Origin of the sequence: Sphaerisporangium perillae, assembly GCF_023276435.1 — a bacterium.
Classification (GTDB): domain Bacteria; phylum Actinomycetota; class Actinomycetes; order Streptosporangiales; family Streptosporangiaceae; genus Sphaerisporangium; species Sphaerisporangium perillae.
The window spans coordinates 1-54,278 of the sequence record NZ_JALLPO010000027.1 but is presented as its reverse complement, the minus strand read 5'-3'; the positions used below and the strand labels follow the sequence as shown (position 1 = coordinate 54,278).

At 72.5% G+C, this 54,278-nt stretch carries 58 protein-coding genes and 1 pseudogene (1 of these 59 running past the window's edge); 29 read left to right on the top strand and 30 right to left on the bottom strand.

Annotated elements, in window-relative coordinates; genetic code table 11:
- Positions 1–467 carry the 5' portion of a DeoR/GlpR family DNA-binding transcription regulator gene (locus MYF83_RS25725; RefSeq protein ID WP_248963275.1) on the bottom strand. Its footprint begins 286 nt before the window's first position, so 467 of the gene's 753 nt are visible here — the first part of the coding sequence; its start codon is at positions 465–467; its stop codon lies off the left edge, out of view.
- Positions 468–522: 55 nt separating this feature from the next.
- Between MYF83_RS25725 and MYF83_RS25720 the strand changes: the two genes are divergently transcribed.
- Positions 523–1,536, top strand: a complete 1,014-nt coding sequence (locus MYF83_RS25720) for a helix-turn-helix transcriptional regulator (protein ID WP_248963356.1) — start codon at positions 523–525, stop codon at positions 1,534–1,536.
- Here MYF83_RS25720 and MYF83_RS25715 read toward each other — a convergent pair.
- A complete protein-coding gene (locus MYF83_RS25715) occupies positions 1,514–2,008 on the bottom strand; it encodes a universal stress protein (RefSeq protein WP_248963274.1) in 495 nt (164 codons plus the stop codon). The two genes, MYF83_RS25720 and MYF83_RS25715, sit on opposite strands and share 23 nt — an antisense overlap.
- 309 nt (positions 2,009–2,317) lie before the next feature.
- On the opposite strand from MYF83_RS25715, the gene MYF83_RS25710 reads away from it, so the two are divergent.
- On the top strand, positions 2,318–2,614 hold the full coding sequence (locus MYF83_RS25710; protein WP_248963273.1) for a LysE family translocator: 297 nt from the start codon (positions 2,318–2,320) through the stop codon (positions 2,612–2,614).
- 35 nt (positions 2,615–2,649) lie between these two features.
- Here the strand turns inward: MYF83_RS25710 and MYF83_RS25705 are convergent, their stop codons facing one another.
- Positions 2,650–3,168: a cupin domain-containing protein gene (locus tag MYF83_RS25705; RefSeq protein ID WP_248963272.1), complete on the bottom strand. Its 519-nt coding sequence runs from the start codon at positions 3,166–3,168 to the stop codon at positions 2,650–2,652.
- The gene (locus tag MYF83_RS25700; protein ID WP_248963271.1) at positions 3,165–4,070 is read right to left on the bottom strand and encodes an NmrA/HSCARG family protein; all 906 of its coding nucleotides are present in this window, start codon (positions 4,068–4,070) and stop codon (positions 3,165–3,167) included. Before MYF83_RS25700 ends, MYF83_RS25705 begins: the two co-directional genes overlap by 4 nt.
- Positions 4,071–4,332: 262 nt before the next feature.
- Between MYF83_RS25700 and MYF83_RS25695 the strand changes: the two genes are divergently transcribed.
- Complete coding sequence (locus MYF83_RS25695; protein WP_248963270.1) at positions 4,333–5,187, top strand: helix-turn-helix transcriptional regulator; 855 nt, start codon at positions 4,333–4,335, stop codon at positions 5,185–5,187.
- Between the two features lie 314 nt (positions 5,188–5,501).
- Positions 5,502–7,124 (top strand): CocE/NonD family hydrolase, encoded by a 1,623-nt coding sequence (locus tag MYF83_RS25690; protein ID WP_248963269.1) that lies wholly within the window; start codon positions 5,502–5,504, stop codon positions 7,122–7,124.
- 43 nt (positions 7,125–7,167) lie between these two features.
- Here the strand turns inward: MYF83_RS25690 and soxR are convergent, their stop codons facing one another.
- The 6 genes from soxR to MYF83_RS25660 form a co-directional block, all read right to left on the bottom strand.
- On the bottom strand, positions 7,168–7,620 hold the full coding sequence (gene soxR, locus MYF83_RS25685) for a redox-sensitive transcriptional activator SoxR (RefSeq protein WP_248963268.1): 453 nt from the start codon (positions 7,618–7,620) through the stop codon (positions 7,168–7,170).
- A 63-nt stretch (positions 7,621–7,683) separates the two neighbouring features.
- Positions 7,684–9,012 (bottom strand): M1 family metallopeptidase, encoded by a 1,329-nt coding sequence (locus MYF83_RS25680; RefSeq protein WP_248963267.1) that lies wholly within the window; start codon positions 9,010–9,012, stop codon positions 7,684–7,686.
- A gap of 220 nt (positions 9,013–9,232) precedes the next feature.
- The gene (locus MYF83_RS25675; RefSeq protein ID WP_248963266.1) at positions 9,233–9,601 is read right to left on the bottom strand and encodes an STAS domain-containing protein; all 369 of its coding nucleotides are present in this window, start codon (positions 9,599–9,601) and stop codon (positions 9,233–9,235) included.
- Between the two features lie 234 nt (positions 9,602–9,835).
- Positions 9,836–10,246 (bottom strand): ATP-binding protein, encoded by a 411-nt coding sequence (locus tag MYF83_RS43905; protein ID WP_248963265.1) that lies wholly within the window; start codon positions 10,244–10,246, stop codon positions 9,836–9,838.
- Between the two features lie 588 nt (positions 10,247–10,834).
- Positions 10,835–13,591 carry an FtsX-like permease family protein gene (locus MYF83_RS25665; protein ID WP_248963264.1) on the bottom strand — a complete coding sequence of 919 codons (2,757 nt, stop codon included), beginning with the start codon at positions 13,589–13,591 and terminating at the stop codon, positions 10,835–10,837.
- On the bottom strand, positions 13,588–14,298 hold the full coding sequence (locus MYF83_RS25660) for an ABC transporter ATP-binding protein (RefSeq protein ID WP_248963263.1): 711 nt from the start codon (positions 14,296–14,298) through the stop codon (positions 13,588–13,590). Before MYF83_RS25660 ends, MYF83_RS25665 begins: the two co-directional genes overlap by 4 nt.
- Positions 14,299–14,351: 53 nt before the next feature.
- Here MYF83_RS25660 and MYF83_RS25655 point away from each other — a divergent pair, with 53 nt between their 5' ends.
- On the top strand, positions 14,352–14,921 hold the full coding sequence (locus tag MYF83_RS25655) for a helix-turn-helix transcriptional regulator (protein ID WP_248963262.1): 570 nt from the start codon (positions 14,352–14,354) through the stop codon (positions 14,919–14,921).
- Between the two features lie 284 nt (positions 14,922–15,205).
- Here MYF83_RS25655 and MYF83_RS25650 read toward each other — a convergent pair whose 3' ends face one another.
- On the bottom strand, positions 15,206–15,994 hold the full coding sequence (locus MYF83_RS25650; RefSeq protein WP_248963261.1) for a TetR/AcrR family transcriptional regulator: 789 nt from the start codon (positions 15,992–15,994) through the stop codon (positions 15,206–15,208).
- A gap of 173 nt (positions 15,995–16,167) precedes the next feature.
- On the opposite strand from MYF83_RS25650, the gene MYF83_RS25645 reads away from it, so the two are divergent.
- The 3 genes from MYF83_RS25645 to MYF83_RS25635 all read left to right on the top strand — a co-directional run bounded on the left by MYF83_RS25645 (position 16,168) and on the right by MYF83_RS25635 (position 18,662).
- Positions 16,168–17,148, top strand: a complete 981-nt coding sequence (locus MYF83_RS25645) for an ATP-binding cassette domain-containing protein (protein ID WP_248963260.1) — start codon at positions 16,168–16,170, stop codon at positions 17,146–17,148.
- Positions 17,149–17,186: 38 nt separating this feature from the next.
- Positions 17,187–17,981 carry an ABC transporter permease gene (locus tag MYF83_RS25640; protein WP_248963355.1) on the top strand — a complete coding sequence of 265 codons (795 nt, stop codon included), beginning with the start codon at positions 17,187–17,189 and terminating at the stop codon, positions 17,979–17,981.
- 312 nt (positions 17,982–18,293) lie between these two features.
- A complete protein-coding gene (locus MYF83_RS25635) occupies positions 18,294–18,662 on the top strand; it encodes a nuclear transport factor 2 family protein (protein ID WP_248963259.1) in 369 nt (122 codons plus the stop codon).
- A 182-nt stretch (positions 18,663–18,844) separates the two neighbouring features.
- On the opposite strand, the gene MYF83_RS25630 is transcribed toward MYF83_RS25635, so the two are convergent.
- A complete protein-coding gene (locus MYF83_RS25630) occupies positions 18,845–19,546 on the bottom strand; it encodes a response regulator (RefSeq protein ID WP_248963258.1) in 702 nt (233 codons plus the stop codon).
- A complete protein-coding gene (locus tag MYF83_RS25625) occupies positions 19,543–21,051 on the bottom strand; it encodes a sensor histidine kinase (RefSeq protein ID WP_248963257.1) in 1,509 nt (502 codons plus the stop codon). Before MYF83_RS25625 ends, MYF83_RS25630 begins: the two co-directional genes overlap by 4 nt.
- A 281-nt stretch (positions 21,052–21,332) precedes the next feature.
- Here MYF83_RS25625 and MYF83_RS25620 point away from each other — a divergent pair, with 281 nt between their 5' ends.
- The 4 genes from MYF83_RS25620 (at position 21,333) to MYF83_RS25605 (ending at position 26,290) form a co-directional block, all read left to right on the top strand.
- Positions 21,333–22,250, top strand: a complete 918-nt coding sequence (locus MYF83_RS25620) for an ABC transporter ATP-binding protein (protein WP_248963256.1) — start codon at positions 21,333–21,335, stop codon at positions 22,248–22,250.
- 268 nt (positions 22,251–22,518) lie between these two features.
- Positions 22,519–23,469 carry a GNAT family N-acetyltransferase gene (locus tag MYF83_RS25615; RefSeq protein WP_248963255.1) on the top strand — a complete coding sequence of 317 codons (951 nt, stop codon included), beginning with the start codon at positions 22,519–22,521 and terminating at the stop codon, positions 23,467–23,469.
- A gap of 677 nt (positions 23,470–24,146) precedes the next feature.
- Complete coding sequence (locus MYF83_RS25610; RefSeq protein ID WP_248963254.1) at positions 24,147–25,373, top strand: cytochrome P450; 1,227 nt, start codon at positions 24,147–24,149, stop codon at positions 25,371–25,373.
- A complete protein-coding gene (locus tag MYF83_RS25605; RefSeq protein ID WP_248963253.1) occupies positions 25,370–26,290 on the top strand; it encodes an isocitrate lyase/PEP mutase family protein in 921 nt (306 codons plus the stop codon). Before MYF83_RS25610 ends, MYF83_RS25605 begins: the two co-directional genes overlap by 4 nt.
- 170 nt (positions 26,291–26,460) lie before the next feature.
- On the opposite strand, the gene MYF83_RS25600 is transcribed toward MYF83_RS25605, so the two are convergent.
- Together MYF83_RS25600 and MYF83_RS25595 are read right to left on the bottom strand one after the other, a co-directional pair.
- Entirely contained in the window at positions 26,461–26,784 is a 324-nt protein-coding gene (locus MYF83_RS25600; protein WP_248963252.1) for an ArsR/SmtB family transcription factor, read from the bottom strand.
- Positions 26,785–26,895: 111 nt separating this feature from the next.
- Positions 26,896–27,225 carry a hypothetical protein gene (locus MYF83_RS25595; protein ID WP_248963251.1) on the bottom strand — a complete coding sequence of 110 codons (330 nt, stop codon included), beginning with the start codon at positions 27,223–27,225 and terminating at the stop codon, positions 26,896–26,898.
- A 21-nt stretch (positions 27,226–27,246) separates the two neighbouring features.
- On the opposite strand from MYF83_RS25595, the gene MYF83_RS25590 reads away from it, so the two are divergent.
- Both MYF83_RS25590 and MYF83_RS25585 read left to right on the top strand, forming a co-directional pair.
- Positions 27,247–28,245, top strand: coding sequence for a cation diffusion facilitator family transporter (locus MYF83_RS25590; RefSeq protein WP_248963250.1), 999 nt, complete (start codon positions 27,247–27,249; stop codon positions 28,243–28,245).
- 174 nt (positions 28,246–28,419) lie between these two features.
- Positions 28,420–29,409, top strand: a complete 990-nt coding sequence (locus tag MYF83_RS25585) for a sulfotransferase family protein (protein ID WP_248963249.1) — start codon at positions 28,420–28,422, stop codon at positions 29,407–29,409.
- A 25-nt stretch (positions 29,410–29,434) separates the two neighbouring features.
- Here MYF83_RS25585 and MYF83_RS25580 read toward each other — a convergent pair whose 3' ends face one another.
- The 3 genes from MYF83_RS25580 to MYF83_RS25570 form a co-directional block, all read right to left on the bottom strand.
- Positions 29,435–30,340 carry a glycoside hydrolase family protein gene (locus MYF83_RS25580; RefSeq protein WP_248963248.1) on the bottom strand — a complete coding sequence of 302 codons (906 nt, stop codon included), beginning with the start codon at positions 30,338–30,340 and terminating at the stop codon, positions 29,435–29,437.
- A gap of 147 nt (positions 30,341–30,487) precedes the next feature.
- On the bottom strand, positions 30,488–31,204 hold the full coding sequence (locus tag MYF83_RS25575; RefSeq protein WP_248963247.1) for a VIT1/CCC1 transporter family protein: 717 nt from the start codon (positions 31,202–31,204) through the stop codon (positions 30,488–30,490).
- A 128-nt stretch (positions 31,205–31,332) separates the two neighbouring features.
- Positions 31,333–32,673, bottom strand: coding sequence for an aminotransferase-like domain-containing protein (locus MYF83_RS25570; RefSeq protein WP_248963246.1), 1,341 nt, complete (start codon positions 32,671–32,673; stop codon positions 31,333–31,335).
- A 166-nt stretch (positions 32,674–32,839) separates the two neighbouring features.
- Between MYF83_RS25570 and MYF83_RS25565 the strand changes: the two genes are divergently transcribed.
- From MYF83_RS25565 to MYF83_RS25555, 3 genes are all read left to right on the top strand, one after another.
- On the top strand, positions 32,840–33,673 hold the full coding sequence (locus MYF83_RS25565; RefSeq protein WP_248963245.1) for an alpha/beta fold hydrolase: 834 nt from the start codon (positions 32,840–32,842) through the stop codon (positions 33,671–33,673).
- Positions 33,674–33,805: 132 nt separating this feature from the next.
- Positions 33,806–34,189: a DUF427 domain-containing protein gene (locus tag MYF83_RS25560; protein WP_248963244.1), complete on the top strand. Its 384-nt coding sequence runs from the start codon at positions 33,806–33,808 to the stop codon at positions 34,187–34,189.
- A gap of 81 nt (positions 34,190–34,270) precedes the next feature.
- On the top strand, positions 34,271–34,687 hold the full coding sequence (locus MYF83_RS25555) for a hypothetical protein (protein WP_248963243.1): 417 nt from the start codon (positions 34,271–34,273) through the stop codon (positions 34,685–34,687).
- 101 nt (positions 34,688–34,788) lie between these two features.
- Here MYF83_RS25555 and MYF83_RS25550 read toward each other — a convergent pair whose 3' ends face one another.
- Positions 34,789–35,934, bottom strand: coding sequence for an MFS transporter (locus MYF83_RS25550; RefSeq protein WP_248963242.1), 1,146 nt, complete (start codon positions 35,932–35,934; stop codon positions 34,789–34,791).
- A 147-nt stretch (positions 35,935–36,081) separates the two neighbouring features.
- Between MYF83_RS25550 and MYF83_RS25545 the strand changes: the two genes are divergently transcribed.
- On the top strand, positions 36,082–36,708 hold the full coding sequence (locus MYF83_RS25545; protein ID WP_248963241.1) for an ArsR/SmtB family transcription factor: 627 nt from the start codon (positions 36,082–36,084) through the stop codon (positions 36,706–36,708).
- 1 nt (position 36,709) lies between these two features.
- Positions 36,710–37,453, top strand: coding sequence for an SRPBCC family protein (locus MYF83_RS25540; RefSeq protein WP_248963240.1), 744 nt, complete (start codon positions 36,710–36,712; stop codon positions 37,451–37,453).
- A 45-nt stretch (positions 37,454–37,498) separates the two neighbouring features.
- Here MYF83_RS25540 and MYF83_RS25535 read toward each other — a convergent pair whose 3' ends face one another.
- Complete coding sequence (locus MYF83_RS25535; RefSeq protein ID WP_248963239.1) at positions 37,499–38,242, bottom strand: SRPBCC family protein; 744 nt, start codon at positions 38,240–38,242, stop codon at positions 37,499–37,501.
- 150 nt (positions 38,243–38,392) lie between these two features.
- Positions 38,393–39,577, bottom strand: coding sequence for a carotenoid oxygenase family protein (locus tag MYF83_RS25530; RefSeq protein ID WP_248963238.1), 1,185 nt, complete (start codon positions 39,575–39,577; stop codon positions 38,393–38,395).
- 74 nt (positions 39,578–39,651) lie between these two features.
- On the opposite strand from MYF83_RS25530, the gene MYF83_RS25525 reads away from it, so the two are divergent.
- The gene (locus MYF83_RS25525) at positions 39,652–40,356 is read left to right on the top strand and encodes a TetR/AcrR family transcriptional regulator (protein ID WP_248963237.1); all 705 of its coding nucleotides are present in this window, start codon (positions 39,652–39,654) and stop codon (positions 40,354–40,356) included.
- On the opposite strand, the gene MYF83_RS25520 is transcribed toward MYF83_RS25525, so the two are convergent.
- Positions 40,323–41,783, bottom strand: a complete 1,461-nt coding sequence (locus MYF83_RS25520) for a sensor histidine kinase (protein WP_248963236.1) — start codon at positions 41,781–41,783, stop codon at positions 40,323–40,325. The two genes, MYF83_RS25525 and MYF83_RS25520, sit on opposite strands and share 34 nt — an antisense overlap.
- 215 nt (positions 41,784–41,998) lie before the next feature.
- On the opposite strand from MYF83_RS25520, the gene MYF83_RS25515 reads away from it, so the two are divergent.
- Positions 41,999–42,484, top strand: coding sequence for a CBS domain-containing protein (locus tag MYF83_RS25515; protein ID WP_248963235.1), 486 nt, complete (start codon positions 41,999–42,001; stop codon positions 42,482–42,484).
- Positions 42,485–42,643: 159 nt separating this feature from the next.
- Here the strand turns inward: MYF83_RS25515 and MYF83_RS25510 are convergent, their stop codons facing one another.
- On the bottom strand, positions 42,644–43,315 hold the full coding sequence (locus MYF83_RS25510) for a pyridoxamine 5'-phosphate oxidase family protein (RefSeq protein WP_248963234.1): 672 nt from the start codon (positions 43,313–43,315) through the stop codon (positions 42,644–42,646).
- Between the two features lie 382 nt (positions 43,316–43,697).
- Here MYF83_RS25510 and MYF83_RS43025 point away from each other — a divergent pair, with 382 nt between their 5' ends.
- Together MYF83_RS43025 and MYF83_RS25505 are read left to right on the top strand one after the other, a co-directional pair.
- Positions 43,698–43,823 carry a hypothetical protein gene (locus MYF83_RS43025; protein WP_279340031.1) on the top strand — a complete coding sequence of 42 codons (126 nt, stop codon included), beginning with the start codon at positions 43,698–43,700 and terminating at the stop codon, positions 43,821–43,823.
- Between the two features lie 45 nt (positions 43,824–43,868).
- Positions 43,869–44,522: a response regulator gene (locus MYF83_RS25505; RefSeq protein ID WP_248963233.1), complete on the top strand. Its 654-nt coding sequence runs from the start codon at positions 43,869–43,871 to the stop codon at positions 44,520–44,522.
- A 152-nt stretch (positions 44,523–44,674) separates the two neighbouring features.
- On the opposite strand, the gene MYF83_RS25500 is transcribed toward MYF83_RS25505, so the two are convergent.
- Complete coding sequence (locus tag MYF83_RS25500; RefSeq protein WP_248963232.1) at positions 44,675–45,235, bottom strand: hypothetical protein; 561 nt, start codon at positions 45,233–45,235, stop codon at positions 44,675–44,677.
- A 284-nt stretch (positions 45,236–45,519) separates the two neighbouring features.
- On the opposite strand from MYF83_RS25500, the gene MYF83_RS25495 reads away from it, so the two are divergent.
- The 3 genes from MYF83_RS25495 to MYF83_RS25485 all read left to right on the top strand — a co-directional run bounded on the left by MYF83_RS25495 (position 45,520) and on the right by MYF83_RS25485 (position 47,830).
- On the top strand, positions 45,520–46,167 hold the full coding sequence (locus MYF83_RS25495; protein WP_248963231.1) for a hypothetical protein: 648 nt from the start codon (positions 45,520–45,522) through the stop codon (positions 46,165–46,167).
- 201 nt (positions 46,168–46,368) lie between these two features.
- Positions 46,369–47,190 (top strand): universal stress protein, encoded by an 822-nt coding sequence (locus tag MYF83_RS25490; protein WP_248963230.1) that lies wholly within the window; start codon positions 46,369–46,371, stop codon positions 47,188–47,190.
- Between the two features lie 169 nt (positions 47,191–47,359).
- A complete protein-coding gene (locus tag MYF83_RS25485; protein ID WP_248963229.1) occupies positions 47,360–47,830 on the top strand; it encodes a universal stress protein in 471 nt (156 codons plus the stop codon).
- Here the strand turns inward: MYF83_RS25485 and MYF83_RS43900 are convergent.
- On the bottom strand, positions 47,812–48,588 hold the full coding sequence (locus MYF83_RS43900; RefSeq protein WP_248963228.1) for a multicopper oxidase domain-containing protein: 777 nt from the start codon (positions 48,586–48,588) through the stop codon (positions 47,812–47,814). The two genes, MYF83_RS25485 and MYF83_RS43900, sit on opposite strands and share 19 nt — an antisense overlap.
- Positions 48,585–49,730, bottom strand: coding sequence for a multicopper oxidase domain-containing protein (locus MYF83_RS25475; RefSeq protein ID WP_248963227.1), 1,146 nt, complete (start codon positions 49,728–49,730; stop codon positions 48,585–48,587). Before MYF83_RS25475 ends, MYF83_RS43900 begins: the two co-directional genes overlap by 4 nt.
- 159 nt (positions 49,731–49,889) lie before the next feature.
- Between MYF83_RS25475 and MYF83_RS25470 the strand changes: the two genes are divergently transcribed.
- A complete protein-coding gene (locus MYF83_RS25470; protein WP_248963226.1) occupies positions 49,890–51,599 on the top strand; it encodes a sensor histidine kinase in 1,710 nt (569 codons plus the stop codon).
- Here the strand turns inward: MYF83_RS25470 and MYF83_RS25465 are convergent.
- Positions 51,596–52,003: a pyridoxamine 5'-phosphate oxidase family protein gene (locus MYF83_RS25465; protein ID WP_248963225.1), complete on the bottom strand. Its 408-nt coding sequence runs from the start codon at positions 52,001–52,003 to the stop codon at positions 51,596–51,598. The two genes, MYF83_RS25470 and MYF83_RS25465, sit on opposite strands and share 4 nt — an antisense overlap.
- 146 nt (positions 52,004–52,149) lie before the next feature.
- On the opposite strand from MYF83_RS25465, the pseudogene MYF83_RS25460 reads away from it, so the two are divergent.
- Both MYF83_RS25460 and MYF83_RS25455 read left to right on the top strand, forming a co-directional pair.
- A pseudogene (locus MYF83_RS25460) lies at positions 52,150–52,311 on the top strand (cation-transporting P-type ATPase); the annotation flags it as partial.
- Positions 52,312–52,339: 28 nt separating this feature from the next.
- Complete coding sequence (locus tag MYF83_RS25455) at positions 52,340–52,540, top strand: cation-translocating P-type ATPase C-terminal domain-containing protein (protein ID WP_248963362.1); 201 nt, start codon at positions 52,340–52,342, stop codon at positions 52,538–52,540.
- Positions 52,541–52,601: 61 nt separating this feature from the next.
- Here MYF83_RS25455 and MYF83_RS25450 read toward each other — a convergent pair whose 3' ends face one another.
- The 3 genes from MYF83_RS25450 to MYF83_RS25440 all read right to left on the bottom strand — a co-directional run.
- Positions 52,602–53,210, bottom strand: a complete 609-nt coding sequence (locus MYF83_RS25450; RefSeq protein WP_248963224.1) for a hypothetical protein — start codon at positions 53,208–53,210, stop codon at positions 52,602–52,604.
- Positions 53,211–53,514: 304 nt separating this feature from the next.
- Positions 53,515–53,757: a hypothetical protein gene (locus tag MYF83_RS25445; protein WP_248963223.1), complete on the bottom strand. Its 243-nt coding sequence runs from the start codon at positions 53,755–53,757 to the stop codon at positions 53,515–53,517.
- 105 nt (positions 53,758–53,862) lie between these two features.
- The coding region (locus tag MYF83_RS25440) for a glycoside hydrolase family 18 protein (protein ID WP_504974387.1) at positions 53,863–54,278 on the bottom strand (416 nt) is incomplete at its 5' end.

The following is a 54,278-nucleotide window of genomic DNA, read 5'->3' as shown; positions in this document are numbered from 1 at the left end:
GTGTTGACGGCGAGGGGACCGGCGATGTTGAGCTCGCCGTGCCGTACCTCACCGCCGGGGAGCACCATCCGTATCCGGGGGGCGTCGCTGAGGGCCTGGATCACCTGGACCGACAGCGGCAGCACCGTGAGCCTGCGGTCGCGGATGTGGCGCGCGATCGCCAGGGCGGTGGTGCCACCGTCGAGCACGACGGCCTCGCCGTCGGCCAGCAGGCTCGCGACCTCGGCGGCGATGCGGTTCTTGCTGTCGGGCTCCTCGTGCTCGCGCACGCCGAAGGGCGGCTCCTCGCCGCGGAGCAGCAGGCTCTGCGCGCCGCCGCGGACGCGCCGGACGACGCCCTGCTGGGCCAGCTCGTCGAGGTCCCGGCGGATGGTCATCTCCGAGACGCCGTGCTCGGCGGCGAGCTCCGCGACAGACACGCTGTCCGCTGTCATCAGGGCGTCCATGATCGCCCGCAATCGATCCATGCGTTCATATGAACATTTTTGGTGTTTGTTTGGCAAATCAGGGACAATGGCGGATGTGCGAGCAAGTCGGCTTCTCTCCCTCCTGCTGCTCCTCCAGGCGCGCGGGCGGATGACGGCCGCCGAGCTGTCGGAGGAGCTCGAGGTGTCCGTGCGCACCGTCTACCGCGACGTGGAGGCGCTGTCGTCCTCGGGCGTCCCCGTCTACGCCGACCGGGGGCCGGCGGGCGGCTACCAGCTCCTGGACGGCTACCGCACCCGGCTCAACGGCCTGACCGCCGAGGAGGCCTCCTCGCTGTTCCTCGCGGGACTGCCCGGCCCGGCCGCCGAGCTCGGTCTGGCCGACGTGGCCGCCGCGGCCGAGCTCAAGCTGCTCGCCGCCCTGCCGCCCGAGCCGCGCTCCCAGGCCTCCCACATGCGCGAGCGGTTCCTGCTGGACGTGCCGGGCTGGTACCGCGACGCCGACGACGTGCCCCACCTGGGCGAGGTCGCCGACGCGGTCTGGGAGGGACGCAAGCTGCGCATGGTCTACCGCCGCTGGGGCCCGGCGGAGGTGGAGCGGCTGGTCAGCCCGTACGGCCTGGTCCTCAAGGGCGGCTCGTGGTACATGGTCGCGGCGCCCGACGGCGCGGCGGCGCGCACCTACCGCGTCTCGCGCATCCTGTCGCTCGAGGTGCTGCCCGACCGCTTCACCCGGCCGGAGGGCTTCGATCTGGGCGAGTTCTGGCAGACCTACGCGGCCGAGTTCCGCGACCGCATGTACACCGCCGAGGCCACCGTGCGGCTGGCGCCCGGTGGGGAGGACCTGCTGCGCTACACGATGGGAACACGGCCGGTCGACACCGCGCTGGCGGAGGCCGGACCGCCCGGCCCGGACGGCTGGAGGGTGCTGCGGGTGCCCGTCGAGTCGGTCAGGCACGCCTGCTGGCAGCTGCTGCGCCTTGGGGCGCGACTGGAGGTGCTCGAGCCGCCCGAGCTGCGCGAGATGATGGCCGCCACGGTGTCGGAGCTGGCCGCCATGTACGGTGACGCCGCCGCGCCCGCGCAGGTCAGCCGGTCGGCGCCACGCTGAGGGTCATCTCGCAGGACGGGTACGCCGGCACCGGGACCGTGCGGGGCGAGACGACCACGACCGGGCACGGAGCCCCCATGATGCACGCGGCGAGCACCGGCGTGGCGGCGACGGGCGTGCCGGGCTCGGGGTCGCGGATGCCGAGCACGAGCAGCGCGGCGCCCGCGCAGTGGGTCAGCAGCACCTGAGCGGGCGGTCCGTGCGCCACGATGGGCTCGATCGAGGGCGCCACGTGGACGACGATGCGGCGCGTCTGCTCCTTCGCGGACGCGTACTCCTCGTCATGCGAGCGCCAGGTGCCCATCGGCGCGTAGGAGGCACGGTGCTGTCCCGACCACTGCCAGGCGTGCACCGGTTCGATCGTCGCCCCCCGGAGCCGGGCCTCGCCTAGCGCCCAGCGCAGGGCGGCCGTCGCGGCGGGGGAGTGGCTCACGCCCACGACGATGCGTGGCCGAGTCGTGTTGTGCGTCACGGGGACCTCCTCCCCATCGAGCATCCCGCGTGCGGGGTGACGTGCCATCAAAGCCCCGGGAAAATAACCATTAAATGTCACATTCCTCGCACGATTCATCACGCTCCGCGGTGAGAGGGTGACCGGATAATCCCTTTGCGGGGGAATTGGCGCGCTTGCGACGATGTCTCGCGTGTATCTCGCCGCCTTCGTCGGCTCGTGCTTCCTGATCGCCATGCCGGGGCACCGGGAGGACGCGCACGGCCCGGAGGACCAGCAGGACGCGCCCGTGCGGGGGGCGGCGGAGGCGGCCCGGTGCCGGGAGGCGGGTTGCGGCGGTCCTACGTGCTCGGGCTCGCCACGGCCGTGGCCAACCCCAAGGCCGCGGTGTTCGCCATGTCGTTCCTGCCGCAGTTCGTGCCCGCGGGCGCGGACGTGCCGGTCACGCTCATGCTGCTCGCCGCGATCTGGGGCCTGGTCGACACCGTCTGGTACCTCGGGGTGATCTGGATGATCGGCCGGGTGCGCCCGGTGTTCGAGCGGCCAGCGGTGCGCCGCCGCCTGGAGCGGATCTCCGGCGTGGTGCTGATCGGCCTCGGCGTGCGCATGGTCACCGACACGCGCTGACCGGCCCCCCACGGGGGAAGGCCGGTCGGCGGGGCTCAGACGGGGCGGCGGCCCGGGTTCATCGGGGTGAGCTGGTGGATGTCGTGGCGGGCCCGCAGGCTCGCGATCGCGGCCTGGTCGGGTGGTCCGGGGGCCGCGAGCAGCTCGGCGAGCTCCTCCAGGTAGCGCTCGTGGCCGGCCGGGGCCACCTGGAAGAGCATCCGGACCGGCGCGGACCCGGGGTTGAAGAACGCGTGCGGGCAGCCGGCCGGGACGAACATCACGCTTCCCGGGCCGCCTCTGACCACCTTGTCCCCGGTGGCCGACTCCCAGGCGTCCCAGCCGTCCGCCGTCCTGACGAGCGGCTCGAAGGCCAGCAGGTCGAGCTCGCCATCGAGGATGTAGAACACCTCCTCGGCCTCGCGGTGCAGATGCGCCCCGACGTCGAACCCGGGGGAGACCGCGGCCTCGAACATCGACCAGACCCGCGACCGCCCGGCCCCGACCTTCAAGGTCATGCTCGTGCCCTCGATGCGGTGACCCGCGCCGGGCGGCAGCACCAGTCCGCTGGTCATCTCGCCTCCGCTTCGCCGGCGGGGGTCCAGGCGGTCTTGCGCAGCCAGGTCTCCAGGGTCATCAGGCCGGGGTGATCCTCCCGCAGGGCCGGCAGGTCGGGCGCCACGGTGGCGCGGCGATCCAGCCACGCGAACATCTTGGCCACTTCCTCGTCGAACGCGCGCACCCGCTCGATGGGCACCTGCTGGAAGCGCGCCGGCCGGTCGCGGACCCGGCCGAAGGTCTCGGCGATCCCCGAGCAGGTGAGGTCGTCTCCGGCGATCTCGACGTCCCGGCCGAGATACCGCTCCGGCCGGTCGAACGCGATCGCCGCGAAGGCGCCGATGTCCCGCGTCGCGATCAGCGGCATGCGCGCCTCCGGCCGTAACGCGAGGCTGACCACCAGCTCGTCGCCGGTCAGGACCGGGCGGGTGAGCGAGGCGAAGTTGTCCATGAAGAAGGCCGGGCGCAGAACGGTCGCCGGCAGTTCGAGCGCCCGGATGTGCTCCTCGATGCGGCCCTTGCTCGCGAGGTGCGGGACGCCGGTGGGGAGGTTCGCGCCGGCGCTCGAGCTGTACACCAGGTGCGCGACGCCGGTCTCCCGGGCGAGGTCGGCCACCGCCTTGCCTCGCCGCTCCTCCGCCGCCACCCCCTCCAGGGTCACCCGGGGGCCGGTCATCATGGTCAGGACGAGGAAGACGCCGTGCACGGAGGCCATCGCGGCCCGCAGCGACGCCGGGTCGTCCAGCTCGCCGGTGACGAGCTCGGCCCCTGCCTGACGCAGCGAGGTGGCGGCCGGCTTGCCGGGGTCGCGTACCAGGGCGTGCACCGCCCAGCCGCGTTCGAGCAGCTCGCGCGCGGCCGCGCCGCCTTGCTGCCCGGTGGCGCCGATGACCAGCACCGGCCCCTTTCCGTGAGCCATGCGATTCTCCTTGGCGGTGAGGCCGGGGGATCCGGGGGTCTGCGGGGGATCTAGGGCGGGTATGTGGGATATGGCCTCACGGTAGCGAGAATGCTGATATCGATCCTGGTACCGATCCTGCTAGCCTGCGGCTCCCCGCCGGACGGCAAGGAGCGGCGACCCCGGATCTGGACGGAGCGCATCGCGTTGAGCGGCGACCTCATACCGGCACGGAGCGGATCGCGTTGAGCGGCGACCTCACGCCGGGACGGAGCGGATCGCGTTGAGCGGAGATCTCATGCCGGGACGGCCGGCGCGGCGCGCGGAGCTGGCCGCCTTCCTGCGCGCGCGGCGGGCGCAGCTGCGGCCGGCCGACGTCGGGCTGCCCGTGGGCAACGCCTCAGGCCGGCGCCGCACCCCCGGCCTGCGCCGCGAAGAGGTCGCCCAGCTGTCCGGAGTCGGGGTCACCTGGTACACCTGGCTGGAGCAAGGCAGGGACATCGCGGCGTCTCCGCAGGTCGTCGACGCGCTTGCGCGGGCCTTGCTGCTCGACCCCGACCAGCGCCGGCACCTTCGCGAGATCGCCGGGCTGCCTGCCCTCGAGCGCGAGACGCTCGCCGACGAGGTGCTTCCCCGGCTGCAACGGCTGGTCGACGCGGTCGCGCCGAACCCCGCCTCCATCTACGACGCGCACTTCGACTTCCTGGTGTGGAACGGGCCGTACGTACGGATCCGGCATGATCCGGGGCGGCTGCCCGGCGACCGGCGCAATCTGCTGTGGATGATGTTCACCGACGCGGAGAACCGCGCTCGCATGGTGCGGTGGGAGCCCGCCGCCCGCGCGATGGTCAGCCAGTTCCGGGCGGCCGCCGGGCGGCGTCCCGACGACCCGCGGTTCGCCGAGATCGTCGAGGCGCTGAGCGGGGCCAGCCCGGAGTTCCGGGAGTGGTGGGCGGAGTACCCCGTCCGCTACTTCCGGCCGGTGACCGTCGGCATCGATCACCCCGAGCTCGGGCGGATAGGGCTCGAGCTCTTCCAGCTCCGCCCGGTCGAGCACCCCGACCTTCTCATGGTCGTGCAGGTCCCGGCGAGCGACCAGGATTTCGAACGGATGGCCACGCTCCCCGGCGCCCCGTAGCCGCCGTCCCGCCGGCCCAGCGAAGTTAATCTACAATGTAAAGGCGCCCGGTCCGCGCCGGCCGAACCTGCCCCGCGCTCGCCCCATGTGCGCGCGCGACGGCGAGCAAACTCGTGTATATCTTCGACGTATGCCATGCGGTCACCCATCGGAATTTCGCACCCAGGACCGGCGGGTACTGCGCTCACGTGCGGCGCTGATGGCGGCCGCGGTGCTGCTCCCCTCGACCCGGAGGAGCTGGCGCACCGCATGCTCCGCCTCGGGGCGGCCTTCGGCGGCAGCCACCACGTACCAGCGGACGAAGGACTCGATCAATGAACCTGAGCAGTCGTCTCATCCAGCGCATGCTGAGCCTTCCATCGCCCCTGACCAGGGATCTGGTCATCGAACGCGATCTGCGGGTGCCGATGCGCGACGGGGCCGTCCTGCTGGCCGACCGCTGGGCGCCGAGATCCGGCGGTGACGGCCTGCCGACCGCGCTCGTCCGCATTCCCTACGGCAGGGTGGGCATGGGCGCCGCACAGATGGTCAGGCCGCTGGCCGAGCGCGGCTACCAGGTGCTGGTGCAGAGCACGCGCGGGACCTTCGGCTCCGGCGGCGCATTCGACCCGATGCGGTGCGAGCGCGAGGACGGGCTGGACACCCTGGACTGGGTGATCGAACAGCCCTGGTTCGGTGAATCGATGGTGCTGTTCGGGGGCAGCTACCTCGGCTTCGTTCAGTGGGCGGTGGCCGGCCGGCTGCCGGCCCAGGTCAAGGCGATGATTCCGTACGTGTCCGAATCGGCCTTAACCCTGGAGTTCCTCCGCCGGGACGGATTCTCCCTGGAGACGACGTTCAACTGGGGCATCATGGTCGCCAACCAGGAACGCCGGTGGGCCATGCCGCGCCAACTGCTTGAGGCGAGAGGGGTGCGCCGCGCCCTGCACACGCTGCCGCTGAACCGGGCCGACATCGCCGCCATGGGCCGCCACTCCGACTACTTCCAGGACTGCCTCGCCCACGACGCCGACTCGCCATACTGGGCGGTGCTCGACCACAGCCAACGGGTGGCCGAGCTCACCGTGCCGGTGAGCTCGGTCGGCGGCTGGTACGACATCTTCCTGCCCGGTCAGCTCCGCGACCACCGGACGCTGCAGGCGGCCGGACGTCAGTCCCGGCTCACGGTCGGCCCCTGGTCGCACATCTCCCTCAACGCGGGGGCGACGGCAGTCGGCGAGGCCCTGGACTTCGGCCTGGCCCACGCCCGCGACGAGAAGCCGTCGGATCGCGCGCCGGTACGCCTGTTCGTGATGGGCGAGGATGCGTGGCGCGACTTCCCGTCCTGGCCGCCGCCGGGATACGCGCCGCGGCGCTTCCACCTGCACCCGGCGGGCGCCCTGGCCGCCGATGTGCCCGGCGAGTCGGCCCCGGACGGCTACCGCTACGACCCGGCCGATCCCACCCCGGCCGTCGGCGGGGTCCGCATGGCGATCGGGGTCAAGGCGGGCCGCGTCGACAACACCGAACTCGAGGCGCGGCCGGACGTGCTCACCTACACCACCGCCACGCTCGAGCAGGACGTAGAGGTGATCGGCGAGGTCGGCGCCGAGATCTGGTTCCGCTCCAGCCTGCCGTACGCGGATGTGTTCGTCCGGCTCTGCGACGTGGACGACAAGGGCCGCTCGTCCAACGTGTGCGACGGTCTGACCGGCCTGACCGGCGCCGACGAGACCTCGTGTGCGACGGTGCGGCTGTGGCCGACCGCGTATCGCTTCAAACGCGGTCACCGCATCCGCCTCCAGGTCTCCAGCGGCGCCTTCCCGCGCTACAACCGCAACCCCGGCACCGGCGAACCCAGGGCGACCGCCGCCACCCTCCACGCCGCGGACCAGTGGGTGTTCCACGACCCTGCCCACCCGTCGGCGGTGATCCTGCCGGTCCGGCAAGCGAACTGAAGTGCGACGAAACGCTCATAGTGGGTTTCTTCGGCTTGCCCGTTCAGGCCTTTAGCCGCCGTGGGCCCGGGCCCTGCTCGCCGAGGGCGTCCTCCGGGTTCGCCAGCGTGCAGATGTCGATGGACAGGCAGCCGCAGCCGATGCAGTCGGTGAGGCGGTCGCGCAGCTGTTCCAGCTGCTTGATGCGGGTGTTGAGATCGTCGCGCCAGCACTGGGACACGCGGGCCCAGTCGGCACGGGTGGGGGTTCGCTCCTCGGGGAGCAGCCCGAGGACCTCGCGGATCATGGCGAGCGGGATGCCGACGCGCTGGGAGACCCGGATGAAGGCCACGCGGCGCAGCGAGTCGCGGGTGTAGCGCCGCTGGTTGCCCGCCGTCCGGTGGCTGTGGATCAGGCCCTGCCGCTCGTAGAACCGCAGGGCCGAGGCCGGCACTCCGCTCCGCTCGGAGAGCTCTCCGACGGTCAGTTGCTTGGCCTGCCAGGAGACTCGTGTCATGGGCCAAGGTTAGCCCGGACCTGAACATTGGTTCAGGTCCGGGACGGGCCGGCCGGGCGGAGGTCAGCCGTCGATGCGGTGGGTGGTCCAGAACGACGACAGGTTCACCGAGGTCGCGGCCTGGGCGGCGGCCTTGAACTCGGCGGTGGTGGAGATCCCGTACCAGTGGGAGGCGGCGTAGTTCTTCAGCAGGTCCTGCATCGCCGTCGTGCCGATGGTCCGGCGCAGGTCGTGCAGCGCGCACTTGCCGTAGGAGTAGACGACCGTTCCGTACCTGCTGGAATGGGCGTCCCAGTAGGACATCGGGTTGCTGATCTTCTCCGCGGACGACTGCCAGGACACGTTGTTCCAGCAGTTGGTGCCGGAGATGTTGTTGTACAGGTCGGTCGCGTAGTCGGCGAACGACTCGTCCAGCCATGGGCTGTTGTACTCGTCGTCGCCGACGATGCCGTACCACCACTGGTGGGCCAGTTCATGGGCCAGGGCCGTGGAGCTGATCACGTCGAGCACGAAGCCGGGGTACTCCATGCCGCCGAACCAGAAGTTGTTGTCCAGCACCACGTCGACCTCGCCGTAGGGGAAGGCGCCGAAGCGCCCCGCGTGGGCGACGAGCGAGTTCTTCGCGGTGGTCATCATGGAGGAGGCGCTGCCGGAGCTGATCGAGCTCACCCGGTAGACGTTCACCGTGACGCCGGTGCTGGTCGTGCTCGTGGTCTTCGTGAACGGCCCGGCCGCCCACGCGAACTCGCGCACCTTGGCGGCGGTCGCCTTGGTCACGGTGCGTCCGGAGGTGCCGGGGGTGTCGACGGAGGTGCCGGTGGCGGGGACGAACAGGGAGCTCGGGTGGTCGAGGGTGACGGTGTAGTCGCTGATCAGCTGGTAGAAGGATTCGCCGTTGTTGGTGTAGGGGTCCAGGTGCCAGCCGCTGCCGTCGCGGACGGCGAGGACGGGCAGCGCGTTGCCGATGAAGTTGTAGGAGCCGTCGCGGCCGAACCGGTCGGCTCCGCTCGGCACGACGATGCCGAGGTCGAATCCGATCGAGGTGCTCTGGTTCTGGCCGAGCGGGGCCGGCAGGGTGATCTTCAGGGCGGTGCAGTTGACCGACAGCGGGGAGGGGGTGCCGCCGGTCACGTTGGTAACGGTGATCGGCGTGGAGGGGCAGCTTCCGTGGTAGTTGTCCCACAGCCGCAGGTAGACCTCGTTGAGCGGGTCGGCGGAGGGATTGCTGAAGGTGACGCTCTCGTGCCCGGTCCAGGTGCTGCCCGACGCGTTGCTGGTCAGGCTGACGGTATAGGAGGGTGAGGCGGGGGTTCGGGTGCCGTCCACCGCGAAGGCGGCGGGCGGGGCGCTTCCGAGGAGGAGGAGCACGGCTGCGGAGGTACAGGCGAGCATGCGTCGAACAATGCGGGCCATCATGGCCATGAGGACGGTTCTCCCTTCGCGTACGGGACCCCCCCGCCCTGCCGACGTAACGTAACTTCTCCGACAAGTCCGGTCAATGAGCTTTACCGAAACAGACCGCCCTCTCCGCACGCGCCGCCCCCCGGCCCGCGCGGCGGGCGGCCGGGTGGATTTCCAGGCGGGACGGCGGACGGTCCAGGCGGTCCGGAGATCAGGAAGCGAGGATGGCGGCGCGGGCCTCGTCCGCGGTCGGATACGTGGGGAAGGCGTCGGCCACGCCCGTCAGGCGGAAGGTCCGCTGGACACGCGAGTTGAGGCCGGCCAGCGCCACGCTGCCGCCGTGTGCCGCCAGGGCGCGGCGCGCGCCGAGGAACACGCTGATGCCGGTGGAGTCGCAGAAGGCCAGGCCGGTGACATCGATGATCAGGTGGCGGCACTGTTGGGCGTAGGCCTCCTCCAGGACCTTCTGCAGATGCGGGGCGCTGCCATGGTCCAGTTCCCCCGTCAGGACCAGGATGCGCACCGGGGAGGGGTGGGCGTCGGCGGTGGACGCGCCGTCGACGTGCACGGTGAAGTTCATGGGCGGCCTACTCACGGGGCGAGCGCTTGACCAACGGGGACGGCGGTGCGGGGTAGGGCGGCCGGTATCCCGGTGTCGTCACCGGGACCGCCTGCGTTCCGACAGCTGTTGCTCCACATCGGTGACGATATGCGACGCGGCCACGCCTGCCCACAGAATCGACAGGCTTGATCAGGAAGTCCCCGCCGGCCCGAGTGCGCGCCCTCCCGGCACGGTTGCGGGTGGTGCCCTCGGTCAGGCCGGCGGCGCCATGCCCTCGATCGCCTGGCGCAGTCGCACGGCCGACCCCTTGGCGTCTCTGGTGATGCGCACCTCGTCGCACAGCTGCTGCATGAGCCACAGGCCCCGGCCGCGCAGCGTGCTCACGCCGGGGTTGCGCCTGTCGGCGTGGGCAGGCACGAGCCGCCCGAGGCAGTCGTGCACCTCCACGGTGACGTAGCGGTCGTCGTGCCAGGCCTGGACGTGCCCCTCGCCGTGGGCGTGGTCGAGGACGTTGGCGGCGGCCTCGTTCACCGCGAGCACCAGGTCTTGCAGCCGGACCCCGTCGAGCCCGGCCTGCACGGCATAGCCGCGTACCAGCCCCCGTAAGGCGCTCAGATCATCGGTGATCGGCCAGTACGCGGACGCAGGCCCACTGCGATCCACCGGCACCCTCCTGCCACGCCGCCAGTCGTCCACCCTGCCAGAACTCCGCCATCGGCTTGACCATAACGCCTGGACGCCCTTGTCACGCACAGGCCACTCTTCCGCTCCCGGCGATTGCCCGAGACCTGCCCGGCGTTTCCCGCCCTGCCCGGACCCGCTCACCCCCTGCCTGGGGGCCGGGACTAGGCCAGTCCCTGAGCCGCACTTGCGCCACCCTGAGCGGGAGCTTGGAACGGCCGCAGGCATTTGACTAGGGCCTGACCTGCGGATAGTGGAATCAGTGCGGGGGAGTACCCGCCGTTCCAACTCCGATCGCCATTAGGGCCCCGAGCATAGGGAGTCGGCGGGTGGCCCTCTCGCGCGACATGGAAGTGTGGGAAGACCTTCGTCCTCGTGTCCACAGCGAGGTCGTTGGGGGAGGGCTCGATGTCGACCGCTGTGCTTCTCGAAGTTCTGGCGGGCGTCCTGTTGACGATCTCCGCGATCGTTACCATCGCCGCTCTGTGGCCGGTGAGGCCGGCATACGCCTCTGGACGTTGCACGACAATCACGCGGGCGCACTGCCCGCTGTTCGTCGACTTCGTCGCCTCACTCGCGCGCCAGCACCCGGGCCGGCGGCAGCCGCTGGACGAGGACCGCCGGGGCGACTGAGGCGAGGGCCGCCAGCAGCACCGCGACCGCCCCGGCCACAAGAGCCCCCACGGCGACGGCGGCCCCGGCGGTCCCGGTGACGGCCAGCGTGACGGCCAACCCCACGCCCGCTCCCGCGACGGCGCCGAGCACGCCCACGCCGACCCCTTCGGTCACGATGAGCCGGGCCAGGGCCGCCGACGGCCAGCCGAACGCCTTCAGCGCGGCCAGCTCGCCGTCCCGCTCGCGGACGCCGAGGTAGAGCACGTCGGCCACGGCCAGGGCGGCGAGCGCGAACATCAACCCGATCGCCACGTAGTCGACGGCCCGCGCCTGCAGGACGATCGCATCGCCGAGCAGCGACCCGACGACCCGGCCGCGGAAACCGTACGTCACGCCGAGCAGGATGGTCAGCGCGACCACCGCGATCGCGAGCGTTGCCGCGGCGAGCAGCGAACGGCCGGGCGCGCGGGTCAGCCCGGTGACCGCCAGGCTCGCGACGCCGCGGGGCGAGCGGGCCCGGCGCGGCAGCCGCGGCGCGGGCCGGACCGCCTCGACCGGCGGCACCCGCGCGGCGCGCAGCGCGGGTGGCAGCCCGGCCAGCAGCGCCAGCGCGAGTGCCGCCGGGATCGCCAGGAACGTGCGCGCCCCCGGCTCCGGGAGGCCCGACCAGGCGCTCAGCGGCATCGCCAGCAGCGCCGCGAGCCCGCCCGCGAGCAGCCCGATCAGGCCGAGTTCCAGCAGCACGACCCCGAAGATGCGCCGCCGCGCCCACCCCAGGCAGGCGAGCACCCCCAGCTCGGTCCGCCGCGCCCGTACGGCCGCCGCCGCGGCGTTCAGCACGAACAGCGCGCACACCGCGAGGATCAGCACGAACAGGGCGACGGACTTGCGGTCGGCCGCATCCAGGATCTGGTACGCCACGCCCTTGCTCACCCACCCCTCGCTGAGCGTCAGCGCGGGACGGCCGTACCGGCCGGCGGGCAGGTCGACGGTGACCGGGGTCGGCGAGGAGCCGATGGTGATGTCCACGTCGAGCCCGGTGGCGGCGACGATGTCGCGGGCGACCTGGCTGATCCGCTCCCGCGAGACCGCGTCGGGCCCGGTGACGCCGGCGACGCGGACGCGGACCACGCTCAGCGGCGCCTTCGCTGCGGGCGCGCCCTTGGTGGCCTCGGTGATCAGGCGCAGCCCGTCGAAGTTCGTCAGCAGCAGCGGCGGCGCCTGAAGGTATCCGGCGACGTTGTCGCCCGGCAGCAGCGGACGGTTCGCGAGCAGCTCCCGGGAGCGCGCGTCCCCGGGCGCCGCCTCCGGCGGGTTGTAGGTCTCCATCGGCACCCGGGTCAGCTCGTTGATGCCGGGCATCTTCGCCGGGTCGAACCGGCCCACGACACGGGAGGTGAGCGTGCCGATGCCGCCCTCGATGTAGCGCGGCGTCAGGGTGCGGAACTGCGTGTCGGCCGAGCCGAGCGGGGCCCTCGTGGCCGCGCCGAGCCCTCCGAACATGTCGTACGCCGGGTCCTTCCACACGTCCGGGTCGTTGGTCACCGGCAGCGCGGCCACCCGGCGCGGGCCGTCGACGCGGTAGCCGGTCGGGCCGGGCACCCAGTAGCGGGTGAACGGGTTCCAGACGCCGGGCGGCAGGTTCTCCCACTGATCGAGCAGCCGGCGGTAGGACTCCTGCGAGTCGAACGTCCGGCGCAGCACCTCCTGGCCCCGCTGCCCGTCCAGGTAGGCGCGGAACGAGCGGGCGGACGGCTCCCGCGTCGCGCGCTCGGCCGCCGCGGCGGGCAGCCGGCTGATGACGGCCTCCTCGCGCTGGTCGGTGTAGGAGCGGTCGGAGGCGATGAGCTTGATCTCCTTGAGTCCCGGCATCGTCGCCGTCTGCGACTCGGACGACTCCCGCTGCTTCAGGTAACGACCGCCGGTCATCGCGTCGTCGAGCCCGGCCAGCCGCGCCTCGGCGTCCGGGTCGACGGCGGCCAGCACGAACGGGAAGTCCTGGACGATCGACAGCCGCGGTGGGGTGGGCTGCTGCTCGCCGTCGTAGGCGGTCTTCTCCGACCACCAGCCGATCGAGCGGTTCTTCTGGTCGAAGTAGTACGGCGAGGGGTCCGGGTCGGGCGGCTGGTAGAACGGCTTGCCCAGGGACACGGTGCGCCCGCCGGCCAGCTTCTCCGACACGTACTGCGTCTGGTCGCCCTCGCCCATCCCGACCTCCAAGGGACGGCGGGTGAAGTAGGAGTAGTCAGGCGCGCCGTAGGAGATGCGGGTCAGGCCGCGGTCCAGGACGTGGGTGAACTGGAGGCGGAACATGGTGCGCTCGCCGCGCAGTTCGGCGCCGACGTCGAACGACTCGCGGCCGCGGCCGGTAATGTAGCCGATCATGCCGATGGGGGCGGCGACCTCGATGCCGTCGAGCTTCTTGATCGCGTCGTACTGCGCGAAGGAGATGCCGCCGAAGATGCCCGACAGGTAGTTGGCGCGGACCAGGTCCTGCCCGCGTTCCAGCGCGGAGGCGCTGCCCTTGGGGCGGACGAGGAGGTCGTACTGGGCGCGGTAGTTCTGCTGGACGGTGCCGGTGATCTCCAGGCGCTGCGTGCTCGCGGTCCCGGTCAGGACCGTGAATCCGGTGGCCGCCACGACGATGCCCAGCAGCAGGAGGAGGGCGCGCCCGGCGCGGTGCCGTAACTGCCCCCACGCGAGCCGGATCATCCGAGCCTGCCGATCCGGTCCATGACGTCGTCGGACGGCACCACGGTCTGGTCGGCGACGACGCGCCCGTCGCGCAGCCGCACCACCCGGTCGCAGGCGGCGGCGACCTCGGGGTTGTGTGTGGCCACGACGAAGGTCATGCCGCGTTCCTCGCGCAGGCGCAGCAGCAGGTCGACGATCTCCTCGCCGGTGGCGGTGTCGAGGTTGCCGGTCGGTTCGTCGGCCAGCAGCAGCGGCGGCTCGGCGACGAGCGCGCGAGCGATCGCCACCCGCTGCTGCTGGCCGCCCGAGAGCTCGCCGGGCAGGGACTTCTCCCGTCCGGAGAGCCCGACGGCCGCGATGAGGTCACGGGCCCGCGCCCTGCGGTCGAAGCCCACCCGGTACGGCAGCACCGGCGCGAGCACGTTGTCGAGCACACTGAGGGCAGGCAGCAGGTGGAAGCGCTGGAAGACGAACCCGACCGTGCGCCGGTGCCGCTCGAGGCCGCGCCGCCGCAGCGTGTCGACGCGCTGCCCGCCCACGTGGACCTCGCCCCCGTCCGGGAAGTCCATGGCGCCGATGAGGTGCAGCAGCGTCGATTTGCCCGCCCCCGAGGGGCCGGTGAGCGCCACGGTGCTGCCCGCCACGATGTCCAGGTCGACTCCGTCAAGGGCGAGCCCCGACGTGTACGCCCGTGTGACCGCCACGAGCCTGATCTCCACACTCATGGCCATACATTGTCACAATGTATGCGACCTGCGGAAGCCCCTAGGATGACGGCATGCCGTTGAGCCACGCCGTACTGGCCCTGCTGTCGAGCGGCCCCAGCCACGGGTATGAGTTGAAGGGCCGCTTTGAGGCGGCCATCGGCCCCCAGTGGGGCGGGCTGAACATCGGGCACCTGTACCAGATCCTCGACCGGCTGGTCCGCGACGGCCACGTGACGAGGGACCACGTCTCCCAGAACGACCGTCCCGACAAGACGATCTACCGCCTGACCGACACCGGCCTCGCCGAGTTGCGCGACTGGGCGGCCAGTCCGGTGGTGCGCGCCGGAGGCTTCCGCGACGAGTTGTTCCTCAAGCTGATGGGCGTCGCCCGGCTCGGCCCCGAGGCGCTGGCCGCGTTCGTCGACCGGCAGCGCACCTCCTACCTGTCCGACCTGGCCGCGCTCACCCGGCAGCGGCGGGAGCAGGCCGACCCGCTGGTGGCCGTCCTGATCGACGCGGCGATCGCGCACACCAAGGCCGACCTGGAGGTCGTGAGCGCAGCCGAGATGCGGCTCGCCGAGTTGGCGGAGCGATCGGGTCGATCCGGGCTTTCCGTCGGGGAGCAGCGGTCGGTAGGCTGACGAGGCATCAGTGATCCCGTGCGGGAGAGCGTCCTGAGCCGGCCAGGACCCCTGATCGACGCTAAGCACGGGCGTCGCCTGAGAACTCGTACGCCGCCGAGGAAACGATCTTCGACCGGGGCACCGTCGTAACACTTGATGTTGTAAGTCATGTGGCCTCCTCCCCCGCCCGGAGGGAGCCACGCCAATTTCGGGAGCCAACGTCTTCCGACTCCCCCAGGCCCACCGCGACGCCCTCAGAGCGTTGATGCAGGTGAAGGGCTCACCAATCGACTCAGGGCGACCTAGGTGCGGGGTTGCTCGGGGTGGGGCGGGGTGCGGGTGCCGATCAGGGTCTCGATGCCGTCGAGGATGCGCTGCAGGCCGAACTCGAAGGCCGGCTGGGGGGCGGAGGCGGCGCCGTAGGCCTCGCCCGCGGCCGTGCCGACGCGGGAGGAGACGGGGAAGCGGGTGGGGTCCATGACCTTGGCGAGGTAGGGGGCGTGGGCCCACCACCACTGCTCGTCGGTCATGCCGGTGCGCTGCTCGGCCTGGGCGGCGTCGACGGCTCCTCGCGCCGCGCCGTGGACGTAGGAGGAGATGAGGGTGACGACGGAGTCCATCTCCAGGTCGGAGAGGCCGGCGCCGTCGATGGCGGCCAGCTCGTACTCGTAGGAGGCGGTCACGTTGGGGCCGAGGGGCGGGCGGCTGGTGGCGACGTAGAGGATCCACGGGTGGCGCTGGTAGAGGGCCCACTTCTCGCGCGCGATGAGCTCGAGCCTGCCGCGCCAGCCGCCTTCGACGTCGCTCGGCTGGGCGGCCTCGCCGTACACGGAGTCGAGCATCAGGTCGAGCAGCTCGGCCTTGCCCGGGACGTAGGTGTACAGGGACATGGTGCCGACGCCGAGGTGCTCGGCCACGCGGCGCATGGACAGGGCGGCCAGCCCGTCGGCGTCGGCGACCTCGATGGCGGCGCGGACGACGCGGTCGACGCTGAGGTCGGGCTTGCCCTTCCTGCTGGCCTTCTCGCGGGTGCGCCAGAGCAGGGCGAGGCTGCGTGCGGGGTCTCCCGCGCCGGTGTACTCGGTGGTCATCGTGCCCCCGATCCTATCGCCCGCCGCCTGGCCCTGATCGGCGGGCGGAGGCGTCCGTCCGGCGCGTGACGGGCAGGGCCGGCGCGGTTTCCCGGCAGATCATCCGACTGGGCCGTACGTCATGCCGTATGCTGTACGGTACAGCGTACGGATGAGCGACCGAGGAGAGTGAAGTGGGTTCCACGGGACACGCGATCGTCGCCGAAGGCCTGCGCAAGCGGTACGGCGACACCGAGGCCCTGGCCGGGTTCGACCTGGCCGTGCCCGAGGGCACGGTGTGCGGGCTGCTCGGGCCCAACGGCGCCGGTAAGACCACGGCGGTACGCGTTCTGACCACGCTCCTGCGTCCCGACGCCGGCCGGGCCGAGGTGGCCGGGTTCGACGTCGTACGCCGGCCTGAGCAGGCGCGTTACCGGATCGGGCTGGTCGGGCAGCACGCCGCGCTGGACGAGGTGCTGAGCGGCCGGCAGAACCTGGTGATGTTCGGCCGGCTCTACCACCTCGGCGCCGCGAGGGCCCGCCGGCGGGCCGACGAGCTGCTGGAACGGTTCGGTCTCGCCGACACCGGCGACAAGCCGGTCGAGCGGTACTCCGGCGGCATGCGCCGCAGGCTCGACCTGGCGGCGAGCCTGATCCTCGCCCCGCCGGTGCTTTTCCTGGACGAGCCGACCACCGGGCTGGACCCGCGCGGACGCGACGAGGTCTGGCAGGCGGTCACCTCGCTGGTGGCCGGAGGCACCACCGTGCTGCTGACCACCCAGTACCTGGAGGAGGCCGACCGGCTGGCCGGAACCATCTGCGTCATGGACGCCGGCCGCGTCATCGCCGAAGGAAGTCCCGAAGAGCTGAAGTCGGCCATCGGCGGCGACCAGATCGACCTGGTGCTGCGCGACGCCGGGCAGGCCGGGGCGGCGGCGGCGATCGCCGAGCGGATCGCCGGGGCGCGGGCGGAGCGCGACCAGGAGGACCGGCGCGTCTGCGTCCCGGTACGCGACCGGGTGACCGCGCTCACCGAGATGGTGCGGGCCCTGGACGACGCGGGCGTCCAGGTCGAGGACATCGCGTTGCGCCGCCCAACGCTGGACGAGGTGTTCCTGCGCCTGACCGGTCACCGCGCCGGGGCGTCCGAGCCGGCGGGGGAGGTGGCGGCGTGACGATCACCACCCCGGCGGCTCCCGCCCCGCCCCGCACGATGGCGAGCCGGCTGCGGTGGGCCCTGGCCGACGGCTGGACGATCACCCACCGGGACCTGTCGCACTGGGCCCGCCGGCCCGCGCAGGTCATCGTGGGGCTGCTGTTCCCGGTCATGGTCGTCCTGATGTTCGCCTACCTGTTCGGCGGCGGCATGGCGATCCCGGGCGGAGGGGACTACCGGGAGTTCCTGATGCCCGGCATGTTCGCCATGACCATGGTGTTCGGCGTCGAGGCGACGTTCACCGCGGTGAGCGCCGACATCGCCAAGGGCGTCACCGACCGGTTCCGCTCGCTGTCCATGGCGCCCTCGGCCGTGGTGGTGGGGCGCTGCGCCGCCGACCTGCTGAACTCCGTCCTCGGGCTCGCCGTCATGATCGCCTGTGGGCTGGCGGTCGGCTGGCGCTGGCATGAGGGCCCCGGCCCGGCGCTGGCGGCGGTCGGCCTGCTGCTGCTCCTGCGCTTCGCCCTGCTGTGGGTGGGCGTCTACCTGGGGCTGGTGATGAACAACCCCGAGGCCGTCATGGCGGTGCAGATCCTGGTGTGGCCGCTGGCGTTCCTGTCCAACACCTTCGCCTCGCCGGCCACGATGCCGGGCTGGCTCGGCGCGATCGCCGAATGGAACCCGATGTCGGCGACGGTGTCGGCGACCCGCGAGCTGTTCGGCAACCCCGGCTGGGGCGGTGACTCCTGGGCCGCGCAGAACGCGCCGTTCCTGGCGCTGGCCTGGCCGCTGCTGCTCCTGGTGGTGTTCTTTCCGCTGTCGGTCCGGCGGTACCGCACGCTCGGCCGCTGATCGCACCGGCCGGGGCGCTCCGCGTCACGTCGCCGTCGCCTTCGCCGCAGCGTCGTCCTCGTCACGTCGCGTCGCGTCGCGTCGCGTCGCGTCGCGTCGCGTCGCCAGAGGGTGCCGGTGGCGACGGGGGCCCTTCGGGGGTTACCTGGCACGTAATCGATTTCCCGGCGCCGGGTCGCCATTGTTGGGGACGTGGGGCGGTCCGCCCCGCCGTCCAGGCCACCGCACCAGGTGGCCTGGACGGCACCCGGCCGTCCGGACACCTGCGCGTGATCCGGGCGGATCATGCGATTCTCCTGAGGAGTACATGCGATGAGCGACGTCAACGAACTTGTCAACCAGTACATCGCGGCCTGGAACCAGACCGATCCGGCAGCCCGCCGCGCGGCCGTCGACCGGTTGTGGGCCGAGGACGGCACCTACGTCGACCCGCTCGCCGTCGCCGAAGGGCGCGCGGCCATCGACGCGACGATCGCCGCCGTCCAGGAGCAGTTCCCCGGGTTCGTGTTCCGCCTGGCGGGGCCGGTCGACGCCCACCACAACCTGGCCAGGTTCACCTGGCAGCTCGCCCCGGCGCCGGACGCCGAGTCGCTGGTCGACGGCTTCGACGTGGCGGTGCTGACCGAGGACGGCCGCCTGCGCGACGTGCACGGCTTCCTCGACAAGGTGCCCACCGCCTGAACACCGGAGACCCGCGGCGGCACAGAAGGGCGGCGCCGGAACCGAGCGCCGCCCACCGGCCGTGCGTGGGCGGCGCCGCGCGGGCCGGTACGGACGGGCGGCGTCCGGCGGGGCCGTGTCGGCCGGGCGTCCGGTGGAGGGTCGCGCCGGGCGGGCGGCCGGCATGCGGTCCTGGGCTTGTGTCAGGTGCGAGGCGGGGCCGAGACCAGGCCGCTGTCGTAGGCGACGACGACGAGCTGGGCGCGGTCGCGGGCGTGGAGCTTGGCGAGCAGGCGGCCGACGTGGCTCTTCACCGTGGCCAGGCTGAGGTGCAGATGCTCGGCGATCTCACTGTTGGACAGGCCACGGGCGATGTGGGTGAGCACCTCCCGCTCGCGCGCGGTCACCCCGTCGAGCTCGCGCGGCAGGGCGTGCGCGGGCTCCGGCCGCCGGGTGAACTCGGCGATCAGGCGCCTGGTCACGGTGGGCGCCAGCAGCGCCTCGCCCGAGGCGATCACGTGGACGGCGGCCAGCAGGTCGGCCGGACGGGTGTCCTTCAGCAGGAACCCGCTCGCCCCCGCCCGCAGCGCCGCGTAGATGTAGGCGTCCAGGTCGAAGGTCGTGAGGATCAGCACCCGCACGCCGGAGGTCTCCGGCGCGCCGCAGATCAGGCGGGTCGCCTCGATGCCGTCCATCTCCGGCATCCGCACGTCCATCAGCACAACATCTGGACGCTCACGGCGGGCCAGCTTGACGGCCTCCGCGCCCGTACCGGCCTCCCCGACGACCGTGAGACCGGGCGCGGTGTCGATCAGCAGGCGGAACCCGCCACGCAGCAGGGCCTGGTCGTCGGCGACCAGCACGCGGACGTCCCCGCCCGCCGCCTCCGCCGTGTCCTCGCTCACTCCACGGCTCCATCCGCCGCGCCCCGCTCGGGGTCACCCGTCCGGCGTGCGTCGGCCTCGGGCCGGGCGCGGCGTGCGGCGGCCTCGGGGTCACCGGTCGGTCCTGCGGCGGGCTCGGGGTCGCCGGTCCGCCGTGCGGTGGGCTCGTACGGCATGCGGGCGCGAACCGCGAAACCGCCTCCGGGCCGGGGCCCCGCGCTGAAGGCTCCCCCGTACATCGTGACCCGCTCGCGCATCCCCACCAGGCCATGGCCGCTGGCGGGCTCCGCCGTGCCGGGCAGCAGGCGGGTCCCCGGACCGTCGTCGAGGACCTCCACCCGCAGCTCTCGCCCGACGCCGCGGACCGTGACCTGGCACCGGGCCGGCGCGGCGTGCATGACCACGTTGGTCAGCGCCTCCTGGACGATGCGGTAGGCCGACAGCTCCAGTCCCTCCGGCAGGCTCTCCACTTCGCGCACGTCCAACTCGACCCGGACCCCGGCGAGGGCCGCTCGCTCGGCCAGTTCCGGCAGCCGTGCGAGACCGGGGGCGGGGTAGAGGTCGGTCGCCGCCTCCTGGTCGCCTTCGGACCGCAGGACGCCCAGCAGGTGGCGCATCTCGGTGAGCGCGCTCCGGCTCACGGCCTCGATCTCGCGCAGCGCCTTGCGGGCCTCCTGCGGCCTGACGTCGGCGACGTGGTCCGCGATGCCCGCCTTCACGGTGATCAGGGTCATGCTGTGCGCGACGACGTCGTGCAGTTCCCTGGCGATGCGCAGGCGCTCCTCGGCGACCGCCCGCCGGGCGAACTCGGTGGCCGAGCGGTCGAGGTACAGCCGCCGCTCGCGTACGGCACGGCCGATCGTCCAGGCCCCGCCCATGAGGGTCGTCCCGAACACCACCATGGGGAACGGGAAACCCTCCATCCACCAGCCGATGGGGCCCGACACCGCCGAGCCGACGATCACGACCGCGCTGATTGCGCCGATCGTCCGGGTGGGCACCCAGCGAAGCCCAGGACGGGTGAGCGCGACCAGATAGAGGGCGAAGGCCGCGGCGGCGAAGGAGTCGTGCGCCATGTCGATGAACAGCGACACCACCGTCATCGCGAGCACGACGCAGAAGACGGGCACCGGCCACAGCCGGCGTGCCGCCACCGGAAGCCCGATGCAGGCGACGAGCAGGCACTGCGCCATCGCAGGCAGCGCGCCGGCGGCCGGCACCCGCGGCACCGTGAACGCCAGCAGCAGCGCCGTAAAGCCGGCCGCGGCCAGCACGTCGAGGGCGATCAGCCGCCGCCGGCTCAGCCGCGGCCCCACCAGCGGCCGAGACCCGAGGCCGTCCGGAGACGGGACACCCAGAGGCCACCGGCCGGTCCCACCCAGAGACCACGAGCCGCCGCCACCGAGAGGCCACCGGCCGGTGTCGTCCAGAAGCCGTGAGGCGGTGTCGTCCAGAGGGCGCGAGGTGGCGTCGTCCAGAGGGCGTGAGGCGGTGTCGTCCAGAGGCCGCCGGTCGGTGTCGTCCATGGGATCGGCCCCTGGGCCGTCCGGAGAGAGCACGCGTGCCATCTCGGGGGCGCCGGGGGCGGGGGGAGGCGTGCGAGAAGGCCGCGGCCCGGCGGTCGTCTTCGCGTCGTCCATCCGTCGAGGTTATCGGTGACGGCCGCCAGGTCACCTCCCGCCGGAGGATGTCATCCCGTAGGCGGACATCGTCCCGTGCGCGGCCTTCAGGTGCGCCTACGGCCCCACGCGCGGATTGCGGCCCCCAGCCGATGCGGAGCCCGGCACCGGTGCGGGAGCGTGGCCCCATGATCGAAGTGAGAGAGCTGACCAAGCGGTACGGCGCCACCCTCGCCGTCGACCGGCTGTCGTTCGAGGTGTCGCCGGGGCAGGTCACCGGCTTCCTCGGGCCCAACGGAGCGGGGAAGTCCACCACAATGCGCGCCGTCCTCGGCCTGAGCGCGCCCACCTCCGGCGAGGCGCTCGTCGGCGGCCGCCCGTACGCGTCCCTTCGCCGCCCCATGTGCCAGGTCGGCGCGCTGCTGGACGCCGGGGCCCTGCACGGCGGGCGAAGCGCCCTCGACCACCTCACATGGCTAGCCCGGACCAACGGCATCGGCCAGGCGCGCGTGTCGGAGGTGCTGGAACAGGTCGGCCTGGCCGGCGTCGCCCGCGACAGGGCCGGCGGCTTCTCCCTGGGCATGAAGCAGCGGCTCGGCATCGCCTCGGCCCTGCTCGGCGACCCGGGGATCCTCATGTTCGACGAGCCGGTCAACGGGCTGGACCCCGGCGGTATCCGGTGGATCCGCGAGCTGATGCGGGACCTCGCGGCCGAGGGGCGCACGGTGCTGCTGTCCAGCCACCTGATGAGCGAGATGGAGCTCACCGCCGACCGGTTGATCATCATCGGGCGGGGCCGCCTGATCGCCGACACCTCGGTACGCGACCTCGCCGCCCCTTACGGGCGCGGTGTGCTGGTGCGTTCACCGCGTGCGGCGGAGCTGACCGCCGTCCTCGCCGGAGCCGGAGCCACCGTGGCCGACGACCCCGCGGGCGGGCTCTCGGTGACCGGGCTGGAGGTGACCGGCATCGGCGACCTCGCCGCGCGGCACGGGATCCCCGTCCACGAGATGACCCCGCGCGGCGCCTCCCTGGAGGAGGCCTACATGCGCCTCACCGCCGGCAGCGTCGAATACCAGGCTGCGGTCGAGCAGGCGGCCCGCTGAACGGCACGGTCAGCGGCGGGGCCTGGCGAACGGCGGGTGTGGTGGCGCGGTGGCGGGTTCGCGCGTTCGGGTGGCGGAAAAGCGCTTGCGGCGGCGGGAGCGGTGCCGGTACAACTTGCGACTGGATCCCCTGCCGGGTCGCCGGCCGGGGCGAGAAACGAGAGGAGGAAGAGGCGATGACCAGAATGATCAGCGCGCTCGTGTCCTCCTGGGGTGCTCGTCAGGGCTGACCCCGGAGCGGGCGGGCGCGCCTCCACAGGAGAGTGCCTTGACCGCAGTACAGCATGACCTGACCATGCGTCCGATCACCGGGCGCGAAGAACTCGAGCTTTTCAACCGGCTGCCCTACGAGCTGAACCATGAGCTGGCGGACGACCTGGACTCCGGGCGCAGGCGGCCCGGCTGGATGTGGGTGGCCCTGCGCGGGGACCGCCTGGTCGCGAGGGCGGCGTGGTGGAGCAGGCCGTGGGAGGAGACTCCCTTCCTGTTCGACGTCTTCGACCTCGCCGGGGACATCGGTGAGTCCGACGCGGTGGACGTGGGCGTACGCCTGCTGGAGGCCGCGATGGCCAAGGTCGTCCCGCAGGGCGGCCGCCCGCCGGAGTACATCCGGTACGTCCCGCCGGGCTGGCGCGACGACGCGACGGTCCGCCAGGCCGTCGAGACCCGGGTCGCGGCGCTCGAACGGATCGGCGCGCGGCTGTTCGTCGAACGGCTGCGCCTGGAGTGGCGGCCGGGCACGCCGATCGCCTCCCCGACCGGCCGCCTGGCGTTCCGGCCCGTGGCGGACCGCGACGAGCTCGTGGCGCTGATGACCATGGTCCTGGAAGGCACCCTGGACGCCCACAGCTGTAGCGATCTGACCAGGATGCCCCCGGAGAAGGCCGCCGCCGAGCAGTACGACGGCGAGCTGGTGGGCTACACGAGCCCGCACGACTGGTGGCGGATCGCCACGCTGCCCGGCGGCGAGCCCGTGGGCTTCGTCATCCCGGCGCACAACTCGTACAACCCGATCATCGCCTACATCGGCGTGCTGCCGGCGCACCGTGGCAAGGGGTACATCGACGAGATCCTCGCCGAGGGCACCCGCATCCTCGCCGCGCAGGAGGTCCCGCGCGTCCGGGCCTCCACCGACCTGGGCAACGTCCCGATGGCCAGGTCGTTCCAGCGGGCCGGGTACATCAACTTCGCACGTGAACTGAACTACACCTGGCCCTAACCACCCGCGCCCGAGGCAGGCGGCCGCCCTAACAGAACGACCGCCTGCCCCGCGCGCACATGACGCGGCGGACGACGCCCGCCTCCACGTGTATTTGACGCGGTGGACGACGGTCGACCCGCGTGTGTATGACGCGGGAGAGCACGGCTGCCCCCACGTGCGTATGACGCGGCGGACGAGTCCTGCCCTGCGTGCCTATGACGCGGGGGCGGAGGACGCCTGCACCGCGCTCGTATGACGCGGCGGACGCTGGCTGCCCCGCGTGCGTATGGCAACCAGGCGACCGTCCGGAAGAACACCCGCTTCCGCGCGGCTATGTCCGGACATGCCGCTCGGCCGCGTCCCGGCGTCACTGCGGCCGCCTTCGGTGAGGGCCCGACGTTTCGGTGCCCGTCGAAAGGATCCGGTCCTAGCGTCGAGGCATGGAACCCTCACCGACGGGCGGACCACCCGGCCCGGCCATCGCCGCAGCTCAGGAGCCCGAGCCGGGACCCGAACCCCACCCCGGACCCCGCCACAAACCCGGAGCGGGAGCCGAACCCGGACCGAGACCCGAAGCTGATTCCCGGCCCGCACCCGGCTCGGGTGTGGCTGTGACGGTTACCGGTCACGCTGAGGTGTGTGCCGTCCTCGCCGACCCGCGCTTCGTCGTGCCGCCGCCCCCTGAGGATCATGGGGTGCCCGGCACTTTGGGATGGCTGCGCCGCAGCGTCTCGAGGTTCAGCAACGGGCCACAGCACGAACGCCGCAGGGCCCTGGTGCGCACCGAGCTGGCCGGCATGGACCCTTCCGCGCTGCGCTCGGCCGCCCGTGACAGGACGGCGAGCGTGCTCGGGCGCGTGGGTGGCGAGCCGTTCGACGTCATGGCCCTGGTCGCCCGCGCGGTCCCTGTCGGTGTTCTCGGCGGCGCGCTCGGCGTCGACGAGACCGGCCAGGACGCCCTCGTACGGGCCGTCTCGGCGATCGCCGCGGCCTACCACCCGGGCGCGACCCCGGAACGGATCGCCCGCGCCGACACGGCCGTGGCCGAACTCGTCGCCCTGCTAGGTCCGGGCGACGCGGGCGGCAGGGCCGGCCGGACCGGGCCGGGCGATGCGCAGGACGGGCCCTACCAGATCGGGCCGAGTGACGCGGAGAGTGCCGCCGATCGGTCCGTGCCGGGCGATGCGGAGGGTGCGGTCCATCGCGCTGGGTCTGGCGATGCGGAGGTGGTGGCGAACCGGATCGGGTTGCTCGTGCAGGCGTGTGACGCGACCGCGGGGCTGGTCGGCAACACGCTGGACGCGGCTCTGCGGCTCCCGGCCGCCTCACGGCGGGAATGGCCGGTCGAGGCGCTGGTCGCCGAGACGCTGCGCCTGAACCCTCCGGTCCGCTCCACCCGGCGGTCGGCCACCGCCGTCGCCGAGATCGGGGGACGGGTCGTCACCCCCGGCACGCTGGTGATCCTGGATTTCGCCGCGGCCAACCGCGACCCTCGCGTGTTCCCCAAGCCCGATCGTTTCGACCCCGGCCGGCACACGCATCCCCACTCGACCGGCGACCCCGGCGAGCCGACGTCCGTACACCCGCGCTCTGATCCTGATCAGGGGACTCCTGCGCACCTGCGCCCTGACCCCGAGCACCTGCGCCCTGACCTCGGGCAGCGGACGCCCGAGCACCTGCGGCCTGATTCAGATCAGCGGACGCCTGTGTACCCGGGCTCTGGTCCGGTGCTGGGGGAACCTGCTCACCTGACCTTCGGGTACGGGGCGAGGGCGTGTCCCGGCATGGAGCACGGTGTGGCGCTGGCCTGCGGGATTCTCTCGGCGCTGTTGCCCGGCTGTGAGCGGGCGGGGGCCGGGGGCGCCTACGAGCCGTCCGCCAACCTGCGCATTCCCCTACGACTGGAGGTCCGTGTCCGATGAACGCGAATAACGACCGGTTCGGCAAGTTTCGTGCCCTGCACCACGCGGACCGCCCCCTGTTCCTGCCCAACGCCTGGGACCACGCCTCGGCGGCGGCGCTCGCGGCCCGGGGGTTCAGCGCGATCGGCACCACCAGCCTCGGAGTGGCGGCGGCCGCGGGCAAGCCGGACGCGGCCGGCGCCACCCGGGAGGACACCGTGCGCCTGGCTCGCGGCCTCACACGGCTGCCCGCCCTGATCAGCGTGGACATCGAAGGCGGGTTCAGCGACCACCCGGATCGGGTGGTGGAGCTCGCGGTGGAACTGGCCGAGGCCGGGGTCGTGGGCGTGAACATCGAGGACGGCCGTCCCGACGGCACCCTCACCGCGCGGGATCGCCAGTGCGCGCTGATAACGGCGATCAAGGACGCCGTACCCGGCCTGTTCGTCAACGCACGGACGGATGTCTACTGGCTGAGAGATGGCGAGCGGCCGCCGCCGGGTGCCGAGGACGACGCGCATCCGCGCGGGGCCGGACCCGCGAGTGTTCGGCCTGCGGGTGTCGGCCCGGGAGGCCCGTCGTCCGGGTCGGTTGCTGTGGATCGGGTGCTGGGTGCCGCCATGGCGCGGGCGCGGGCGTACCAGGACGCGGGGGCCGACGGTCTGTTCGTCCCGGGTGTGGACGACGAGCACGCCATTGCCACGCTGGCGGAGGGGCTGGACGCCCCGCTGAACATCCTGCTCACGCCGGGAGGCCCGTCCTTCCATCGTCTCGCCGACCTCGGGGTGCGGCGGGTGAGCTGCGGATCGCTGCTGTTCCGGGCGGCGGTGCACAATGCCGTCGAACTCGCCTGGGCCCTCGCGCACGAGGAGGTGACCGTGACCGGCCTACCCTCCTACGCCGAGGCCCAGGCGCTGGCCGCGGCCTTCGACGCCTGACTTGGCTCGACCGGGTTCGACGCCCACGCGACCGCCTGCACGGCCGGGCTCGACCGCCGGGCGCGGCCAGACATCGACTCCCGGCCGGCTGGACGCTGACCAGAGGGCTGAGCTGTGTCCATCCGCCATCTGCCGGATGCCGTCTGCCGGGTGCGGTTGGAGTCGTCCGGTCAGGTTTCGTGGCGGGGGATGCGGGAGACCTCGTGGTCGGCGTGGAAGAGCGCTTCGGAGATCAGCCTGCGGACGTGGGCGTCGCGGGCCCGGTAGAGGATGCGGCGGCCGTGCCTGCGGGTGTCGACCAGACCGGCGAGGCGGAGCTTGGCGAGGTGCTGGGAGACCGAGGGGCGGGCCACGCCGATGGTCTCGGCCAGCGACGAGACGTCGTACTCGCCGGCGGCCAGCAGCCACATCAGGCGCAGGCGCGTCCCGTCGCTGAGCATGCGGAACGCCTCCACGGCCGTCTCCACCTGAGCGGCGGTGGGTTGCTCCTGCAACGGATGCGCACCTGATCCGTTGTCGCGTGCGTACATGGCTACATATACTCCACGCAAGGGTCCCCGTCCGCAAGCGAGGAAACCATGTCCGACCAGCAGCGGTCCGGTTCTTCATCCCCCGACGAGTCCGGTGGGCTCGACCACGCTCGTACGCGCGAGCGCGAACAAGGCCAGGACGGACAGGGCCACGTGCACGAGCATCATGAGGGCCGTGGTCACGGGCACGGGGAAGGGCACGGGGAAGGCGCCCAAGGCCACGACGGACAGGACCACGGGCATGGGCATCACGAGGGCCATGGTCCAGAGCATCCCGAGGGCCGTGGTCCCGCGCACGACGAGGGCCACGTGCACGAGTATCTCGAGGGCCGTGGTCCCCAGCATCACGAAGGCCATGGTCACGGGCATGGGGACGGAGAGGGCCACGGGCATGGGCATGGGCATGGGGGAGGTGGCTCGGGGGGTGTGAGGGCGCGGCTTCTGTCGTGGGCGTCGCATGTGATCACCCCGCACAGCCATGACAGCGCCGACAAGACCGACGCGGCGCTGGAGTCCAGCAGCCGGGGCATGCGGGTGCTCGCCCTGTCGTTCACGGTACTGCTGATCACCGCCGTCGCGCAGGCCGTGATCGTCGCCTTCTCCGGGTCGGTGGCGTTGCTGGGTGACACGCTGCACAACTTCGCCGACGCCCTCACCGCCGTCCCGCTCGGCATCGCCTTCTGGCTGGGGCGGCGGGCGGCGACCCGGCGGTACACCTACGGCTATGGCAAGGCCGAGGACCTCGCCGGGCTGATGATCGTCGTCATCATCACCGCCTCGGCCGTCTTCGCCGGATACGAGGCGATCCAGCGGCTGCTGGCCCCGCAGGACGTTCACGCGCTGGGCTGGGTGGCCGCCGCCGGTCTGGTCGGTTTCCTCGGCAACGAGTGGGTGGCCCGCTACCGCATCAGGGTGGGCCGCGAGATCGGCTCGGCCGCTCTGGTGGCCGACGGCCTGCACGCCCGTACCGACGGCTTCACCTCCCTGGCCGTCCTCCTGGGCGCCGGCGGGGCGGCGCTCGGATTCCCCATCGCCGACCCGATCGTCGGGCTGCTGATCACCTTGGCGATCTGCCTGGTGCTGCGGGACGCGGCCCGGGAGATCTACCACCGCCTGATGGACGCCGTCGATCCCGCTCTGCTCGATCATGCCGAGCGCGTCCTGGCCGGCACTCCCGGGGTGCGGAGGGTGGGTTCGGTGCGGATGAGGTGGATCGGCCATGTCCTGCGGGCCGAGGTGGACATCGCGGTCGACCATCGCCTGTCCCTCATCGAGGCGCACGCGGTCGCCGTCGAGGCCGAGCACCGGCTGATCCACGAGGTGTCCCGCCTGCGCGCGGCCACCGTGCACGCCGACCCCGACGGCCCGCGCGACGCCGACCACCATGCCACTTTGACCGACCACCGGGCGCCGAGCACGGCCTGACCAGGCTCTCCCGCTCCGGGGAGGTGAGGGTGGCCCGCCGCGAGAACGCGGCGGGAGGGCTGTTCGTTTGCGGAGACGGGGGGCATGGGAGGGATATGCGGTGGCGATATCCCTATTCCCTATTCTTTAAGTGGGTATGATGCTCGGTGACGTGATCTGTACCGAGGAGATCGGATGGCTCTGCCGGACTTCCTGGTGATCGGAGCGCCCAAGTCGGGGACCACCGCTTTGCACGCCGCCCTCGCACGGCATCCCGGGGTGTTCATGTCCCCCGTCAAGGAGCCCAAGTTCTTCCTCACCGACGGGCCGCCGCCGGCGCGAGGCGGTCCCGGAGACGCGCAGACCTTCCGGGAGCACGTCTGGCGCAGGACGGACTACGAGGCCCTGTTCGATCCGGCTCCACCCGGAACGGTCAGAGGGGAGTCCACCCCGTTCTACCTGTACGACCGGCGGGCGCAGCGGCGCATCCACGCGCTGATGCCCGGCGCGAGGCTGATCGTCGTCCTGCGCGACCCGGTGGAGCGGGCGCACTCCAACTGGACGCATCTCTGGTCGGCGGGGCTCGAGCCCGTCGGGGACGTGGTGCGCGCCTGCGCCGAAGAGGAGCGCCGCATCGCCGCGGGCTGGTCGGCGTTCTGGCACTACGTGGCGCTCGGCCGGTACGGCGAGCAGCTGGAGCACCTTTTCGGGCTGTTCCCCCGGGAGAACGTCCTGCTGTTCCGCTACCGCGAGCTGGTCCACGAGCCCGCGGCGACGCTCGACCGCATCTGCGGGTTCCTCGGCGTGGAGCAGGGCGTGCTCACCGAGGTGCCGCGCGAGAACGTCACGGCGCATCCCGACCCGACGCTCCGGCACCGTGCCCTGTCGCGCCTGATGCGCGTGGGGGCGACCGTGGGACGCCACCTGCCGGGCGCGCTCGCGGCCCGCCTCACCGAGCCGCTGGAGACGGCCCTGCAGGACAGGGGCCGCCCGCGCCGCCCGCTCGGCTGGGAGCAGCGCCGGGCCCTCATCCCGCACTTCCAGGACGACATCGCGCTGCTGGAGCGGGTGACGGGGGAGGGCTTCGGCGACTGGCTCGGGCCTCGCGACCGGTCGGGCGGGCTGATGGGCGACCGGCCGCCCGGTCAGCGTCAGGCACGCAACGGACGCCCGCGCGTGCACTGAAGGCCATCGAGCCGCCGCGGGCCGGTCAATGCAGCTCGGTGCGCAGTTCGTGCGTGCCGTCCTGCCGGGTGAGCTCGTAGTAGAGGCGCCGGTGGCCGCCGGGGAGCGGCAGGATGTCCAGGTAGCGCAGCCCTCCGTACGGCGACTGCGCGAGCGGTTCGGCGCCGAGGGGGATGAGGGTGGCGTTGTCGGTCCCGGTCCCGGTCGCGATGCCGGTGCGTTCCTCGTAGTTCTCGGCGGCGCTGGCCCGGCCGTCGTAGGCGGCGAGGATGGTGTCGCCGTCGTGCACGATCGCGCTGACCCGGGCGCCGCGCGAGTCCCAGTGGCCGGGGCGGCCGCTAAGCGCGGTGCCCTGCCAGGTCCAGACGAGGCCGTCGAGGCTGGTGGCGTAGTCGGTGACCATCTGGTCCTCCTCGCCCGGCTCCTCCAGCGGGTGGCAGGAGGCCCACAGGTGCCACACGCCGTCGCGGTGCATGATCACCGGGTCCTTCACCCCCGTCTTGGGGTCGCCCGGCAGCACGACCGTGCGCTTCGCGGCGTCGAACAGGGACGGGTCGCCGGCCTCCAGCACCTCCACCCGCCAGTGCTTGGAGCCGCGGGTGGCGCAGCTGATGTAGAGCCGCCACCTGCCCTCGGGCGTGCGCACCAGGGCGGGCCGCTCCAGGGAGTCGGTGTCGACCTCCTCGCTGCCCAGCGTGTAGATCGTCTCGAATCGCTCGCCGTCCAGGGAGCGCGCCACGGCGACGGCGTAGCCGCGCCCCTGGCCGATGGGACGGCGCAGGCGGTAGGCGAGGTAGATCACACCGTCGGCGAGCACGGAGCTCGGCGCGCCGGCCCAGTGGCCGGGCCCGTCCTGCGGGGGCGCCACGACGAGCACGGAGCGTTCCGGCCGGGGGCCCGGCAGGGCGGGTCGCGGGTCGTTCTCTTTCATCGGCACGCCCGAAACAATAGACAAGGATCGGTTCCGCTGCCCAAAGACCGGCCGGTCAAGGGCCCGGTGCGCCCCCCTGACCCGTCCCGCCACCGCCCCTGAAACGGCAGGAACCGGTCATGGCGCCCCAGACGGCGGCCGTTCCGTTCAGGAGATGGCCGCGCCGACGAGGTGGCCGATCCCGTAGGTGACGGCGGCGGCGGCCGCGCCGAGCAGCAGTTGCCGGGTCCCGCCGAGCAGGAAGGGGCGGCTGGTGAGCCGGGACACCAGCGCCCCTGTGGCGAACAGCCCGGCGGCCGTGAGCACGACCGCCACGACGACCGAGCCGAGACCGAACAGGAACGGCAGCAGCGGGATGAGCGCCCCGAGGGCGAAGGCCAGGAAGGAGGAGCCGGCGGCGGTCCACGGCGAGGGCAGATCGTCGGGATCGACGCCGAGCTCCTCGCGGGCGTGGACCCGCCAGGCGATGTCGTCGCGCCGGTGGAGCTGGCGGGCCACCTCGAGTGCCAGCTCGGGCGTGAGGCCGCGCGACTCGTACAGCATCGCGAGCTCCCGCTCCTCGGCCTCGGGGTTCTTGGCGATCTCCCGGCGTTCCACGTCGATCTCGGCCAGGGTCATCTCGGTCTGCGAGCGCACGGAGGTGTACTCGCCGGTGGCCATGGAGAAGGCTCCGGAGGCCAGGCCCGCGAGTCCCGCGATCGTGACGGCGTGGGCGCTCGCGCCGCTGCCCACGACTCCGGCGATGAGCGAGGCGTTGGACACCAGCCCGTCCATCACGCCGAACACCGCCGGCCGCAGCCAGCCGCCGGTCACGTCCCTGTGGTGGTGATGTACCTCGGCGACGTGCAGGGGAACGGAGGGCATCGGGGGTTTCCTTTCAGGCCGTGCCCTTCCCGCAGGCGGGTGGCCGGGGGTCGGCGGGGCCACGTCACGCTAATCAGGCACATTATGCGTGTCAAACGGTGCGAAGCCGGACTCAGGCCGCGCCGGTGTCAGTCGGCCGCGGCATCCTCGGGGGTGCCGCGGCCGAGTGCCGCGAGCGTCTCCAGCGCCTGGGACAGCACGGCCGTCGGCGGGGAGGCCAGGCCGACGCGGACGGCCGGTGGCGCGCTTTGCACCCCGGCCGAGAACGACGCGGCGGGAGTCACCGCGATGCCCTGACGCGCGGCGGCGGCGACGAACGTCTCGGCGCGCCAGGGCTCGGGCAGCTCCCACCAGCAGTAGTAGCCGTGCGGGTCGGCGCGCACGGTGAAACCGGCGAGGCTGCGGGCGGCGATCCGCTGGCGTTCCGCCGCGTCCCGGCGCTTGGCCGCGACGACGGCGGCCACAGCGCCGCCGGTCATCCAGCGGGTCGTGGCCTCGAGGGCGAATCCGGTCGCCGTCCACGCGCCCGACCGCAGGGCGGCGGCGAGCGGGGCCGCCTGGCCGGGAGGTGTGACCGCGAAGCCGACCGTCAGGCCGGGGGCCAGCCGCTTGGACAGGCTGTCGAGGAGGATCGTGCGCTCGGGGGCGAGGGCGGCGAGCGGCGGCTCGTCCCCTTCGTGGAGGAATGCCCAGATGGTGTCCTCGAGCGCGTACAGGCCGAGATCGTGCAGCGCCGCGGCCAGCTCCTCGCGCCGGCTCGGGGGCATCGTCACCGAGAGCGGGTTGTGCAGGGTCGGCTGCAGGTAGACCGCGCGGAGCGGGGTGCTCCGGTGCGCGGCGGCCAGGGCGTCCGGACGCAGCCCGGCCTCGTCGCAGGCGATGGGGATCAGGGTGACGCCGAGCCTCCCGGCGATCGACTTGATCATCGGGTAGGTGAGCGCCTCGACGCCGAGCCGCGCTCCCGGGGGCACCAGGGCGGCGACGGCGCCCGCGATCGCCTGCCGGCCGTTGCCCGCGAAGGCGACGCGGGCGGGGTCCGGCGCCCAGCCGCCGCGGGCCAGCAGCCGTGCCGTCGCCTCGCGGGCCGCGGGCGTGCCGTGCGCGGCGACCGGCCGCAGGGCCGAGGCGAGGACGTCCGGGCGCAGCAGGGGGTCCAGGCCCTGGGCGAGCAGGGCCGGCTGCTCGGGCACGATCGGGTAGTTCAGTTCGAGGTCGACGCGGGTGCTCCCCGGCTCGACCAGCGCGGGCCCGGGCGAGCGCTCGGGCGCGCGTACGAACGTCCCGCGGCCGACCTCGCCGATCACCAGCCCGCGCCGGGCCAGTTCCGCGTACACCCGGCCCGCGGTGGAGCCGGCGATGCCCCGCCGCCGGGCGAACACCCGCTGGGGCAGGAGCCGGTCTCCCGGGCGCAGCCGCCCGGCGGCGATGTCGGCCGCGACGGCGTCGGCGACCAGCCGGTAGTCCTCCATGAGGCACCCCATCAATGCGCGAAGTCCAGAATCGATACGAAGCTCAACATTGCACCGAGTGCAATGATTGTATTGCACCGACCAAGGTCGCCGACCTAGCATCGCGCCCCTGGGCGTGACGGCGCGGGCGGATCCGCGCGGGCGTCGACACGGAGGGGGAACGCCGGTGGGGAACAGGGTCGCGGTCAACGGGATCACCGTCGCGTACGACGATCAAGGCGATGGCGCGCCTCTGGTACTGGTGCACGGCCACCCGTTCGACCGTTCGATGTGGGCGCCCCAGGTCGCCGAGGTCGCCGGCCCGGCGTGGCGGGTGATCGTCCCGGACCTGCGGGGCTACGGCGAGAGCACGGTCGTCCCCGGCGCGACGCCGCTGGAGACCTTCGCCCGGGACATCGCGGCCCTGCTGGACCACCTGGGGCTGCGGGAGGTGGTGATCGGCGGCCTGTCCATGGGCGGCCAGATCGTGCTGGAGTTCTTCCGGCTGTTCCCAGAGCGGGTGCGCGGGCTGATCCTCGCCGACACCTTCGCCCAGGCCGAGACGGACGAGGGGAAGAAGGTCCGGAACGCCATGGCCGACCGCCTTCTCGCGGAGGGCATGGGGCCCTACGCCGAGGAGGTCCTGCCGAAGATGGTGGCCCCGTACAACATCGAGGCGCTTCCCGGGGTGGCCGCGCACGTCCTGCGGATGATGCGGGACGCGCCCGTGGCGGGCGCGGCGGCGGCGTTGCGCGGCCGCGCGGAGCGCCCCGACTACGGCGACCTGCTCGCGACGGTCGCGGTGCCGGCGCTGGTCGTGGTCGGCCGGGACGACGAGTTCACTCCGGTGGCGGACGCGGAGTTCATGCACCACCGCCTCCCCCGGTCGGAGCTGGCGGTGATCGAGGGGGCCGCCCACATGCCGAACCTGGAGCGGCCCGAGCATTTCGGGCACGCCCTGCGCCGCCTGCTGTCCGCCGTCGAGGCCCACGCCGGCGTGCCGTCCGCCGACACCCGGTGACCGCTTTGCTTGGATAGCGCCGAGAATGGGGCTTATGGCCGGGGAAGCCCGGCGATGGGGCCTGCGTGAGCACGGCCTTTCCGATCGGCCGGGGGCGCGTGCCCCCGGTACCAGTGGACGGAGATGACGAGAATGGCCGACAAGCCGGTGGCGATACCAGGTCCGGACCACCCCATCACGATCGAACGCAACCCCGCGCGCGTCGTGGTGTCGGCCGGAGGGCGCGTGCTCGCCGACACCCGGGACGCGCTGACGCTGCGCGAGGCGGACTACCCGCCCGTGCAGTACATCCCGCGTGAGGACGTCGACATGCGCCGTCTGGAGCGGACCGACAACGCCAGCTACTGCCCCTACAAGGGCGACGCCGCCTACTACAGCGTCGTCGACGGGGGCGAGTGGGCGGTGAACGCCGTCTGGACCTACGAGGCCCCCTACGCCGCGGTCTCGGACATCAAGGGGCACCTCGCCTTCTACCCCGACCGGGTCGACGGGATCGAGGAGCACCCCGCCGGCTGAACCCTAAGCGGCGCACGCTGCGAAGAAGACGCGAAGGGGGATCCCGTTTGCGGAGATCTGATGGAGGTTCGCCACCTTTCTATGATCATCGGGATCGCGGCTGCGGCGTGTCCCTATGCTCGGGGCATGGACATCGTCATCAGACTCGGCCGGCGGGGGGTACCGCCCCTGGCCGCCCTCGGCGCCGACATGCTGCTCATACTGCTGGCAGGCCGGATCGTGGCGGGCGCGTACCTGCGGGGCAAGTTGTGCGACGGGGCAAGCGTGTGGTGCACAGGCGGGGATCCAACCCCCGCCGAATGGGTCGCTGAGATGGACTTCCGGACAGTGGTGACCTTCTGGTCGTTCGGTGGCGTGACCGTGATCATGCTGGCGAGTGCCGTGTGGGCGTGGCGCCGCCACTTCAGAGCCTTGGCCGCGGTCCAGCTCTTCGCCCTGGTCGTTCCTCTCTTCGCCGTCATTCTCCGAGCGCTGGATCCCTACCCCTCACTCCACTGAAGATCTGAACTCAGAACAGGCCCTAAGCCCGCCAGGCGTGCCGGGCCGCCGATGATCGGCCGAAGGCCGCATCCGTCGCGATGAGAGGGCGTACCGTCGTCTCAGGCGACGGCGGCCGACTCCGGCTCCTGCGCCGGCGGGCGCCGCGCCAGCGCGCCGGCCCCCAGCCCCACCGCGAGCATCGTGGCGGTGACCAGCGCGAACGACACCGGCAGGCTGCTGACGGCCGCCACCGCGCCGATCATGCTCGGCGCGACGAAGCCGGAGGTGTAGCTGATCGTGGCGACCCCCGCGACGCCTTCGCTGGGCGTGCGCGCGGCGTTGCCGGCCGCGGCGAACACGAGCGGCACGACGGCCGCCACCCCGAGGCCGATCAGCATGAAGCCCGCGATCGCGAGCGCGGGTGTCCGCGTGAGGACGACCAGCCCGGCGCCGAGCGCCGCGACCAGCCCGCTCGTCCGCACGGTCACCACGGCGCCGAGCCGGCGCACCACCAGGTCGCCGAAGAGCCGCCCCGCGGCCATGGTGAACGCGAATCCGGTGTAAGCGGCGGCGGCCACCCCGGGAGAGGCGCCGGTGACCTGCGTCAGGTAGACCCCGCACCAGTCCTGGGCGGCGGACTCGCCGAAGACGGCGCAGAAGCCGACCAGCCCGAGGACGAGCAGGCCGCGCGACGGCAGCACGAACCTCGGCGGAGCCGCCTGCCCCGCCGGCGCGCGGACGTCCAGCAGCGACGGCCCCGCCACCAGGCTCACGGCGAGCAGCGCCGCGGCCATCGCGGCCAGGTGGACGCGGGCGTCGACCCCGGCCTGCGCCGCCAGCACGCCCACGGCTCCGCCCACCAGGCCGCCGACACTCCACATGCCGTGCAGTCCCGGCATGATCGAACGGCCGAGCCGCTGCTCGACCTCGATGCCCTCGGCGTTCATCACCACGTCGCACATGCCCGCCACCGCGCCGTACACCAGCAGCGTGACCCAGAGCACCGCAAGGTCGGGGGCGAGCGGGGGAAGGGCGAGCATCACGCACCACAGCGCGATCAGCAGGCGCGTCGCCGGCCGGACGCCGGCGCGGTGGGCGAGGCGGCCGACCATCGGCATCGTGACCAGGGAGCCGACGGCGGGCGCGAGCAGGGCCAGGCCGAGCTCGCCGGGGCCCGCCCCCAGGTGCTCCTGTAGCCAGGGGATGCGGGTGGCGAAGCTCCCTGTCACGGCCCCGTGCACGGCGAAGGTCACCGCCACGGCCACGCGAGCCCTTCTCACGATGCCCGGATCCACGGGGAGAAACTAACAGAGTGGATCTCCCGCGGCGGCCCCCGGCGCCGGGCCGGGGCCACCACGCCGACGGTTTCCCTCGCCTTGACGTGGGTTAATCGTCGCTGAAAGTGTTGCGGCATGTTGGATGTGGCGGTCATCGAGGACCCGGCGGCGGCGGAGGTCTCGCTGGACCCGATACGGGCCCGGCTTCTGTCCGAACTGTCCGTGCCGGGGTCGGCGACGATGCTGGCGGCCAAGGTCGGCCTGCCACGGCAGAAGGTGAACTACCACCTGAAGGCGCTGGAGCGGTACGGGCTGGTCGAGCTGGTGGAGGAGCGGCGCAAGGGCAACGTCACCGAGCGGGTGATGCGGGCGACCGCGGCCTCCTATGTGATCTCTCCGATCGCGCTCGCCCAGGTGCAGCCCGACCCCTCGCGCGCGCCCGATCAGCTGTCGGCGCGCTGGCTGCTGGCCGTGGCGGCCCGGCTGGTGCGCGATGTGGGCCAGCTGATCACCGGGGCGGCCAAGGCGCGTAAGAAGGTCGCGACGTTCGCGATCGACGGCGAGATCCGGTTCGCCTCGGCGGCCGACCGGGCGGCCTTCGCCACCGAGCTGGCCGAGGCGGTGACCGCGCTGGTCGGCAAGTACCACGACGAGACGGCGGAAGGCGGCCGCGACCACCGCGTCATCGTCGCCGTCCACCCGAGCATCACCGGCGATACCGCCGGAACAGATTCCAGCCAGACCGTGACCAAGGAGCAGTGACATGCGGCACCAATTCGAGGTGCGGGAGGAGATCGCGCTCGACGCGACCCCCGAGGAGGTCTGGGAGGCCATCGCCACCGGCCCGGGCATCGACTCCTGGTTCATGGGGCACAACGAGGTCGAGCCCGGCAGCATGGTGCGCCACAGCCTCATGGGCCAGACGCAGACCTCCTCGGTGACCGCGTGGGAGCCCGGGAAGAGGTTCTCCCACCAGACCGAGCAGAACCCCGACGGCACGTTCATGGCGTTCGACTACCTCATCGAGGGGCGCGGCCAGGGCAGCACCGTGCTGCGGCTGGTGCACAGCGGCTTCCTCGGCGACGACTGGGAGGCCCAGTACGACGCCCTGAAGAAGGGCGACGGCATGTACCTGCACAAGCTCGCCGCCTACCTCAAGCACTTCCCCGGGCGCACCTCGAGTTTCAACGTGCTGGTCCCGGGCCCGCAGGTCCCCGACCACGAGCGCGTCTGGTCGGCGTTCAAGAACGCCCTCGGGGTGACCGGTGAGCTCACCGAGGGCACCCGCGTGCGGCTCTCGGTGGCGGGGCTGCCGGCCGCCGAGGGCGTCGTGGAGCGCGCCGACTACCCGAGCGTCCCGAGCGTGTGCACCGCCGACGCGCTGTACATGTTCATGCACGGCTATCGCGACACGGTGGTCGTCGAGCAGCACGGTTTCACCGCGGGCGCCGACGGCCGGGCCGCCGAGGAGGCGTGGAAGTCCTGGCTCGCCCAGGCGTTCGCCTGACCGAGGATGGACCCGGACACCGTCGACGCGGAGGTGTGACGGGCCTCAGGCAGGCAGCTTGGCGAGCCAGCCCTGCCAGGCCTGCTCGGTCTCCTTGGGGTCCACGCCGGAGAAGATGTGGTGCCCGATGACGAGCGTGTCGTGCCCGCCGCGGATGAAGCGGTAGAGCCCGTCCTCGGTGCGCACGCCGAGGAAGTCGGGGGCGGCGTAGTCGGCGACCCCCTCGATCGGGGGGAGCCCTTCGGGGGTGAGCCGGACGCGGTCGCCCTTGGCGACGGGGCCGGTCAGCCCGAGGCCGCGCTCCAGGACGTCCCACGCGGGCTCGATGCCGCCGCCCGCCTGCGGCAGGGCGCCGAAGACCACCGCCGCGGAGCGGCCGCGGAAGTGGGTGAGGTACTGGCCGAGGGTGTGCAGGTACATGTCCCAGCCGCGGTTGAGGGCGTCGTACTCGGTCTCCCAGTCGTCGCCGAGGATGCCGCTGTGCACCAGCCGCAGCACGGTGCTGCCCTGCTCGCGCCCCTCGATGAGGTACTCGAACGCCATGAACGAGCCGTCGGGGTTGTCGTCGCTGCGGAAGGCGAAGCGCTTCGCGGGCTCCCAGGCGGTGACGGTGGCCGCGGCGGGGATGTCGCCGAAGTACTGCCGGGTGGCCCCGCCCAGGCGCGGCTCGATCTCGTTGCGTCCCATGAACCAGGAGTCGATCCCGGGGCCGGTGGCGATGGCCTCCCACACCTGCTCGGGGGTGGCCTCCAGGGTGACCTGCTTGCGCAGTTCGAACTCGTGCGGCATCTCGAAAGCTCCTTCGTCTCTGTGTCGACCGTCCAATGTCGGCCGTCCGGCTGGTCGTCGCCACCCGCTCGCGCCTGTTGGCACAACCCTGGCACCGAAAAAATAGTCTGTCAAGACGAATAGAGTTGTCGGTTGTGGCGGTTCTCCGCCTCAGGAGGCGGCGAGCCAGGCGGTGTGCCGCGCGGCGGGCAGGGCGGCCGGCAGGTGGACCACCGCCTGCGGCGGTCCGGTGAGGTTGAGGGCGTCGAGCACCAGCAGCTCGCTGCGCCGCTGCGCGAGGTCCCGCGTGAAGACCATGATCCAGCCGTCGCCCTCGACGCCGGTGTCGCGGGGGACGAAGACCGGCCGGCCGGCGCGCCTGCCGGGGCCGGCCTCGCGCACCTGGGTGGTGCCCGCGGCCAGGTCGCGGCCGGCGATCGCCCGCTTGCCGGCCAGGCGGCCGAACAGCAGCTGGTGCCGGCGGCCCGCCCGCCGGGGGTCCACCGAGGCGGCCTCAACGGTGTCGATCAGCAGGCGCTCGGCCGCCGTGCCGCTCGCGAGGTCGAGGATCCACCGGTGCACCCGCGCCGGCCCGGCGTCGCGGCCGGGGTCGAAGGAGGGGGTGTCGAAGGCGCGGTCGTGGCGCACCGCGTCCACGACGACCCGCCCCCGGTCGTCGTAGGCGTTCACCGCCTCGAAGACGTAGCACGGGTCGATCGGGAACCAGCGGGGCCCGGACGGGTCGTGCGCCGCCCTCGGCAGCAGCCCGATGCGGCCCGGGCGGCCCGGACGCCAGCGGTAAGGCAGGGCGGAGCCGAGCATGGCCGCGGCCCGGTGGTGGGTCACCGGGAGGTCGAAGACCACGACGAACCGCTCGGTGAGGGCCACCGCGCTCATCAGGGGCGCGCCCTCGAGCGCGAAGGGCCGCGCGTCGCGGACGGCGCCGTCCGGGCCGATGACCAGGTGCTCGGCGACGTCCAGGCCCGGATAGGAGGCGACGGTGTGCCACTCGGCGCCGATGTGGTCGCCGGCGGGCGGGGCGACGCTCGCGCCGCCCGGCGCGCCGGGGATCGCGGGTCCGGCGGACCGGAGCCAGGTGGCGGCGCCCGCCGCGCGGCCCGGGAGCCCTTCGCCGGGACCGGCGGCCCGTAGCCACCGCGCGGTGCCGCCGCCGAACCGCACGCCGCAGAGCAGTGCGGACCGGGGGGCGAGGCCCGCGTTCCCGGCCGGGTGCGCGCAGGTCAGCACCAGGGCGCCGGTGAGGCCGGGAGGGATGGCGCCGTCGACGACCGGCGGCTCGTCGTGCGGCAGGCGACCGGGCGCCGCGATCGGGTCGGTGTGCTCCGCGACGGTCATTTCGGGCACCTCCTGGTGCGGCCTGGCATAACAGCGTTATGTAAAAAATAACGGTGTTATGCCATACTGTCAAGATGAGTCCCCGCCGATCCGATCCGCAGGCGCGTTCCGCTCTGATCGACATCGCCGCGGGGCTGCTCGCCGGCGAGGGGCCCCAGGCTCTGTCGGCGCGGCGCATCGCCGCCGAGGCGGGCAGCTCGACGATGACCGTCTACACCAACTTCGGCGGCATGAGCGGGCTCGTGCGCGAGATGGTGCACGAGGGCTTCGCCCGCCTGGAGACCTACTTCTCGCACGTGGCCACGACCGGCGACCCGGTCGCGGACATGGCGATGTACGGGCGCGCCTACCGGCACAACGCCCTGACCAACCCCCACCTGTACGCCGTCATGTTCGGCGGCGCCTCCCCGGCCGGCTTCTCCCTCACCGCAGAGGACCGCCAGCACGGCCGTTACACCCTGAGCACCGTGGTCGAGTGCGCGAGCCGGTGCATCGCCGCCGGGCGTTTCCGCCCCGGCGACGCCGAACTGGTCGCCCACCAGCTGTGGACCGCGGTCCACGGGCTCGTCACGCTGGAGCTCGGCGACTACCTCATCGAACCCTGCAACGCCGGCGTGGTGTTCGAGGCCCAGCTCACCGGCCTGATGGTCGGCGCCGGCGACACCTTCGCCTCGGCCACCCGCTCGGTCGGGTCGTCCCTGGAGCGGATGGGCAAGGAGATCGTGAACGTCGATCCCGATCCGTCCTACGGCGAGTCCCCCAGGCACGGGGGCGGCTGATCCTGCTTGGGCCAGGCGTGCGACCCCCCCGGCATGGCCGCGGTCATGTCGCTCTCCGGTGGCGCCGGCGGCAGGCACAGGACGAGCCGCGCGCCGCGAGGGCTGTCCTGGATGGTGAGGGTGCCGCCGGTCATCTCGGCGATCTGCCGGGCGATGGGCAGGCCGAGTCCGGTGCCGCCGGTGTCCCTGCTGCGCGCCGCGTCCAGGCGGGTGAAGCGCTGGAAGACCAGCTCGCGCTTGTCGGGGGCGACCCCGGCCCCGTCGTCCAGCACCTCCAGCACGGCGGCGCCGGTGCGGGCGTGAGAACCGTCGCCGGCAGCCTCGTGGTACACCTTGATGGTGATCGTGGTCTCGGCGTGCCGCTCGGCGTTGTCCACCAGGTTGGTCACCAGCCGGGCCAGCCGGACCCGGTCGCCCATCACCTCTACTCCCTCGCCCAGCTCGTACGCCAGCCTCTTGCCGCAGTGGCGGGCCGCCATCTCGGCGGTGACCAGTTCGGCCAGGTCGACCCGGTCAGAGGCGCCGGGCGCCCCCTGGTCGAGGCGGGCCAGCGTCAGCAGGTCCATCACGATCGCCTGGAGCCGGTCCAGGCCGTTGAGGATGGCACGGCCGGTCGCGTGCCAGTCGTGGTCGGCGGAGTCCGTGAGGGCGTCCTCCACCTCGGCACGGATGGCCGCGATGGGGCTGCGCAGGTCGTGGGAGGCGTCGGAGGCGAGCCGGCGCTGGTGTTCCATCGCCGCCTGGAGCCGCCCGAGGGTGTGGTTGACGCTCTCGGCCAGGCTGCAGATCTCGTCCTGGCTCTCGGGGGTCGGCACCCGCCGCCCCGGGCAGCTGGCGTTGATCTCGTCCAGCTCCGTCCGGATGGCCTCCACGCGGGACAGGGACGCGGCCACGGTACGGTGGGTACCGAAGGTGATCGCCGCAGCCAGGAGCACCGCGCCGCCGATCACCACCGTGGCCAGCAGCGGGTGGACCAGCGGCGGGACCACCGGGGCGGCGCTGTAGATCGTCCAGCCCTGGCCGGCGAGGTACACCTGCTGGCCGGCCACGATGTTGCATTCCCCCTCGGAGAACACGCGGTCGCAGACGACTGAGATGACGCCGCTCATGTCGTCCGTGAGGTGGAGGTCGGCCATTACGGGCTTGCCCTCCATCTCTTTGGAGGCGGCCACCACCTTTCCGGCCGGATCGAGCACCTGGATGTCGTAGATGAGACCGTGCGGGATGGGGGTGAAAACGTTGCCGCGATCGACCTCGGTGGCGACCCGCCCTGCCGAGGCGATGACCTCCCTGGTGAGATAGATACTGGCGGTGCGGTGCGCGGCGATCATGACGGCGGTGGCCAGAACGGTGCAGAGCAGCACCGCCACCACGCCGGCGTACAGCGTCAACCGGCGTTTCACCGGCCAGCGGTGCCGCGCAGTCATCCCAAAATCCCCCTATAAGCAGTGCATCACATCGCATAGGGGATCTTGAACGGGGGGCATGGCAGGCCGCCGGCCGTGAGCGGCGGGAGGCGGGAGGCGGAGGTCCCGCCACGCGGGGACGTTCGGCCCCTGCGGCGGCCCCGCGCCGCGTAGTTCGATGAGGTGACGGACGAGGAGGCCACGCCTGCCTCGCCGATCGCCCTGGAGGAGGCGCCATGGACATCCAGACTCTGACCGCGGCGGATGTGATGACCCGGGTGGTCGTCACCGTCAAGCCGGACGAGTCGCCCCTGATGGCCTGGGAGTTGATGCGCCGCGGAGGCGTCCACCACCTGCCCGTGGTCGACGCCCGCTCGCACGTGCTCGGCGTCCTGAAGCGGGAGGACATCGCCTCCCACTGGACCGGAGGGCCCGCCGAGCAGTCGAGCGGGCAGGTCCGGCACCTTCTGGGCGGGCGCCGGTGCCCGCACGTGGCGCCCGAGACGGTGGTCCCCACCATCGCCGCCACGATGGTCGACTCCTGTGTCGACGTCGTGCCCGTCGTCGGAGACTCCGGGACATTGGAAGGGCTGGTCACCGCGACCGACGTGCTGCGGGCGGTCGCCGGCCGGCGGTCGCCCGCGATCGGTCCGACCGAGGTGGTGGGGGGACTCTTCCGCCTGGAGCCGGTCCTCCCGCCGAAGCACCCGCGCGGCATGTGAGCACCACTCCCCGGGCCCGCCTCCTCCAGGAGTGCGCTCCCTGGCCGGGAAGCACGCGGCCCGCCCGGGGAGCCCGCGCCGCGCCGGTCGATCCGCCGGGGGAGCCCGCCGGTTGTCAGAGACCTTCGATCGGCCGGGGAGCCCGCGCCGCGACGAGCGTCAGAGAACTTCGATACGGCGCCCGGTGACCTCGTGCGGGACGATCCGGATGTACAGGTCGCGCTCGCCGCCCGCCCACGGCTCGACGCCCGAACGGGCGGCTTCGGGCAGCTCTTCGGCGGAGACGTGGTGGCCGGGGCCCTGGACGAGCACGCTCCAGCCTCCCCGCATGGCCTCGTCGATGTGGTCGACCTCGAAGCCGATCTTGATCTCGACGCCTGCCACGCCGCTGCGCAGATCCTGGTCGATCAGGCCGCCGGCCTGGGTGCGGAAGACGACCGCCCCCTCGTGGAAGACGTAGTTGACCGGGACGACGACGGGCCCGGAAGAAGGATCGTTGAAGGCGACGCGGCCGACGCCGCCGGGGGAGATGAGGCGCAGGCACTCCTCGCGCTCCAGCGCGTGGAGCACGGGCCTGACCGAGGGCCTGCTCTGGCCGGGCGGCCGGTCGGTGGCGCCGCCGAGCAGCTCCCCGGCCGTGGTCTCCAAGGCGGCGGCCAGCCGCAGCAGCATCCCCTCGTTGATCGACGCGGGGCTCTCCTCCAGATACCGCACGTAGCCGGGCGCCATGCCGGCGCGGTCGGCAAGCTGCTCCCGGCTGAGACCGAGCCTGCCGCGGTGGTAGGCGATGCGGCGGCCCAGGTCGCCGGGCGAGGCCGTTCCGTGTGACATCGGCTTTCCCCCTGTCGGCCGGCGGAACCCGTCCCCGAGTCCGCCATGTACGACGCTACTCCAGCGCTCTGGAGCCACCGTCCGGCGCCGGGGGTTCCCCGGATCGGCGCGCGCGGAGCCGGTCGAGGGACGAGGGTCCCCCTCGCGAGGGGACTTCGCCCCTGTGTCCGGCCGCGGCGGCCCGGAACGCTGGGACCATGAGACGATCCACGCCCGAGGAATGCGATGTCCTGCTGCGCGATGGCGGTACCGCGCACATCCGCCCCCTGTGCCCGTACCGCGGCCGTCTCGACGTGAACCTGGAAGAGTTGGAGACGCACATCATCGGGGTAGGGCGGCTCATGGACGACATTCCCGAGATCGCCGAGCTCGAGGCCATCGCATGGCCGCGCGCAAGTACGCCGAGCTCGTCCTCGCGTACCCGCTGGCCGGCGTGGAGCCGCCCACGGCCGGGCTGCTGGAGCACGTCCACGCCCGGTTCCGCGCGCACGGGGTCGTGAGCCGCTGACCGGCCCGCTACCGCCCGGGACTCCCGAGGAGTTAGCGTCCAGGTATGATCCGGGTCTTTCTAGTAGATGATCATGAAGTTGTGCGTCGCGGCGTCGCGGCCTTGCTGGGGGCGGAGGACGACATCGAGGTCGTCGGCGAGGCCGGCACGGCGGAGTCGGCGGTGGCGCGCATCCCCGCGCTGAAGCCGGACGTCGCGGTGCTGGACGTCCGGCTCCCCGACGGCAGCGGCGTGGACGTCTGCCGGGAGGTCCGCTCGCGCATGCCCGAGCTGGCCTGCCTCATGCTCACCTCCTACGCCGACGAGGAGGCGCTGTTCAACGCGGTGATGGCCGGCGCCGCGGGCTACGTGCTCAAGCAGATCCACGGGTCCGACCTGGTCGGCGCCGTGCGCACGGTCGCGGCCGGCCAGTCGCTGCTGGACCCGAGGACCACCGCCACCATGCTGCAGCGGCTGCGCGACCAGGCGACCCACAAGGACCCGCTCGCCGCCCTCACCGAGCAGGAGCGGCACATCCTGGAGCTCATCGGCGAGGGCCTGACCAACCGGCAGATCGGCGAGCGGCTCTTCCTGGCGGAGAAGACCGTCAAGAACTACGTCTCGAACCTGCTGGCCAAGCTGAACATGCAGCGCCGCACCCAGGTTGCGGCCCTGGCGGCCCGCCTGAAGGCCGACCAGCCCGGCCGCGACGCGGAGTAGGCCGCTCCCCGGCGCGTGCGCCGGTGGGCCGTTCCCTGCGCACGCGGGCGCGGGCGGGCCCGGCACATGCGCGGTACGGGCAGGCCCGGCACACGCGCCGGCGCCCGCCCCCTCCTGGTGAGGGGCGGGCGCCGGTGGAGCCGTCATCGCGGCTACTTGAGGATCGGGTACTTCTTGACGAGGGTGGTCTTGCCCCACCACTCGCCGAGGCCGAGGACGTTGCCCGCGGCGACCAGTGCCAGGCCGATCATGACGATCGCGTAGATGATGTGCTCGTCCATGAAGGGGTTGTTGGGCAGGGGGAGCTCGGCGGCCCACATGAAGCCCAGCAGGAGAGTGCCGGTGGCGGCGGCGATCCGCATTCCGATGCCCAGGATGAGGGCGGTGCCGATGCCGAGCAGGCCGATCATGAACAGCCAGTCGACCCAGACCTGGCCGGCGAGGCCGCCGAAGAACCCGCCGAGGGCGTTCTCCTTGGTGCCCTTGAGGAAGCCGGTGGTGGGGCTGCCGCCGTTGATCCACGCCTTGGCGGCGGGGGTGGCGAAGCCGAAGCCGAAGAGCTTGTCCAGGAAGGCCCACAGGAAGGTCCAGCCGATGGCGAGGCGGGCCGCGGCCCACACATAGCCGGTGACGGGGGTCTTCGCGGGGTCGGCCTGCACGTGAGGGGTGCGGGGGGCGGCGTCGTCCTGGTGACGCCCTTCGATGAGTGCCATGATCGGCCCCTTTCAGCGCGGGGGGACACTGTTCGTCCGTTGGCCTAAGTTCATCGTCGTCGGCGTCTCCCCGGCAGTGCCGTATGGCTCGCCGCCGATGGTCCGATGCTCCCGGTCGGCGGGACTTTCGCCCTTTACCGGACATATGGCCGTTCATCCCTGACCTGGCCCGTGTGCGCCGCCGCCGCGGTGTTCCGGGCCCCGTGGCGGGACCTTTGCCTCTACGCGGCGCACGCCCGCGCGCACGAGCCTCGAGACCAGAACGCCGATGAAGGAGGTACGTGATGCCTTTCCCCGCGGCCACCGACCTTGGAGTCCGCCGGCTGCTGGCCGCGGCGGGCCAGGCGCCGTCGGTCCTCAACACCCAGCTATGGCGGTTCAGGATAAATGGGGATAAATCGGTTGAGCTGCTGGCCGACCCGGACCGCCGGCTGCGGACGGTCGATCCGCGTGGCCGATCCCTGCACGTGAGCTGCGGAGCGGCCCTGTTCAACCTTCGCCTGGCCGTCCGGGTGAGCGGGCACCAGCCCTCGGTGTGGACGTTGCCCGCTCCCCGCGAGGAGCCGCGCCTGCTCGCCACCGTCCACATGACCGAGTCGGCTCCGCCGTCCGCCCTCGAGCAGGAGCTGTACGCCGGAATCGGGCGCCGCCGCACCTGCCGCGAGCCGTTCAGCGACAGGCGCGTGCCCCCGTGGGTGCTCGCCGACCTGCGGATCGCCGCCTCAAGGGAGGGCGCCAACCTGGTCCTGCCGAACAGGCGCGCCACGGCCGACCTGCTCGACTACGTCGCGATCGCCGAGGACGAGCTCGCCGGTGACCACGACTACCTCGCGGAGCTTGCGGGCGTGGACGATCGGGGGAACCCGCTCCGACGGCCTGCCGGCCTACGTGCTCGGGCCCCGCCCGGCCGGCGATCCCGCCGTGATCCGTGACTTCGGCACCCATCCGGCGCGTCCCCCCGAGCATTTCGAGCCGCACCCGCAGCTCGCCGAGCTGTGAACCGGCCAGGCCGAACCGGCGCTCTCTAACTGACCGGTGAGGGGGCGCTCGGCGAGGAGCGCCGTCGCCGTGGACGGGGGATGTTCGCTTTAGGTGTCAGTGGATGTGGAACGGAACACATAGGGAGGAATGCCGTGATCGTGGCAGGAGTGGACGGCTCCGAGGCCGGTCTGGAGGCCGCGCGCTGGGCGGCCAAGGAGGCGGCGCTACGGGGCACCGCGCTGCGGCTGGTGCACGCGATGCCGGCATGGGCGTGTGAGGCCGAAGAAGGACCCTATGCCGAGGTCGCGCGATGGATGCGAGACGGCGCCGACACGGTGCTGAACGAAGCGCTGGAGCAGGTCCGGCAGGTGGCGCCCGACATCGAGGTGACCACGGAGCGCCTGCCGGGCGATCCGCGGCCCGCGCTGATCAAGGCTTCGGAGGGCGCCGAGCTCCTCGCCGTGGGCAACCACGGACTCGGCGGGTTCCGTGGCCTGCTGCTCGGGTCGGTGGCCCTTGGGGTCGCCGGCCGAGCCCGCTGCCCCGTGGCCGTCGTACGGCCCCTGCCGGCCGGGGCCAGACCGCAGATCGTCGTCGGGATCGACGGCGCGGACTCCGACGTGGAGACGCTGCGGTTCGCCTTCGCCGAGGCCGGCCTGCGGCGAGCGCATCTCGTCGTCGTGCATGCCAAGGAGTCCCTGCCCGGGCCGGCGGAGGCCGAACAGGGGCAGCCGGTGTCCGGGACGCTACGGGAGTGGCTGGAGCGCCACCCCGACGTCAAGGTGCGCGAGCACGGCGTGCCAGGGCATCCGGTGGAGGTCCTGCTCCAGGCCGCGTCCCAGGCCGAGCTGCTCGTCGTCGGCTCCCGCGGGCGCGGCGGCTTCTCCGGGCTGGTGCTCGGATCGGTGAGCCACGGGCTCCTGCACCACGCGCCGTGCCCCGTCGTCGTCCTGCCCACCGGCCGGAGGGACTGAGCGCGTCCCCGGAGGACCAAGGACCTCCCTCAGGAGGGCCGACGGTCCGCCGGGGGCGAGCCGTAGGGCACTGCTCGCGGCGGCCGTGAAGCGCTTTGCTCGTAGCAGGAACGACGACCGTTTCCGGCGGCCGATCCGGCCAGCGGACGGTCACGCGAGTGGAGGGATCATGTCCGAGAGAACCGTGGTCGGCACCGACGGCTCGGTGTCAGGTACCGCCGCCGTTGAGTGGGCCGCCGACAACGCCGCCCGCAGGGGAGCGCCCCTGCGCATCGTGTCCGTGGTCGAGCGCTGGCCCTACGGCATCGCGAGATTCCCCGCTCCCCCCGACGTCGGCGACAGCCTCGTCCACGGCGCCGAGCGCGTGCTGGCCGAGGCGAGCGCCCTGCGCCGCCGTCCCGGGATCACGGTGACCACCGAGACCATCGAGGGATACCCGGCCGAGGTGCTCTGCGAGCAGGCCACCGAGGCGACGGAGGTCGTGGTCGGCAGCCGGGGCCTGGGCGGCAAGGTCCCTGGTCGCCGAGGCGCTAGGCCCTGTGGAGACCGCCCGCCGGGCGCACATCGTGGGAGGCATGACTCGGCGCCGGGCCGCATGGTGAGCGCGGGCCGCGGGCGGGCTCAGGCCTCGATGCGATAGGGGCGCATCATCTCGTTGTCCTCGTGTTCGAGGAGGTGGCAGTGCCAGACGTAGGAGCCCTGCCGGTCGAAGAGCAGCTTGACCCGGGTGATCTCCTGGGGCTTGGCGATCACGGTGTCCTTCAACCCCCGCTCACCGGGCTCCGGAGGCCGGGCGGCCCCGCGGAACGGGCGGCGATCCACCACCTCGAACAGGACCTCGTGGATGTGCATGGGGTGGGCGTCGGGGGTGAGGTTGTGGAACTCCCACGTCTCGGTGGTGCCGACCGCCGGGTTCTCGGTCAGGGGATCCCCCCACATCCGGGGGGTCCAGCGCCCGTCGTAGGCGCCGAGCATCGCCACCGCGGGGCCCACCCCTCGCAGGCGTGCCGAATCGCGCTCCATCAGGGCGAGCGGCCGGTTCAGCGTGGCCGGGCCGAGCCGGGGGAGCGGGGGCAGTTCGAGCCGGTCGGGCGGCACGCTGGTGTCGCGTTCCTGCAGCGGGCCGACCGAGAACCTCATTACCTGCCCGGTCGTCGCCGGGTCGGCCGGCGCGCCCCCCGTCTCGGTGCGGAACGGCCCGTCGGGGGCCTCGTTGACGAGGTAGAGCCGGGTGCCCTCCCGGACGCCGGTGAAGTCGACGATGACGTCGGCCCGCTCGGCCGGGCCCAGGAGGAGTGTTGACAGCTCCACGGGGGAGGCCAGGAAGCCGCCGTCCGCGCCGATCTGCCATAGCGGCAGCGCCGGCTCGGAGCGGCGCCGCTCCAGCGCGCCGCTCACGATCGACAGCTTGAGGAAGCGGGCGTTGCACCCGTTGAGCAGCCGGAACCGGTAACGGCGCGGCTCGACCCGCAGATCGGGCCAGGTGCGGCCGTTGACCATGATCGCGGTGCCGTAGAACTCCGGTACCCAGATGGGCGAGATGTCGCTGCGCGGGATGTACGGGCCGCGGAACCCGTCGGAGAGGCTGCGGCCGCCGGGGTAGAACAGCGAGCCGTCCTCGGCGAACGTCCGGTCCTGGACGACGATGGGGATCTCACGGTAGGCGATGCCGGAGGGTCGCCTGCCTGGGGCGCGGGCCCGGGCAGGATCCCCGGCGACAGGTCGGACGCCCCGCCGCGTACGAGATAGAACCCCGCGAGTCCGGCATAGACGTTCAGGCGGGTGATGCCGAGCGTGTGGTCGTGGTACCAGAGCGTGGCGGCCCGCTGGTCGTTGGCGTACTGGTACACGGCCGAGCCTGTGCCCCAGCGCACCCCGTGCCTGCTCTCGAAGGCGGCGGCGGAACCGGCGTACCGGGATCCCTCGGCCGCGTAGCCGCCTGGTATGTCGCCGGCCGCCCGGGGCAGGAACCACGCCTCGGGGTGGCCGTCGCTGTCGTCGGAGCTGTGCCCGCCGTGCAGGTGGGTGACGATCGGCACCGGGCCCCGGTAGGCCCCGGGCGTGGCGGAGAAGGTCGGCCGCCCGTCCCGCCCGTCCGGTCCGCCGGGCGGGTTGGCCCAGTGCAGCGTCGGGTCGGCGGGCAGCAGGTGCGGCAGGTAGCCGCCGTCGGCGTCGACCAGCTCGTTCACCCAGGTGACCCGGGTGGGACGGTCGGCCACGGCCTCCAGGGTGCGGGCCGGCGTGGCGAAGGTCTCCGGGTTCATGGGGGAGCCGTAGCCCCAGACCGGCGTGGCGGGCCTGCCCGGGGGCAGGATCTGCTGCCGGAACCGCCGGACCCCGATGACGTAGCGGTCGGTGGCGCCGTTCTGCGAGGGCACGGCCAGCATGACCGCGGGGACGGCCAGCGGGATGGCGTACTTGGCGATCTCCCTGGGGTCCATCAGGCCGTCCGCGACGGCCCTGCGGCGTGGTCCTCGGGTCTGGCGCGCGGCCAGCGCGGCGGCCGCGCCCGCCTGCAGGAACTGACGCCTTGTAACCATGACGGATCTCCCCGCCTGCCGACTCCCCTGCCTTACATCACATCTCCGCGACGCGAGCGCTGCCTAGGGACGAAAGTCACGCCGGGCGGGACGCCGAACGAAGATCGAAAAGGCCTCCCGGCTGGGATGTCAGCGGCCCTCGATGCGAGACTTCCTCGTATGACGGAGAACGAGCCCCGTTCGTTGATCCCTAACATGCGGCTGGACGACCTGCTGGCGGAATTGCAGAATCGGCTTGAAGCGGTGCTCGCCACGCGTGACCGCGTGCACGCCCTGCTCGACGCCGTGGTGTCGGTGGGCAGCGACCTGGCCTTGGAGACCGTGCTGCACCGGATCGTCGAGACCGCGACCACTCTCGTCGACGCCTCCTACGGCGCCATGGGAGTGATCGGCGAGGAGAACACCCTGGTCCAGTTCGTGCCGGTGGGGCTCAGCGAGGAGGAGATCGCCCGCATTGAGCACTGGCCGCACGGGCTCGGCCTGCTCGGGCTGCTCATCAAGGACCCCCGGACGCTGCGGATGGCCCACATCTCCCAGCATCCGGAGTCCTACGGTTTCCCGCCCGGCCATCCGCCCATGGGCAGCTTCCTCGGCGTGCCGATCCGGGTGCGCGAGGAGGTGTTCGGCAACCTCTACCTCACCGAGAAGCGTGGTGGCGGGGAGTTCGACGAGGACGACGAGGCGATCGTGGTGGCGCTGGCCACCGCCGCCGGTGTGGCGATCGAGAACGCCAGGTTGTACGAGGACACCCGGCGCCGCGAGACCTGGCTGGAGGCCTCCTCGGAGATCACCACCCGCCTGCTGTCCGGCGCCGAGCCGCAGGAGGTGCTGACGCTCATGGCCCGGCGGGCTCGCGAGATGGCGGGCGCCGACGCCTCGGCGATCCTGCTTCCCGGCAAGGAGGCCGCCGACGGCAAGACCCTGCGCGTCGTGGTCCAGGACGGCGAGCCGGAGAGCTGGCAGAGCGCCGAAGAGGTGCTCGTCGGCGACTCCCTGGAGGGCCAGGCCTTCCTGAGCGGCGAGCCGCTGATGCTGGGCAACCCCTCGGAGAGCGACGTCCTCAGCGCCATCGCCGAGTATCCGCTGCTGGGCCCGGTCGTGGCGGTTCCGCTCGGCGCGGCCGGCGCCGTGCGCGGCGTGCTGTCCTTGGGCAAGCGGCCGGGACGCATCCCCTTCAGCCACTCCGAGCTGCGCACCCTGTACGCCTTCGCCGGGCAGGCGGCCGTCGCGCTGGAGCTGGCCGAGACCCGCAAGGACGCCGAGCGGCTCGGGTTGCTCGAAGATCGCGACCGTATCGCTAAGGATCTGCACGACGTCGTCATCCAGCGGCTGTTCGCCGTCGCCATGACCCTCATGAGCGCGGTGCGCCTGGTGGAGCGGCCGGAGGCGTCCTCCAGGCTGCAGAGCGCCATCGACGAGCTGGACAACACCATCCGGCAGATCCGCTCGACCATCTTCGCCCTCCAGACGCCGCGCGAGGCCAGCGCGCCCAGCCTGCGCGCCCAGATCGTGGACGTGGTGGAGGGGGCGCGCGGGCATCTCGGCTTCATGCCGGGGCTCAGCATGGAGGGCCAGCTGGACAACCAGGTGCCGCCCGAGCTGGCCGAGCAGTTGCTGGCGGTGCTGCGCGAGTCGCTGTCCAACGTCGTCCGCCACGCCAAGGCCTCGCGCGCCGATGTGACGGTCCGCACCGAGAACGGCGGGCTCACCCTGGTCGTCGAGGACAACGGGGTGGGCGTCCCGGCGGGGGGACGGCGCAGTGGCCTGCGCAATCTCGAGGAGCGGGCCGGGAACCTCGGCGGCTCGTTCGAGCTGAGCACCCCCGCGACCGGGGGAACCCGGCTGCGGTGGAGCGTGCCGGTCGCCTAGCGCCGGATGCGGCGGCCGGAGATCTGCTCGGGCGACACGACGATGAAGTGCTCCCGACCTCCCGGCGCCCAGGGGTTCAGGGGGAGCAGCGACAGGCGCTCGATCTCGCCGGGGTCGTCGACCGCGCGCGCGTGCCCGACCGCGGTCACCGACCACCCTGTGCGCGTCTCGGCGTCGAACTCATCGGCCTCGAAGGCGACGATCGCGTTGCCCGCCGCGGCCGCGAGCTTGGAGCCCACTCCCGTTCTGATCACGATGGCGGTGCTGTCGAGGAGGAAGTTGACGGGCTGGACGGCCGGGAGCGCGCGGTCGGTGTACACGATCCGCCCGATCGGCGTCGAGCCGAGCAGTGCCATGCACTCGTCCCGGGACAGCACCAGCAGGCCGGCGGCATCGATCTTCACGCGGTACAGCCTGCCCGCCGGGTGGGCGCTGAGGTTAGGGGCGAAGGTCCCATCTTCGCCCGCGGTCGCCCTATGGGCCGAAGGTCCTTGCTAAAGGTGGCTTTTGCCCGATGATCCCGAATGGCTCCCGATGATCTCCTGACGCCATGGGTCACGCTGTGCGCATTCCGTCCGGGCTCTCCGAGGAGGCCGCGTCCCGGCTGCTGGCCGAGCACGGGCCGAACGAGCTCCCGCGGCGGCGGCCTCCGAGCCTCCTGGCGCGGGCGGCGCGCCAGCTCGCCGATCCGATGTCCATCCTGCTGCTCATCGCCGGCCTGGTGGTGGCGTGGCCGCGCGGTGCTGGTGGCGGTCCTGGCCACGGCGGAGCTGCAGGTCCTGGTGACCCTGGTCCCGGTGCTCGGCGCGCCGCTCGCCCTGGTGCAGGTGCCCGCGCTCGGCTGGGCGATGGCCCTCGGCGCCGCGGTGCTCAGCGTGATCGTGTGCGACGCCGAGCGTGCGCTGCGCGCCTCCCGGACACCGGCCCCGGCCGCCCGCTGACGGCGGCCCGCCCCGGGCCGCAGCGCTCCGCCGCCGCGGCGGCAGGGGGCGTGGTCCCCTCTCAGACCCGCTGCCACTCGTGGCGGTCCAGGAACGCGCGCTCTCCGGTGGCGTACTCGGCGAAGGCGTCCTGGACCTCCGCGAGGCTCGCGGCGTGCGTGCGGAGCAGCACGTTCTCGACGCTGTCCTTGTACTCCAGCTCGTAGCCGGACTGCTCGGGGGACGCCTGGACGAAGTGCCGGCCGAACACGACCAGCGCCGCGAAGGGGTTCTGTGGCGACAACGTGGCCAGGGCGTCCGACACCAGGCCCAGGTCGGGATCGACGATGATCATTCCGTCGCCGGTGTGCAGCTGCATCTCCGGGTACGCGCCCGTCGGCGCGAGGTTGTGCACCAGCCCGCGCTGGGGGTCGTAGCAGACGAGGCCGCACTCCCGCGCCAGGGCGAACGCCGCCCGCGACACCTCGTCGGAGGAGTCCAGGTCCACGGTGACCACGGCGTGCGCGGGGGAGACCGCCTCGGCCTCGGGGAGCCGTTCCGCGAACTCCGCGACCGCCGGGTGCGCTTGGGCGGCCGTGGTGTCACCCCGGCTCAGCGCCGCGAACACCTCTCCCGCTCGCTCCTTGCTGATCGGCTCAGCCTCATGCCAGACGGCCAGTACGAAGTCCACCCTCCCATCGTCCCGCACGGGGCACACCGGTCCGGCCCCGTGATCAAGATGCTGACCTGAACTTCTCGGCGGTCGCCGGTTCTCATAGAAGAATGCGATAGAACTTGGGATATACAGCCGTTTGTCCTGTTCGCGGATTTCCTGGACGCCGATCTAAGCTGAGCGACGCCGCGGCCAACGCCCGTGTCGCCGCGACCGTCGCGGCGACACTCCAGGACCTGCAGAGCGCCGGGTGACCACCGCAGGCGACCTGGTCCCCTTCATCGCCGGCGCGCTGATAGTGGGCGGAATCGGCGTGGCGCTGTCACGGCGGCGGGAGTACATGCTCCGCTGGTGCGCCTGGGCCGTGGCCGTGCCGGTGGTCGTCGCCGCGTTCTGCGTCGGACCCGGCGGCGCGGCCGCCCTGGCCGCCGCGGCAGGCGTCTTGTGCGCCGCCGAGTACGGTCACCTCGCGCGACTGCCCCTGCCCGACCGTGCTCATCATCGGCCTCGCCGCGCTTCCCATGGTCGCCTGGCTCGCCGCGCCGCAACTGCCCCGCGCGCTCATCGCGGCTCTCCTGGGCGTCGCCGCGCTTGGGGCGCATGCCGGGCCGGGCGGCCGCCGCCATCGGGGTACCGTGACGGCGGCCGCGGTCGGGCGGGGAGGAACCGGCTAGAAGCCGGCCGTGATGCGGGTGAAGTCCCAGTCGTTCTGGGAGATCCCGCTGCAGGTCTCCTGGACGCCGCCGCCTGGGCAGGGGCGGTCGCGGTTGACCGACCAGAAGGCGAGCCTGGTGAGGCCCTTGGAGTTCGCCCAGTCGCGGATCTGGGTCCAGGTGGCGGTGCTGGTCAGCTCCTGCTGGTCGGACAGGCCGTTCATGCCCGAGATGCCCATGTGGGCGTAGGCCTGCGCGTCGGTCCAGCCCCATGCGCTCTTGAGCGCGTTCTTCAGCCCCTCCGACGCGTTGACCGTGCTCTGGTACATGTTCGCGCCGCCGCCGAAGTCGAACGGCATGATCGTGTAGTTGTCGATGGGGACGTCCAGGGCCTTGGACTGGTTGATCAAGCGGATGCCGTCGGCGGTCGGGC

What these genes read in the sequence shown, in the direction of transcription:
- MYF83_RS25705 (WP_248963272.1), bottom strand. Translation starts at nt 3,168, where the DNA reads ATGACCAGCGGACTGGTGCTGCCGCCCGGCGCGGGTCACCGCATCGAG.
- MYF83_RS25700 (WP_248963271.1), bottom strand. Translation starts at nt 4,070, where the DNA reads ATGGCTCACGGAAAGGGGCCGGTGCTGGTCATCGGCGCCACCGGGCAG.
- MYF83_RS25690 (WP_248963269.1), top strand. Translation starts at nt 5,502, where the DNA reads ATGAACCTGAGCAGTCGTCTCATCCAGCGCATGCTGAGCCTTCCATCG.
- soxR (WP_248963268.1), bottom strand. Translation starts at nt 7,620, where the DNA reads ATGACACGAGTCTCCTGGCAGGCCAAGCAACTGACCGTCGGAGAGCTC.
- MYF83_RS25680 (WP_248963267.1), bottom strand. Translation starts at nt 9,012, where the DNA reads ATGCTCGCCTGTACCTCCGCAGCCGTGCTCCTCCTCCTCGGAAGCGCC.
- MYF83_RS25675 (WP_248963266.1), bottom strand. Translation starts at nt 9,601, where the DNA reads ATGAACTTCACCGTGCACGTCGACGGCGCGTCCACCGCCGACGCCCAC.
- MYF83_RS25665 (WP_248963264.1), bottom strand. Translation starts at nt 13,591, where the DNA reads ATGATCCGGCTCGCGTGGGGGCAGTTACGGCACCGCGCCGGGCGCGCC.
- MYF83_RS25660 (WP_248963263.1), bottom strand. Translation starts at nt 14,298, where the DNA reads ATGAGTGTGGAGATCAGGCTCGTGGCGGTCACACGGGCGTACACGTCG.
- MYF83_RS25655 (WP_248963262.1), top strand. Translation starts at nt 14,352, where the DNA reads ATGCCGTTGAGCCACGCCGTACTGGCCCTGCTGTCGAGCGGCCCCAGC.
- MYF83_RS25650 (WP_248963261.1), bottom strand. Translation starts at nt 15,994, where the DNA reads ATGACCACCGAGTACACCGGCGCGGGAGACCCCGCACGCAGCCTCGCC.
- MYF83_RS25640 (WP_248963355.1), top strand. Translation starts at nt 17,187, where the DNA reads ATGGCGAGCCGGCTGCGGTGGGCCCTGGCCGACGGCTGGACGATCACC.
- MYF83_RS25635 (WP_248963259.1), top strand. Translation starts at nt 18,294, where the DNA reads ATGAGCGACGTCAACGAACTTGTCAACCAGTACATCGCGGCCTGGAAC.
- MYF83_RS25625 (WP_248963257.1), bottom strand. Translation starts at nt 21,051, where the DNA reads ATGGACGACACCGACCGGCGGCCTCTGGACGACACCGCCTCACGCCCT.
- MYF83_RS25620 (WP_248963256.1), top strand. Translation starts at nt 21,333, where the DNA reads ATGATCGAAGTGAGAGAGCTGACCAAGCGGTACGGCGCCACCCTCGCC.
- MYF83_RS25605 (WP_248963253.1), top strand. Translation starts at nt 25,370, where the DNA reads ATGAACGCGAATAACGACCGGTTCGGCAAGTTTCGTGCCCTGCACCAC.
- MYF83_RS25595 (WP_248963251.1), bottom strand. Translation starts at nt 27,225, where the DNA reads ATGCCCATGCCCATGCCCGTGGCCCTCTCCGTCCCCATGCCCGTGACC.
- MYF83_RS25585 (WP_248963249.1), top strand. Translation starts at nt 28,420, where the DNA reads ATGGCTCTGCCGGACTTCCTGGTGATCGGAGCGCCCAAGTCGGGGACC.
- MYF83_RS25580 (WP_248963248.1), bottom strand. Translation starts at nt 30,340, where the DNA reads ATGAAAGAGAACGACCCGCGACCCGCCCTGCCGGGCCCCCGGCCGGAA.
- MYF83_RS25575 (WP_248963247.1), bottom strand. Translation starts at nt 31,204, where the DNA reads ATGCCCTCCGTTCCCCTGCACGTCGCCGAGGTACATCACCACCACAGG.
- MYF83_RS25570 (WP_248963246.1), bottom strand. Translation starts at nt 32,673, where the DNA reads ATGGAGGACTACCGGCTGGTCGCCGACGCCGTCGCGGCCGACATCGCC.
- MYF83_RS25560 (WP_248963244.1), top strand. Translation starts at nt 33,806, where the DNA reads ATGGCCGACAAGCCGGTGGCGATACCAGGTCCGGACCACCCCATCACG.
- MYF83_RS25555 (WP_248963243.1), top strand. Translation starts at nt 34,271, where the DNA reads ATGATCATCGGGATCGCGGCTGCGGCGTGTCCCTATGCTCGGGGCATG.
- MYF83_RS25545 (WP_248963241.1), top strand. Translation starts at nt 36,082, where the DNA reads ATGTTGGATGTGGCGGTCATCGAGGACCCGGCGGCGGCGGAGGTCTCG.
- MYF83_RS25540 (WP_248963240.1), top strand. Translation starts at nt 36,710, where the DNA reads ATGCGGCACCAATTCGAGGTGCGGGAGGAGATCGCGCTCGACGCGACC.
- MYF83_RS25535 (WP_248963239.1), bottom strand. Translation starts at nt 38,242, where the DNA reads ATGCCGCACGAGTTCGAACTGCGCAAGCAGGTCACCCTGGAGGCCACC.
- MYF83_RS25530 (WP_248963238.1), bottom strand. Translation starts at nt 39,577, where the DNA reads ATGACCGTCGCGGAGCACACCGACCCGATCGCGGCGCCCGGTCGCCTG.
- MYF83_RS25525 (WP_248963237.1), top strand. Translation starts at nt 39,652, where the DNA reads ATGAGTCCCCGCCGATCCGATCCGCAGGCGCGTTCCGCTCTGATCGAC.
- MYF83_RS25520 (WP_248963236.1), bottom strand. Translation starts at nt 41,783, where the DNA reads ATGACTGCGCGGCACCGCTGGCCGGTGAAACGCCGGTTGACGCTGTAC.
- MYF83_RS25515 (WP_248963235.1), top strand. Translation starts at nt 41,999, where the DNA reads ATGGACATCCAGACTCTGACCGCGGCGGATGTGATGACCCGGGTGGTC.
- MYF83_RS25510 (WP_248963234.1), bottom strand. Translation starts at nt 43,315, where the DNA reads ATGTCACACGGAACGGCCTCGCCCGGCGACCTGGGCCGCCGCATCGCC.
- MYF83_RS43025 (WP_279340031.1), top strand. Translation starts at nt 43,698, where the DNA reads ATGGCCGCGCGCAAGTACGCCGAGCTCGTCCTCGCGTACCCGCTGGCC.
- MYF83_RS25505 (WP_248963233.1), top strand. Translation starts at nt 43,869, where the DNA reads ATGATCCGGGTCTTTCTAGTAGATGATCATGAAGTTGTGCGTCGCGGC.
- MYF83_RS25500 (WP_248963232.1), bottom strand. Translation starts at nt 45,235, where the DNA reads ATGGCACTCATCGAAGGGCGTCACCAGGACGACGCCGCCCCCCGCACC.
- MYF83_RS25495 (WP_248963231.1), top strand. Translation starts at nt 45,520, where the DNA reads ATGCCTTTCCCCGCGGCCACCGACCTTGGAGTCCGCCGGCTGCTGGCC.
- MYF83_RS25485 (WP_248963229.1), top strand. Translation starts at nt 47,360, where the DNA reads ATGTCCGAGAGAACCGTGGTCGGCACCGACGGCTCGGTGTCAGGTACC.
- MYF83_RS25475 (WP_248963227.1), bottom strand. Translation starts at nt 49,730, where the DNA reads ATGGTTACAAGGCGTCAGTTCCTGCAGGCGGGCGCGGCCGCCGCGCTG.
- MYF83_RS25470 (WP_248963226.1), top strand. Translation starts at nt 49,890, where the DNA reads ATGACGGAGAACGAGCCCCGTTCGTTGATCCCTAACATGCGGCTGGAC.
- MYF83_RS25445 (WP_248963223.1), bottom strand. Translation starts at nt 53,757, where the DNA reads ATGAGCGCGCGGGGCAGTTGCGGCGCGGCGAGCCAGGCGACCATGGGA.